This is a genomic window from Dactylosporangium cerinum, from assembly GCF_042653625.1.
In the GTDB taxonomy this organism is placed as follows: Bacteria; Actinomycetota; Actinomycetes; order Mycobacteriales; family Micromonosporaceae; genus Dactylosporangium; species Dactylosporangium cerinum.
The window spans coordinates 168440-222768 of sequence record NZ_JBHSIU010000105.1 but is presented as its reverse complement, the minus strand read 5'-3'; the positions used below and the strand labels follow the sequence as shown (position 1 = coordinate 222768).

Sequence of the window (54329 nt, the reverse complement as noted above, 5' to 3'; positions counted from 1 at the left end):
TCCGACCGGGTCATCGGCGCGGGCGAGCCCGTCGTCGTCGACATCGGCGGCCGGATGCCCGACGGCTACTGCTCCGACTCGACCCGCACCTACTGCGTGGGCGAGCCGCCCGCCGAGTTCGCCGCCTACTACCAGGTGCTGTTCGAGGCGCAGCGGGCCGCGGTCGCCGCCGTCCGGCCCGGTGTCACCGCCGCGTCCGTCGACGCCGTCGCCCGCGACCACATCGCCGCGGCCGGTTACGGCGAGGCGTTCCTGCACCGCACCGGGCACGGCATCGGCCTGGACGGGCACGAGGAGCCGTACATCGTCGCCGGCAACGACACCGTCCTCGAGGCGGGCATGGCGTTCTCGATCGAGCCCGGCATCTACCTCGCCGGCCGGCACGGCGCCCGCATCGAGGACATCGTCGTGTGCACGGCTGATGGTGTCGACCGGCTCAACGTGTTGCCGACCGAGCTGGTGATCCTGTGAACCCCGTCGAGCGGATCCTGCCCACCGAGGAGGCCGCCGACCTGATCGGCCTGGTCCGCGAGATCGCCGACGGCGAGCTGGCGCCCCGCGTCGACGACTTCGAGGCCCGCGCCCAGTTCCCCCGCGAGCTGTTCCGGCTGCTCGGCCGCGCCGGGCTGCTCGGGCTGCCGTTCGACGTCGAGCACGGCGGCGGCGGCCAGCCCTACGAGGTGTACCTGCAGGTCCTGGAGGAGCTCGCGGGCCGCTGGCTGGCCGTCGCCGAGGGCGTCTCCGTGCACAGCCTCGCCTGCTACCCGACGGCCGCGTTCGGCACCGAGACACAGCGCAAGCGGCACCTGCCCGACATGCTCGGCGGGGAACTGCTCGGCGCCTACTGCCTGTCCGAGCCGCAGAGCGGGTCCGACGCGGCGTCACTCACGACCCGGGCGGAGCCCGTCGGCGACGGCTACACGGTCAGCGGCACCAAGGCCTGGATCACCCACGCCGGCAAGGCCGACTTCTACAACGTCTTCTGCCGCACCCCCGAGGGCATCTCCTGCCTCCTGCTCGACGCCGGCACCCCTGGGCTGCAGCCGCAGGCGCCGGAGCGGACCATGGGGCTGCGCTCCTCGACCGTCGCGCAGATCGTCCTGGACGGCGCGCACGTGCCCGCCGACCGGCTCCTCGGCGAGGCCGGCGGCGGGTTCAAGATCGCGCTGAGTGCCCTGGACGGCGGCCGGCTCGGCATCGCCGCCTGCGCCGTCGGCCTCGCCCAGGCCGCCCTCGACTACGCCGTCGGCTATGCCAAGGACCGCCAGCAGTTCGGCCGCTCGATCCTGGAGTTCCAGGGCGTCGGGTTCATGCTCGCCGACATGGCGACCCAGATCGCCGCCGCCCGCGCCCTGTACCTGTCCGCCGCCCGGCTGCGCGACGCCGGCCGCCCGCACAGCGCGGAGGCCGCCAAGGCGAAGCTGTTCTGCACCGACACCGCGATGCGGGTCACCACCGACGCCGTGCAGGTCCTCGGCGGCGCCGGCTACGTGTCCGACCACCCCGTGGAGCGGTACATGCGCGAGGCCAAGGTCCTGCAGATCTTCGAGGGCACCAACCAGATCCAACGCCTGGTGATCGCCCGGTCGCTCTGAGGATCTCGCCGGCAATCGACTTGCGCCGCAGGTTAGGGTTCGTGCCGTGGAAGAGACCGATCGCGCGATCGTGGCGGCCCTGGCCGTCGACGGACGCCTGTCCTACACCGACCTCGCCGAGCGGGTCGGGCTGTCGGTGTCGGCGGTGCACCAGCGGGTGCGCCGCCTCGAGCAGCGCGGCGTCATCAAGGGCTACGCCGCCCAGCTCGACCACGACGCGATCGGGCTGCCGCTGACGGCGTTCGTGGCGATCCGGCCCATCGACCCGTCACAGCCCGACGACGCGCCCGACCGCCTCGCGAAACTGCCGCAGATCGAGTCGTGCTACTCCGTCGCGGGCGACGACTTCTACCTGCTGCTGGTCCGGGTCGAGAGCCCCCTGGCGCTGGAGCGGCTGCTGCAGGAGATCCGGACCGCGGCCAACGTCATCACCCGGACCACGGTCGTGCTGTCGACGCCCTACGAGAACCGGTCGCCGAAGATCTAGCGTCCTGCGGCCCGGCTGATCGCGTCGCCGACGCCGGTGGTGTCGGACAGGTCCGGCAGCACCACGTGCGCGCCCGCAGCTCGGAGTTCTCCGCTGGTGTAGCGGCCCGTCGCGACCGCCACCACGCCCGCGCCGGTCAGCAGCGCCGCCTCGACGTCCAGGGGCGTGTCACCGACGAGGACCGTGCGCCGGCCGTCGAACGAGCGCTCATACCGCTGCCGCGCCGCGCCCCGGGCGATGTCGACGAGGTTCGCGCGCACCGCGTGGCTCCAGCCGTACGCGCCTGCGTCCAGGTCGAGGTGCTCGACCAGGCCGAACGGGCCCAGCTTCACCTCCGCGATCCGCCGCAGGTTGCCGGTCAGCACCGACTGCACTCCCCGGGTGGTCGCCACCGCCGCGAGCGCGCCCGGCAGCGCCCGCCCCCGGACCGGCAGCAGGTGCGCCAGCTCGTCGAACGCGGTCTCCGCGGCGGCCCGCAGCCCTTCCAGGTCGTCCTCGCCGGCCGAGGCGCCGTTGAGCCGCAGCACGTCGTGGGCGATCGCCCGGTCGGTGCGCCCGGCCATCGGCGGCTGGTGCGTGATCGGCCGGCCGTAGCGGCGCAGGAACGCCAGATCGTATGCCTCGCGCCCCAGTCCATCGACGTCGACGAGGGTATGGTCAACATCCCAGAGCACCAGAACCTCGTCCACGAGACGCACTGTAGCGAAGCGAGGCAGAATGAGGCGGATGGGCGACATCGTGGTGGTGCGGCACGGGCAGACCGAGTGGAGCGCCAGCGGGCGGCACACCTCCAGGACCGACATCGACCTCACCCCGGAGGGTGAGGACCGGGCCCGCGGGCTGAGCCGGGCGTTCGTGACGGCGGCGTTCGTCGCGGTCGTCAGCAGCCCCCGCAAGCGGGCCCAGCGCACCGCCGAGCTCGCCGGCCTCACTGTCACCCAGGTCGACGCCGACGTCGCCGAGTGGGACTACGGGTCGTACGAGGGGCTGACCAGCGCCGAGATCCGAGCCGAGCGGCCGGACTGGGACCTGTGGACCGACGGCTGCCCCGACGGTGAGTCCCCGGAACACGTCACGGACCGGCTGGACCGGTTCCTGGCCAGGCTGGCGCCGATGCTCGTCCTCGGCGACGTCGCCGTCGTCAGCCACGGCCACGCGTCCCGGGCGCTGGCATCGCGCTGGATCGGCGAACCCGTCTCCTTCGGCGCGCGGCTCAGCCTCGACACCGCGACCATCTCGATCCTCGGTCACGAGCACGACTGCCAGTCGATCCGCACCTGGAACTCGACCGTCCACTAAAGCGGTCCCGCGCGAATTCGATAAATAGGGTTGTCGTCGTCGCGGACGCGCCCTATCGTATTCATCAACACCGGATGAAACACGAAGCGACAGGAGACAGGCCATGAAGCGGCTCCCCTCGAATGCACCGCAGCGGCTGACGCCGCGCGGCGGCGAGGAAGCCGTGCTCGAGGGCGGTCTCCTCGGCTATCGCGGATGTCGCCTGGAGCGACTTCTGCAGCACCAGGGCAGGTGGAGCGGCTAGCATCCCGCTGGCAGCACACCCACCGCCCTTCCCGACACCGGGAACCGGGCGGTTTTTCTTTGCCCTCCCCGGCGGTTGAATGCTGTTCTTTGAAAACTCCATAGTGGATGACGCACGTCTATATGACGGTGCAAACAAAGCGCCCGTGAGGCTGAGGAAGGTAGACCACCGGACTCTCAATCCGGCAGACCGGGTTCAACCCCCGGACGGGCGACGCAGCTCTGGTGAACTCGGCGGACATGCCGGTCTTCCAAACCGGAGAAACGGGTTCGATGCCCGTGAGCTGTTCTTGGTGCCCGTGGAAGGGAACGCGAGGGGGACGCTCGCCTCCCGGGCACCAGCACGTGCGGTTGTAGCTCAGTCAGGTCAGAGCGTCGCCTTGCCATGGCGAAGGTCCCGGGTTCGAATCCCGGTTGCCGCTCCGTTCTTCCGGTCCGGGCGGGCCATCACCCCGCCCGGCCCCTTGCAGGCTGGTGTAACCCGGCAACACATCCGGCTCTGAACCGGACATTGGGGGTTCGAATCCTCCGCCTGCAGCGTCGCCCCGGGATCGGGGCGCCACCCGCCCTCGTGGTCCAAAGGTAGAGGCACGGCGTTGAGGACGTCGTTGGTGCGCGTTCGAATCGCGCCGAGGGCACGCACAGCACGTCTTCGTAGCTCAGTGGAGAGAGCGCCAGGTTGCGGACCTGAAGGTCGCTGGTTCGAGTCCAGCCGAGGACACGTACGTACCGGGTGCCGCTAGCTCAACCGGTAGAGCTGCTGACTCTTAATCAGCGTGTTCGGGGTTCGAGTCCCCGGCGGCGCACAAACGGGGTAGAGGAGTTCGGCCGTCCTCATCGGTCTCATACGCCGAAAATCGTGGGTTCGAATCCCACCCCCGTAACTATGGCGCGGTGGACGAATTGGGAGAGTCGCCCGGCTTTCACCCGGGACACTGTGCGGGTTCGAGGCCCGTCCGCGCTACGCAGATCGATCCGGCGTCGCCCAACTGGCAGGGCACACGGCTGTTAACCGTCCAGGTCCCGGTTCGAATCCGGGCGCCGGAGCAACACACATCATGCGGGTGCGCCGACGTTGGAGAGTCGGGCTTGGCTGTAACCCAGGTGCCATCGTGCTCAGGGGGTTCGATTCCCTCCACCCGCACGCACGTCAACGCCTTCGTAGCTCAGTGGAGAGAGCACCAGGTTCCGAACCTGAAGGTCGCTGGTTCGAGTCCAGCCGAGGGCACGCAGTACAACCCTGGTCGAATGCCCGAGAGGTAAGGGGCCCGCCTGCAAAGCGGAATACGCCGGTTCGAGTCCGGCTTCGGCCTCAAGTCATCCACTGTGGAGTGTCTTCGCACCGGTCGTCGGCTGCCGCGACCGGTGCGAAGATCGTTGTGCTGGGTATGTCGAGAACGCGGGACCGGCTCCGTTACAGGGTGACCGCGCTCGACGGGCGCAGCATGACGGGAGGAGCCTCAGATGGCGAAGTACCTGCTGATCGTGGACTACCGCGGTGGTGCCGTGGACACGCCGATGGACGAGTGGGCGCCCGAGGACATCAGGGCGCACATGGACTACTACGGGGCGTTGCGGCAGGAGCTGCTCGACAGCGGCGAGCTCGTGGACCAGCACGCGCTGACCGGCCCGGAGCACGCGAAGGAGGTCACCTCCGACGGTGTGTCCGCGCCGGTGGTCACCGACGGGCCGTTCGCCGAGTTCAAGGAGATGCTCGCCGGGTATCAGCTGGTCGAGGTCGACTCCGAGGCCCGGGCGATCGAGATCGCCGCGAAGATCTCGCAGGTGCCGGGTCCCGGCGGGATCCCGCAGCAGCAGCCGATCGGGGTCCGCCGGGTGATGGACGCGGCCGACTTCGAGCTGCTGACCTCCGAGGTCTGAGCCCGTGCCGGAACGGATCGAGGACCTGCTGCGCGAGCTGGCGCCGCAGGTCCTCGGCGTGCTCGCCCGCCAGTTCGGCGACTTCTCCGCCGCCGAGGACGCCACCCAGGAGGCGCTGCTCGCCGCCGCCACGCACTGGGACACGGTGCCGGACAACCCGCGGGGCTGGCTGATCCGGACCGGTTCGCGCAAGCTGCTCGACCAGCTGCGCGCCGACCAGGCCAGGCGGCGCCGCGAGGTGCTCTTCGCCGAGCCGCCGCCGGTGGCGTACGACCGGGACGACACCCTGGTTGTCCTGTTCCTGTGCTGTCACCCGCAGCTGAGTGAGGCGTCCGCGATCGCGTTGACGTTGCGGGCGGTCGGCGGCCTGACCACGGGCGAGATCGCCCGGGCGTTCCTGGTGCCGGAGGCGACGATGGGCCAGCGGATCAGCCGCGCGAAGCAGCGGATCCGCACCCTGGAGGCGCCGTTCCGGATGCCGGACCGGCCGGAGTGGGCCGGGCGGCTGCGCACCGTGTTGCACGTGCTGTACCTCATCTTCAACGAGGGGTACGCCAGCAGCAGCGGGCCGCTCGTCCGCGTCGACCTGTCCGGTGAGGCGATCCGGCTGGCGCGGATGCTGCACGCGCTGCTGCCCGACGACGGCGAGGTCGCGGGGCTGCTGGCGCTGATGCTGCTCACCGACGCCCGCCGCCCGGCCCGCGTCGACGCCTCCGGCGACCTGGTGCCCCTCGCCGAGCAGGACCGCGGCCGGTGGCTGCGACCGCTGATCCAGGAGGGCACCGCCGTGCTGGACGCGGCGTTCAGCGCCGGGGCCGTCGGGCACTATCAGCTGCAGGCCGCGATCGCCGCCCTGCACGACCGCGCCGGGAGCGCGCAGGAGACCGACTGGCCGCAGATCCTCGCCCTGTACGGCCTGCTCGAACGCATGACCGCCAGCCCCGTGGTGGCGCTGAACCGGGCGGTGGCGGCGGCGATGGTGCACGGCCCGCAGGAGGGGCTGCGGCTGCTGTCCGCCCTGGACAACCGGGTGGACGCGGGGCACCGGCTCGACGCGGTGCGCGGCCACCTGCTCGAGCTGGCCGGCGACGCGAAGGCGGCGGCCCTGCACTACCGGGCCGCGGCGGCCGGGACGGCGAGCGAGCCGGAGCGCCGGTACCTGACGATGCGTGCCGCCCGGCTCAACGTTCGCGGAAGTGTCGTACCCCCGTCGTAGCGTGTGCGCATGGCGGATTCGAACATCACCACACCGGGCGACGGTGACGTCGGCGCGTTCGTCGACGGGGTCGCCGACGAGCGGCGCCGCGACGACGCCCGGCACCTCGTCGAGCTCATGGGTGCCGTCACCGGGCAGCCGGCGGTCCTGTGGGGCAGCGCGATCATCGGCTTCGGCACGCGGCACTACCGTTACGAGTCCGGCCGGGAGGGCGACATGCCCGCGGTCAGCTTCTCGCCGCGCAAGGCGCAGACGGTGCTGTATCTCAGCGGCGGCCTCGACGTCTACCAGGATCTGCTCGAGCGGTTAGGCCCGCACACCACCGGCAAGGGCTGCCTCTACCTGAAGCGCGTCGGCGACGCCGACGACGCCGTCCTGCGCGAGCTGGTCGGCCGCTCGTTCCACATGCCCTCGTAGTGCCCCGCCCGGCCGTTATCGTCTGTGTGGCAGAATATCTGCATGACCGACTATGGCCACGAGCTGCGCTTCGGGACGTTCCTGCCAGCGGAGGCTGCCACCGCCGGCGAGACGCTCCGGCTCGCCGTGCTCACCGAGGAGCTCGGCCTGGACCTGGCCAGCGTGCAGGACCATCCGTACCAGGCGCGGTTCCTGGACGCCTGGACGCTGCTGTCCGTCATCGCGGCGCAGACGAGCACCCTGTCGGTGTTCCCGAACGTCGCCAACCTACCGCTGCGCCCGCCCGCCGTCCTGGCCAGGGCCGCGGCCAGCCTCGACGTCCTGACCGGCGGCCGGGTCGAGCTCGGCCTCGGCGCCGGTGCCTTCTGGGACGCGATCGCCGGCATGGGCGGCGACGTCCTCACGCCCGGCGCGTCCGTCGAGGCCCTCGAGGAGGCGGTCCGCGTCATCCGCGCCCTGTGGAGCACCGAGCGCAGCGCCCGTGTCGACGGCACGCACTACCGGCTGCGGGGTGCCCATCCCGGCCCGCCCGCCGCCCACCCGATCGGCATCTGGATCGGCGGCATCAAGCCCCGCATGCTCCGGCTCATCGGCCGCGTCGCGGACGGGTGGCTGCCCAGCGCGCCGTACGTGCCGGTGCCGCAGCTCACCGACGGGAACCGCCGCATCGACGACGCCGCCCGTGCCGCCGGGCGCGACCCGGGCGACATCCGCCGCCTGTACAACGTGGTCCCCGGCCAGGCACCCCTCGCCGGCCCGCCGCGGCTGTGGGCGGAGCAACTGGCCGAGCTCGCGCTCACGGAAGGGATGAGCACGTTCATCCTGATGGTCAGGGCGGGCGGCGACGCCGAACTGCGGCGGTTCGCCCTGGACGTGGTGCCGGCAGCCAAGGAACTCGTCGCCGCCGCCCGCTCGACCGCCCCCACCGCCTCGCTGCCCACCGCGCCCTCGCCCGCCGGCATTCCGTCGCCCGCCGGCATTCCGTCGCCCGCCGGCATTCCGTCGCCCGCCGGCATTCCGGAGCGCGTCGCAAGCTCGTCCGACAGCGATGCGTCCCACGCTGGAACGCCGTCCGACGACGCCGCCCGCTTGACCGCCCCCACCGCCTCGCTGCCCACCGCACCATCGTCCGCGGGCACTCGGGAGCGCGTCGCAACCTCATCCAACGGCGCTGCGCCCAGCGCTGGAACGCCGTCCGACGCCGCCCCCCACGCTGCGGCTTCATCCGCTGCTGCCGAGGCGTCTGCCGCGACCGCGTCTGTTGGCGCTGTGTCGGATGCTGCGGCTTTGTCGGGCGGGGCTGCGTCGCGTGGTGTGACGTCGTCTGGTGGTGCCGGGACGTCTGCTGTGACCGCGTCTGTTGGCGCTGTGTCGGATGCTGTGGCTTCGTCGGGCGGGGCTGCGACGCGCACTGCGACCTCGTCCAACGGCGCTGCGACGCTTTCCAGCCGCTCGGCATCGTCCGCCGGCGACGTAACGTCCTCCGGCGGTGCAACGTCCTCAGGCGGTGCGGTGGTCCACGGTCCGGCGTCCTCCGGTGGTGCCGGTCGGCGGGCTGCGACGGTCTGGGACGAGTCCACGCGGCCCACTGGCCCCGCGCCCGACCCGGCCGCCCCGCTCACCGCCGCCCAGCGAGCCTCCGGTCAGCACCTCGTCGACGTGCACGACCACCTCCGCCAGGAGTTGGAGCAGCTGAGCGACCTCGTCGAGCAGGTCGCGGCCGGTGCCATCGACCTCGGCGACGCACGGTCGATGATCAACACGATGACGATGCGGCAGAACACCTGGACGTTGGGCACCTACTGCGAGAGCTACTGCCGGGTCGTCACCACCCACCACACCATCGAGGACGTGAACCTCTTCCCCCGGCTGCGTGCCGCCGACCCGCGGCTCGTCCCGGTCGTCGACCGCTTGGAGGCCGAGCACCACGTGATCGCCGAGGTGCTCGAACGCGTCGACGCCGCCCTCGTCGCCATGGTGTCCCGCCCCGACGGCATCGCCGCCGTCCGACAGGCCGTCGAACTGCTCACCGACACGTTGCGGTCCCACCTCGCCTACGAGGAGCGTGAACTCGTCGAACCCCTGGGCCGCCTCCGCATCCTCTGATCCCGCCCGCTCCCGCCCGCTCCCGCCCGCTCCCGCCCGCTCCCGCGACCGAGGGCCGGAACGTCCACGCGTGCCGGTTCCGTCCTCCGATCACGAGCCGCCGGCCTCCGCCCACCCAGCCCGCTCGCGCCTCCGGATGGCCCGCGCTTTGCGTGAGCCCGCTCCCGCTTTCCAGATGGCCCGCGCTTCGCGGGAGCCCACCTTCGCCTCCGGGCGGCCCGCATTTCGCGCGAGCCCACCCTCACCTCCGGGCGGCCCGCATTTCGCGCGAGCCGTCCGGAGGCGGGAGGTGTGAAGCCGGGCCGGCCACGTGGCGGCATGTGGTGGTCAGCGGCCCAGGGTGGCCTCGGTGACCGTCCACAGGCGGGCGGCGGAGTCCGGGTCCAGGGCATACGCCGCGACCCCGCGCCGGCTGTTGCCCTCTTGGACGGGGCCGGCCTCGGCGCAGTCCTCGAAGTAGCGTCCGCCGATGCCGTCCAGTAAGGGCGAGGTCGCCAGCAGCACCGACGTGGCGGCGCCCTGCTCGACGGACTTCCACTGGAACGCTCCACCGCCCGCGGCGGCGCGCAGCCGGTCGAGCTCCTCGTCGGTGACGTGCCGCTGCAGGTTGGTCCGGATGCTGCCGGGCATGACCGCGTTGACGAGGATGCCGTCGCCGGACCAGCGGCGGGTCGCCTCGACCGCGAACAGCACGTTGGCCGTCTTGGACTGACCGTAGGCCGACCACGGCTCATAGGCGCGGCGCTCGAAGTGGATGTCGTCGAAGACGATGTCGGAGCGCAGGTGGGCGCTGGAGCTGACGCTGACGACCCGGGCACCCTCGGCGACCAGGGCGGCGTGCAGGCCGGTCGTGAGCGCGAAGTGGCCGAGGTGGTTGGTGGCGAACTGCAGCTCCCAGCCCTCCGGCGTGCGCGTCAGCGGTGCGGCCATCACGCCCGCGTTGTTGACGAGGATGTGCAGCGGGCCGTCCCACGCGCCGGTGAACGCCCGCACCGACGCCTGGTCGGCGAGGTCGAGCCGGGCGACGTGGACCTGCTTGTTGCCGGTCGTCGCGACGATGTCCTCCGCCGTGCGGTCGCCGGCCGTGGTGTCGCGCACGGCCAGGGTGACCTCGGCGCCCGCGCCGGCCAGGGCGCGGGCGGTCTCGACGCCGATGCCGGACGCGCCGCCGGTCACGACGGCCCGCCGCCCGGTCAGGTCGATGCCCTCGATGACCTGCTCGGCGGTCGACTCGCGGGTGAACGGTGTGGTGATGGGTGCCATGGGTCCCCCTGTAGGATCGGAAGTGGAGGAGCCTCCACTACCCGCTCTCCACCGTAATCGGAGGTGCCTCCGTTTGCCAACCTTCCGGGGGTGTGATGTCTGAGCGACCGCTGCGGGCCGACGCGCAACGCAACCGTGCCCGCCTGCTCGACGTCGCGGTCATCGCGTTCGCCGACGCCCCTGAGGTGACCCTCGACGCGATCGCCAAACATGCGGGCGTCGGCATCGGCACGCTGTACCGGCACTTCCCGACCAGGGAGGCGCTGATCGAGGAGGTGTACCGCACCGAACTCGCCCGCCTCTGCGACGCCGTGCCGGACCTCCTGGCCGCGGACCCGCCGGACCGGGCGCTGCGCGTCTGGATGGACCGCTTCATCGACTACATGACCACCAAACGCGGTCTCGCCGACGCGCTGAAGATGGTGATCGCGGCGGGCGGCACCCCGTTCGCGCACAGCCGGGAGCGGCTCGTCCAGGCGGTCGGCGACCTCCTGAACGCGGGCGATCTCGACACCGCCGGCAGCGGTGCGCTGCGCGCCGACGTCGCCCCCCTCGACCTGCTGACCGCGCTCAACGGCATCTGCCTCGCGACCGGAGAGCCGGAGCAGCGGGAGCAGGCCGGGCGCCTGCTGGACCTGCTCATGGATGGGGTACGCGCCCGGTAAAGTTCGCCGCATGCCACCGCCGGACGCCACCTACTCGATCGTCGTGCGGGTCCGCCGCGTGACCACGGAGGACGCGTACATCCGTGTCCCGGTCACGGACGCGGTGGTGGCCGCCGAGCTGGACGCCGACGGCCACCGGCACCTCGACGGCGGCAAGGTGATGGCCGAGGCCCGCCGGCTCGCCGAGACCGGCGCCGGGGCGTGGCAGGTCCAGGAGCAGGCGGTCGACCTCCACCCCGTGCAGAACACCCCGCCGGACGGTCGCTGAAGTGGGCATCGAATACGGCCGGTTCGGCCGGATCGTGGCCGGCGACTCAAACGAGGGCATGTTCCTCCACGTGCGCCACGACGTGGAGGAGACCGGCGGTTTCTACGTGTACATGGTCGACGACATCGACAACCCGTCCGCCGGCGGTGATGACTGGACCCGGGACCCGGTGACCTTCATCCGGCAGCAGGGGTGGCAGGTCGAGTGGCTCGACAGGTACTGCACCGGGTGCTGCCCTTAGTCGACCTGCTGTTCCTCTTTCTTCTTCTTTTCCTCGTCCTTCTCCCGCTGCGTGGCGAGTTCCAGGGCGAGGACCGCGGCGAGGATCAGGACGTGGTTCTCGCCGTCGGCGATGCGCACCGCATAACTGTCGCGGATGCTCAGCCAGCGCTTCGACACCGACGCGACCTCGCGACCGTCGCGCTCCACGGTGTACTCGTGGTCGAACAGGTCACCGGCCATCGTCAGGTCGTCGTCGCCGGGCAGGTCGATGGTGAACTTCTCGCGGAACGGCGTGAACAGCTTCTTGCGCACCTCCGCGGCCTTCTCGCCGCCGATTTCGATTTGGTACGTCGGCCGCAACGCGATCAGCTGCCGGTGCACCGACGCGACCTCTGCGCCGTGCGGGTCCTCGATCACGAGCTTGTCGCGCAGGCTCAGCACCTTGCCGTCGACGTGCAGCACCAGCCGGCCCGAGTCGTCCGTGATGTCGAAGTCGTCGCCGACGTCGAAGAACCGCTCCTTGATGACATACATGCCGCCGATTGTCCTCCGGTCACGCGGGTGCCGCCCGGCGGGCAAGCGTCAGGTTGGTCTTCAGGTCCAGCACGGTGCCGCCGCCGAGCCCGTCCAGCGTCTCGGTGAGGGCGTCCAGCACCGCCTGCTGCTCCCGTGGCGACCTGGCCCGGAAGGGCCCGAAGGTGCGCACCAGCCGCAGATACGCTGCCGTTGTCATCGGTACCTCCCGCGCCACCGACACGAGCGTCACGTCGCTGAACAGTCCTGACGCCGCGATGTCGTCGCGTGCCCAGTCGTCGGGGCGGGCCGGCGGCTGGGGCCGGTCGCCGTCGACCGAGCGGAACGCGGCACCGATCGCGGCGTCGTGGATGGGGTCGGCATAGGCGTACCGGTGACCGAAAACGGCAAGCGTCCCGCCCGGTGCGAGCGCGTCGAACGCCTTCCGGGCCCGGGTCGCGGGGTCCAGCCAGTGCCACGCCATCGCGCACGCGAGCAGCGACACACCGCCGGGCGGCGGGCTCCACCCCTCGAACGGCGCCACCACCACGGTCACCTCCGGGTGCCGGGCGGCGAGGATCGCGGCCATCCGCGGGTCCGGCTCGACGCACGTGATCGGCGCGCCCAGCCCGGCGAGCACCGCGGTGCCGTGCCCGGTGCCGGCCCCGATCTCCGCGACCGTCTCCAGTGGACGGTCCAGATAGGACATGATCGCCGTGGTGAGGTCCGGTGGGTAGCCGGGCCGGGCGTCGTCGTACACGTCGGCGACCTCACCGAACCTGCTGCCTGCCCCCGCGTCGCTCACCGCCGGATTCTGTCAGACCCGGGTGGTAGAACTTGGGCCTGTCAGCAGACCGGGGGGACCTGATGGGTGTGATCTTGCGTGGAGTGCTGCTCGTCGTCGGGCTGGGCTGGCTCGGCGCCGATCAGCGCTGCGAAGGTGGCCCGGGCGGCGGCGGACGGGGCCGCGATCGCGCTCCACACCGCCGTGTTCCCCACGACCGCTACGGCGACCCCGACCTTCGTGGGGGCGCCGAACCGGTGGACCGTGTCGCAGGACTGGTTCATGGCCCATCCGTGCGTCATCGGCAGCGTCGTGAGACGCCGGGCGAGCACGTCGAGCGCGCCCGGCGGAAGCGGGTGGTCGAAGTCGGCGGACGGCCCGCCCTGCCACAGGGTCGCATCCCAGACGGCCGTGAAGGTGTAGTCGGAGAAGCTACCGGCGTAGCGGGTCCGCGTCGCGCAGGTGTCGTCGTCCGGGTCGATCAGGAACACCGGCGGGTCGCCGTAGGCCGCCTCGACCGGCACGACCCACCGGCAGCAGTGCTGGCTGTCGGTCTCCAGCAGCAGGAACCCGTGGTCGAGGAAACGGCCGACCGTCGCGCCGGTGAGATCCGGCGTCCTGGTCACCAGGTTCGAGCTGATCGAGGCCAGCCCCCGGTCGCCGCCGCTGAGGAACCATTCGCGGACGGCCGCGGGCAGTTCGCCCCGGATCCATCGTTCGACGAGGGCGAGCTCGTCGGCCGCCTCCGGCCGCGCGACAGCGCCACCCAGCACTTCGAACGCCGCCTCGTTCCACGTCACGCACCGAGCACATCACATGCCCGCGCGCCCTGCGCCGGTGCCTGCCCTGGACCGGTCGGGTCTCGCGGGCCTGCGGGGAACCCGGCCGGGCTGCCACGGCTCGTCCGGGGAGGAGGTGGTGCATGATGCGAACCCTGCGGACGCTCGCCGTGCTGGCCGCGACCCTGGTTGGGCTGACCGGCGCAGTGGTGCTGGGCCCGACGCCCGCGTATGCCGGCAACTGGGCGGTCACGGTCCTCGATCCGGTGCCGGACCGGTTGGAGCCGGGCAAGGCGTACACGCTGGGGTTGTGGGTGCTCCAGCACGGGTTCCATCCGTACGAGGGTGACGACCTGGGGCCGGTCGCGCTGCGGCTGGTCGGCAGCGACGGCACCGCCGTGATGTTCCCCGCGGTCGCGTTGCCCGAGGCGGCGCACTATGCGGCGGCGATCGCTGTCCCGCACGCGGGGGAGTGGGCGGTCGTCGGCGTTCAGGGCCGCTTCGCCGACTACCACGTCGGCACGCTGACGGTGCCCGGCGGCCTTGCGGTGCTCGGGGTGCCGCCGCCGTTGGAGTCGCCGCAGGCGGACAGGTACTGGCCGGGCCCGATCCGGCCGCCGGACGTGCCGCAGGACGCGAACCGGGACCCGTTCGGCTCGGCGTCGACCGTGCAGGGCGCCGTGCCGAGCCCGCCGTCGGCCGGGCCCACGCCCGTGGCGCGAGCCGCACCGGCGGCGGCCGGCCCGCCCCACGTGACGCTGATGGTCGCCGTGACGGCTGTCATCGTGGCGGTCGCAGCATTCCTGACCTACCGCCGAAAGCCCCGCGGCCAGCCGTGACCCGCGGCCAGCCGTGACCCGTCGCCAGCCGTGACCCGGTGCCGGCTGTCGTTGGTGGGTTGCCGCTTGGTCGTGGGTTGAGGGCGGTGCCGGGTTGTGTTCGCGTTTGCTGGTGTGGTGAACGCCCCGACGGCCTGGCCGCTCCGGTGCCAAGGTGTGCATGCTCCCCGAGAGCCTTGGTTCGCTGCCGTAATGCGTTCTGCCCCAAGAGCCTGTTGGTGGCTGCCGGTTGCTGGTGAGGGTGATCCGCTTGGATTGGATCCTGGTGTCGGTCCTCGGGGCTCGGTGTTCGCACGGGCACTGGCGGGCCGCGCGGGATGAGCAGCACTGATCTCGGTCCGAGACGACGTTGCGGCGCTGTTCCCAACGGCCGACCTCACATGATCAGCCGCCGTCGAGGGCATCATCCGGTGCTACCACGCCGATCGTGGCAACGCCCTCGACGGCGCTGGATCATGAAAGGGTCGGAGGTGGGGAGCAGCACCTCGCCGCGGGATGGGGGGCTGGACAATGTGCCGGTGGAGTTGAGCGTCTGGACGGCATTCTGGCAGTTGCGGTGCTGCGGGGAGCCGTTCGCCGTCGGCTCCGAGGTTGCCTGGCGGTTGTACGACACCGACTCCGCGTGGCTGAACGAGCTGCTCGGCACCGGCGGCGCCGGAAGCGCACCGATCCGGCTGGATGCGGTCGAAGACCATCACCCTCAACGGGAAGAGGGCGAGCCGCCGGTGACCAGGGGCACCGTCGTCGCCGTCGAGGCTGTGCACTGCCAGCATGCCTGCGATGAGGGAGGGACCTGCGTTCCCGTCCCCGGCTCAGGAACCCGCAGCGCTGTGGCGACCGCGAACGGGTGGACGCCGGACCTCGACGGCCGGAAGTTCGTCGGGTACCTGGTGCGGTTGGTGGTGCCCGACCAGGACGGCTGAAGGGGTCACGGGCCCCAGACGCACAGGACGAACAGGACCGCGATGACGACCACGACGATGATGGCCGTCAGGAAGGGGCTGGTTGAGCGGCGTGCCCCGGTCGCGCGCTGCCAGCGGCGTTCCTCGGCGGGTGTCGGCTTGGCTGTCAGGACCTCGACGCCCGGGCCGCCGGCGAGACGGGCGAGCAGGTCGTCGGCGGCCGAGGCGGTCGCGCCCCGCTCGTCGAGCCAGGCCGCGACGTCGGGCGCTCCGCTGCTCACCAGGGCCGCGAGCAGGTGCTCGGTGCCGACGTGCGGGGCGCGTTGGCGCAGCGCCACCCGCAGCGACTCCTCCAGGACCTCCCGGACGCCCGCGTCGAAGTCGGATTCGGACGAGGGCTCGGACGAGGGCCCGGACGCAGGATCCGGCGCATCCGACACCGGAAACGAAGTGACGGTCCACAGGTCGGCGGTGTTTCCCCTCGGCACGGCCAGTGCCGCCGCCAGGTCCGACAGCGTGACCTGGCCGTGGGCCGCGGCGGCGGCGTGCTGCTTCGCGCCGACGATCACGGAGCGGAGGTCGGTCGTGAATCGCTCGAACAACGAAGGCACTCCTGCGGGTCGGCGGGGGACCAGATGATCGTTCCACACGGGTGCGTCAGGACGGGGCCACCGCGGGGAAGCCGGCGGTGAGCGTGGCCATCGCGCTGCGGATGAGGGTGTCCGAGGCCGGGCCGGGCGCGGCGGTGAGCGCGACGTGGTGCAGGACCCCGACCACCACCAGGGCGAGGGCCTCCGGCGAGGCGGCGGCCGGGATTCGCCCGAGGTGCTGCTCGGCGGCCAGATAGTCGGCGACGGTCCGCTCCACGGCCTGCAGGCCCCCGGTGCCCAGCACCGCCTCGACGCCGGGCGCCAGGTCCGGCCGGAGCGCGCTGAGCCGGGTGAACGCCGCCAGCGTCGCGAGGGGCGTGGTCAGGAGGGCGTCGCCCAGGTTGCCGGCGACGCCGCCGGAGCCGGCGCGGGACGGCAGGCCGGCCACTGCGCCGGCGAGCTGGAAGGCGCGGTCGACGGCGTATCCGGTCAGGAACGCGTCGAAGTCGGTGAAGTGCGTGTAGAGCAGCCCGGTGGCGACGCCGGCCTCGCGGGTCACGGCCCGCCCGGTGAGCCGGGCCGGGCCGTCGGAACCCCCGATCACGCGTTCGAGCGCGGCGAAGAGCTGCTGCCTGGGCTCAGGGATGGCGACTCCACGCGGCATTGCCGCAGTCTAACCCCCTTGAATCGAGAATGAACATCTGCTCATACTGGTTTGAGCAAGTGTTCATCAACCGAGGGGACAGCGATGCGGCGTGCGGTGATCGTGGGTGCGGGCGTGGCGGGGCTGGCGACGGCCTTGCGGCTGGGCCGGGACGGGTGGGACACGGTCGTCGTGGAGCGTGCCCCGCAGCGGCGCACCGGCGGATACGTCGTCAATCTGCTCGGGCCCGGGTACGACGCGGCCGAACGGCTCGGGCTGCTGCCCGCGCTGGAAGCACGGAACCTGGGCCTGTTCACCACGGTGCTGGTGCACGCGGACGGGCGGGTCAAGCTGACCGTCCCGGCCGAGGTCGCCGCGGCCGCCCTCGGCGACCGGGCCGTGTCGGTGTTCCGCGGCGACCTGGAGTCCGCGCTGTACGAAGCGGTCCACACCGACATCCGCTTCGGCACGACGGTCGCGGCGGTGAGCGAGGGACCCGACGCGGTCGAGGTGGTGCTCAGTGACGGCACCACGGTGACCGCGGACCTGCTCGTCGGCGCGGACGGCGTGCACTCCGCCACCCGGTCGGCGGTGTTCGGGGACGGATCCCGAGGCGGCGAATCCCGAGGCGGCGGATTCCGGCAGGATCTGCCCTACGTGGTCGCCGCCTTCAAAACTCCGGGCGGGGACAAGGACAGGACCGCCACGACGTTCATCGGGCCGGGGCGGACCGCGGCGCTGATCGACCTGGGACAGGACCGTTCGAGCGCCTTCTTCGCGTACCGCTGCCAAAACGTCGAAGCAGCACTGCGCAACGGCCCGGTCGCGGCCCTCGAGCAGGCCTTCGGCGACCTCGGCGGGGGCGTGCCGGACGTGCTGCGGCACCTGGCCCGCGACCCGGCGAGCGCCTACTTCGACGCGGTCAGCCAGGTGGTCATGCCCCGGTGGAGCAACGGCCGGACGGTGCTGGTCGGCGACGCCGCCTGGTGCGTGACGGTGTTCGCCGGGCACGGCGCGACCCTCGCCCTGGCCGGCGCGGACCAGCTCGGCGACGCACTGAACGAAGGCAGCGACGCGCTGCAACGCTGGGAGGCGGGCCTGCGACCGGCGGTCACGAAACGCCAGGCACAGGCCCGCCGCGGCATGCGGCAGTACGCCCCGCCGACCAGATTCCACGTCTGGCTGGGCGACCTCGCGATCAGGGCGATAGCGAAGCGAGCTAGATCCTGACGGCGGCCACCGTGTACGGCGTCGTCGCGGTCGGGGGCGTGGTGAAGCGGGCGTTCGGCAGGTAGAGGCGGTTGCCGAACCTGGCCACCGTCGTCGGCACGTCGAACCGCGGGTCGGTCACCGTGCTGCGCAGGGTGCCGTCGCGGCCGTCCTTCGACAGTTTCACGGCGTTGAGCGTGTTGTCGCGGTTCTGCACCACGTACAAGGTGCGATCGACGGTCAGCAGGCCGTCGCCGTTGACCAGGACCAGGTCGCCGATGCGGTCGGTGACCCCGGAGGTGGGGTCGACGCGGAACAGGAACCCGGTGCTGGACTGGACCGCGATGAGGGCGCGGCCGTCCGGGGTGAGGGTGATGCCGTTGAAGTTCAGGCCGTTGGGGTTGAGGACGAAGTCGCCGGACAGCGGGATGGTCTCGAAGGTCGCGGGCAGCGAGCCGTGCCGGTCGAGCGCCAGCTTGTAGATGACGGCCTTGTTGGAGTCGGTGAAGTACGCGGCCCGCGAGGTGAGGACCACGTCGTTGACGAAGGTGGGGGCGGTCGCGAACTGGTAGGACCGCAGGACGGCGCCGGTGCGCACGTCGATGACGCGGGCGTTGCCGGCGTTGCCGCCCGCGACGAAGAGCCGGCCGCGCTGGTCGGTCTTCATGCCCAGGGACTGGGTGCCGACGGCCGGGCTGATCACGGCGCCGGCGCCGGTGGTGAGGTTGGCGCGGTAGATGCGGCCGTCGGCGCGGGAGCCGAAGTAGGCGAACGGGCCCGGCCCGGTCGCGATCCCCTCGGGCTGGAAGCCGTCGGGGAGGCTCAGCGTGCTCGGCAGGGCAGCGGTCGAAGCGTGCGCCGGTGCGGACACCAGCACCGTCGCCAACGCGACGATCAGGAGGGCTGTGACGCGCAGGTATTTCGACATGTCGTGGTGTACCCCGAATTCAGGTGGTTGCGTTCATGTACCGCTGGATCCGGTCGACGGCCTCCGGGGACGGTGCCAGGAACTGCAGGCCGAGCTCGGTAACGGCGCCCTGCGCGACGCAGTGCACGACCTGGCAGTGCAACCGCTGCGGGTCCTGGCCGACGAGAGTGAGGTCGACGTCGAGGGTGTCGCCGGAGCGCAGTAGCAATGTGCCCTCGGCCTGGCAGCGCAAACCGCCGCTGCTGAGGTCCTGCAGCTCGGCGGGCACGACGTCGCGGCCGCCGTCGAGGCCGAGCCGGACCGGTCCGGTGGCGGCGATGCGTTCGGCGTGGCGGCGTTCGAGCTTCTCGGCCAGGGCGGACATCTGCTGGATGCGTTCCATCGTCCCGTTGACCTGCTGGTCGAGGAGGTCGACGACGCCGTGCTGGTCGACGGCGACGGCACGCAGCACGCCGGTCGCCTCGCCGATGCCGCCGACGCCGGTGACCATCGCGGCGATGGTGGCGGTCATGTCGGCGGCGCTGCGTTCCAGGGTGGTGAGGGTGTCGGCGATCTGCTCGGTCGACTGGGCGGTGGTGCCGGCGAGGTCCTTGACCTCGTTGGCCACGACGGTGAAGCCGCGGCCCGCCTCCCCGGCCCGGGCCGCCTCGATGGTGGCGTTGAGGGCGAGCAGCCGCGTCTGCGCCGCGATGCCGGCGATCAGCTGGGTGGTGCCGTCGACCTGGCGGAGGCTCTCGCCGAGGGCCGCGACGACCTGCTCGGCCCGCTGGGCCCGGTCGACGACCGACGCGGTGGCGCGGTCCGCCTCGGTGACGCGTTCCTCGATCGTGCGGACGGCGTCGCGGACGGCGTCGACCTGGGCGCGGACGTCGCGCAGCTCGCGGGAGATCTCCCCGACGGACTCGTCAACGACGCTCTGGGCCCGTTCCCGGAGCTGCTTCTGCGCCTCGCGCTGCTGCTCGAAGGAGGCGTGCAGCTGCTCCTCCCGGACCTGTTGCGCCCGGCGCAGCTCCGCGTCCTGCTCGGCCAGCCGGGTGCGGGCCTTGCGCAGCGCCCGGCCGAGGTCGCCGAGCTCGTCGCGGCCGTCGGGCAGGTCCCGCTCGGCGAGGTCGCCGTCGGCGGTGGCGACGACGCCGGCGCAGGCGAGGTTCACGTCGTGGCGGGTGCGCCACCAGACGGCGGCGGCCAGCCACAGCGCGACGAACAGTCCGACGGTCGTGGCGGTGAGGTTGATCGTCCGGTCCTGGCGCAGGTGCTCCAGCCGGACGCCGAGCAGCCGGTTCAGCGCCGCCGTGGCCGGTTCGACGGCGGCGGTCACGGCATCGGCGCCCTCGAACGCCGTGGGGCCGGGCCTGGTGAGTGTGTCGGTGAGGGTGGTGCCGAGCGCCTCGATGGCATCGGCGGCCGGTCCGAGCGTGGTGAGTCGTCCCGCGAGTGAAGTGTCGTCGGTGTTGCGGGTGGCGGTCTGGACGGCGGTCCGGATCGCGGCGGCGGTGGCGGTGAGGGTGCCGGCGAGGACCGCCTGGGCGGCGATGCGGTCGTCGAGCGGCCCGCTGGTGTCCGGGGCGGCCGCGCCGGCCGCGGCCAGCATGGCCTTGGGCAGCTCCACGACGAGGATGTCCATGATGTAGAACGAGTCGAGGTCCGGGTCGAGGATGAGGTTGGACGTGTTGCCGGCCTCGGTGATGAGCGCGGTGAGCGCAGCGGCCGCCGGAGCGGTGCCCTGCGCCGCGGCGACGGCGTCCATCTCGGCCGTCAGCGACAGGTCCGGGTGGTCGGCGACGACGGCGCGCAGCGGGCCGAGGTCCGGGGTCTGAGCAGCGGCCAGCGACGCCATGACGTCCAACGCGGGTGGACCACCTCGGTGCCGTCGACCTCGGCGCCGGTGAAGTTGATCTGGCCGTCGATGGAGCCGGTGTAGGCCCACGTCGCGCCGAGCCCGGGGATCAGCAGCACGACGCAGAGCACCCCGAGGCGGGTGCTGGTGCGGACCCGGTCCGCCAGCCAGAGTGCCGGCGCGAGCAGCGCCGGCCGTCCAGATCCGGTCACCCCGGTTGCATCGGCGTAGCGAAACGGTTCCTGAGGGTTTCGGGCGCGCGCGGGCCCGAAACCCCCAGTGGAGCCGTTACAGGAAGCGGTACGCCGTGCCGCCGCGCACCGGTGCGATCCGCACGCCGGCGCTGGGATTGGCGGCCTCGACCATCTTGCCGCCGCCGATGTAGATGGCGACGTGGCCGGACGTGTGGATGACGTCGCCCGGCATCCACTGCCCGGACGGCACCCGCCGGCCCTTGGCAGCGATCTGCTCGCTCTGGTGCGGCAGCTTGATGCCGACCCGGGCGTAGGCGGCCGCGACCAGGCCGCTGCAGTCGTACGTGTTGGGGCCGGAGGTGGCGTACACGTAGCGCTTGCCGACCTGCGCGAGGGCGAAGGAGACCACGGTGCCGGCCGCGCCGGACGGTGGCTTGACGGTGGTGGTCGACCCGCTGGACCCGGTCGTCTTCTTCGGCGCCGGCTTCTTGGTGGTCGCCGGCTTCGACGCGGGCGTGGTGACCGCGACCGCGGGGCGGGTGTCGGCGTCCCGGGCGCTGAGGGCCGTGTGGGTCGTGAGCCGGATCGTCCGGTACGCCTTGTCGGCGCGCTCGTAGGCGGCCAGTTCCGTTTCCTGCTCGGCGATCGTGACCGCCGGGTCGAGGCTGGGTCCGTTCGGTGCCGGTTGGGCCGCGGCTGCGGATGGTCCGAGCCAGACGGCGGTGAGGGCGAGGGCAGTGGTGCCGGCTGCGATGCGGTGCAGCGGCTGGCGTGCGTTCAGGATGACTCCACGGTCGGCCCGGTGCTCTCGTGCGTGTCTCGGGAGGCCGTCCGCTGTGGTAGCCGGCCGGGCCCGAAGTACCGGGCGAAAACGGACGATGTGGTTGCCGGCCGTCATGAGGGCCGTGGGCGACGCTAACCAACCGGCCCGCCGGACGTTGTCGAGCGTGAAATCATTCACAGCCGTGCTTGCCCGCGTAGATGCGCGTATCACCGCAAATGTCCGAGCCGAACGGCTGGGCCGTGAGGGGCCGGACGAACGACCGCTACCGGAGACCACGCCTACCTGACCGAATCAAGTGCTTATGCTGCATTCATGGGCATTCTGCGAGCGCTGCGCACCGGCCTCCGCCAGCTGCGCACCGGCGTCCTCCTGCCGACGACGTGGGCGCAGATGCTCGCCCTCAGCGACCGCATCGCCGCGGACGGGGTGAAGCCGTGGTGCGCCGGCATCGAGTCGGGCGGCGCGACAGGCTGGCCGGTCACCGACTGGCTCGAGGACACGCTGCTGCGCACCGCCGGCCCCGACGTGTACGACCAGTGGGTCGAGCACCGGATCCCGTTCGACGATCCGGCCGTGGTCGCCGCCCTGGACCGGGTCGGCGGCATCCTGCGCAACCCGGACTACGTCAACGGCGGCTATGGCGGCGTCGACAGCGTCGCCAGCACGTCCTTCCAGGAGGGCGGGCTGCCGATCCTGCAGCACACCTGCGCCATGCACCACCAGGCGTCGTTCTACAGCACGTGGTGGCCCGAGACCCCGCAGGTCAACGAGGACGGCGACATCTACGCGTTCTACCTGCCGCCGATCGACGCCGCCGCCGGCCGGCCCGTCCTCGGCGCCGGGGTCTTCGCCGGGGCGTTCACCGACCGGCCCGAGGTGCAGGCGCTCGCCGCCTACCTGGCCACCCCCGAGTTCGCCGACCACCGTGCCGTCACCGGCAACATCGTCAGCGCCAACAAGGGCCTGGACCGCAGCCTGCTCGCCACGCCGGTGGCGAAACTGTCCGCGGACCTGCTCGCCGACCCGGGCGCCACGTTCCGCTTCGACGGCTCCGACCTGATGCCGGCGAGCGTCGGCGCCGGCACCTTCTGGACCGAGATGACCGCCTGGGTCAAGGGCACCGACACGGCAACCGCGTTGCACCGCGTCCAAGCGAGCTGGCCCGCTTAGCTTCCGTCCTCGCGCGCCGATGTCTGCAGTGTGTACAAGCGGGTGCGGCGCTGGGCCGGTGACCGCCGGATCGCTACGAAGATCATCAGTGTGTCGCTCGTCGTCACCGCGATCTTCACCGCGTCCGGCGTCGTCGGGCTGCTCAACCTGCGCCGCCTCGTCGCCGAGCAGGACCGCGAGTACCGGGTCAACGTGCTGGCACTGGCCAGGATGACCGCGGTGCGCTCCGCGGTCGGCTCGCAGCAGGAGTCCGTGCTGTCCTACATCCTGTCGGAGCCCGGCTTCTACCGCGACAGCTACGCCGAGGTCATCGCCGAGACCGACCGGGCCATCGACACCGACGTCCGGGCGCTGACCCGCATCGGGCTGCCCGCCGCCGAGCACGAGAGCCTCCGCGCGTTCGCCGCGACCATCACCATGTGGCGCACCGCCCGCGACGCGGCCCTCGACGCGGCCCGGGCCGGCGACCAGCGCAAGGCCGCCTCCGTGGTGCTCGTGCGCTCCGAGGCGATCGCCCGCGCGGTCAAGGACCGCGCCGGCAGCTTCCTGGACCAGCTCGTCGACGCGGTCGACGACGGCGCCCGCCAGGTCAAGGCCAACAGCGTCCGCACCGCCAAGCTGATGGGGCTGCTGCTCGTGGTCGGCGCGCTCACCGCGCTGCTGCTGTCGGTCCTCGCCGCCCGGACCATCTCCCGGCCGCTGCGCGAGGTCGTCGACGTCCTCGCCCGGGTCGCCCGCGGCGACCTGAGCCGCCGCGTCGAGCTCGACCGCGACGACGAGGTCGGCCAGATGGGCCGCTCCCTCAACGAGACGCTCGGCGTGCTGCGCAAGGCGTTCGAGGAGGTGCACCACCGGGCCTCCCACGACGGGCTCACCGGCCTGGCCAACCGGGCGCTGCTGCGCGAGCGCCTCGGCGCCGCCCGCGACACCGCCCGGGCGGGCCTGCCGGTCGCGATGCTGCTGGTCGACCTGGACGGCTTCAAACAGGTCAACGACGCGCACGGGCACGTCGCCGGGGACCACCTGCTCACCGTCGTCGCCGAACGCCTCCTCGCCGGCGTGCGCGCCCGCGACACCGTCGCCCGGCTCGGCGGCGACGAGTTCGCGGTCCTGCTCGACGGCATGGACACCCGCGAGGACGTCGACGCCGTCGCCGACCGGCTCCTCGCCGCGCTGCAGGCCCCGACCGGCTACAACGGCGCCACGCTCACCCCGCGGGCCAGCATCGGCGTGTCACTGTGGGACGGCGAGATCCCGATCGACGCCCTCATGCACGACGCCGACGTCGCCATGTACGCGGCGAAGACCGGCGGGAAGAGCCGCGTGGTGCACGCTCACCTGAACGCGTCGGCCGGGTCCGCGTAGGCCATCATCAGCACGACCCTGCCGTCCTCGACGGTGAAGACGTCGGCGACCGTCGCCTCGCCGCGGCTGCCGTCGCGCAGCACGCCCCACACGTGGTGCACGATCACGACCTGGTCGCCGCGGCGGTGCGCGACCGGCTCCGAGTGCAGCTCCGCCCACCCGTCGTAGGAGTCGCGCAGATATGCCGCGACCGCCGCCGGGCCGCGGTGATGGCCGCCGCCCGGGAACTCGTCCGGCTCGATCCAGTCCACGTCGGGCGCCAGGTCCCGCACCGCGCCGTCGATGTCGCCCCGGGCGAACGCGGCGTAGGCCCGCAGCACCAGCGCGACGTCAGGGTCGAAGGAAGGGTCGAGCGCCTCCGTCGTGTACGACCCGCCGCCCGCGCTGTGCTCCGGCGCGGGCAGGTCCGGCGTCTGGGAGTACACCTTGCCGCGCCCGTGCAGACCGGTCCTCGCCGTCACCGGCAGCGCCACCAGGAGCACCCCGTCGGGCGCCGGCAGCCGGCCCGGGCCCCACCGCACCCAGACCGCGACCCGGCCGGCGGCGGCCTCGGCGGCGAGCTTGTCCACGGTGCGCCGCCGGTCGCCGTGGTCGACCTCGACCACCACCGGCGGGCCGTCCGGGCGGGCGAAGGCGACGTCGACGACGGAGTGCTGCCGCTCGTACGGCGGCGGCAACGGCACCACGCTCGCCGCCCTGCGGTAGGTGCGCCACCCGAGCCGCTCACCCCACCCGACGACCGCGTCGACGAGCAGGCCGGTCACCTCGTCGGCGCCGCGGTCGGCGAAGGTGACCGCCTGCAAAGCCCCCGTGAGGGACGCGGCGATGTCCATCATGGAAATCTACAAGGCGGACGCCGGCGGGCGCTCGAAACGTTGACAGCACCGCAGATGGGATTTGTCATCTTGAATCGGTCATGGCGCGTCGATACGGTCCGAAGCATGACGAACAAGCTCACCCGCCGCGCCGCCATCGCGCTCGGTGCCGGTGCCGCGGCCGTCCCACTGGTCGGCACGCCCGCCGCCGCCGCCCCCGCCTCCACCGAGCACTCGTTGCCGCCCGCTGAGCGGATCCGGCGGGTGTACGAGCGGCAGAAGGCCCGTGCCGGTGGTTCCTGGCACTCGCACATCGCCCTGGTCGACGCCGCCGGGGTGCCGCAGCCGGTCGTCCAGGACGACGCCGACCACGTCACCAAGGGCTACAGCGTGCAGAAGCTCGCCGTCGCCACCGCTGTCATGGACAAGATCGACCGTGGTGAACTGTCGCTGGGCACGAAGCTGGACCTGCAGGCCGACATCATCCTCGGCGGCTCCGGCATCTACTTCCTGCACACCGTGTGGGGCGACGACATCACCGTGGCCAACTTCCTCACCGCGATGCTGCTGGTCTCCGACAACACCGCGGTGCGCATGTGCGGCCGGGTCGTGCCCGCGCTGGAGATCAACGAGATCCTCGCCGCGAAGGGGTTCGTGCACACCCGGGTCGAGCCGGTCGCCAACCCGAACCGGTTCTTCCTCGGCGACACCACGCCCCGGGAGATCCACGACCTGCTGTGGCGCCTCGCGACGAAGACGCTGCTCACCCCGGCGTCGTGCGACTTCCTGCTCGGCATCCTGCGCTGGATCAACGGCTATCACGACGGCATCCGCCGCTCCATGTCCTCGGCGGAGCGCAGCCGGGTCGCGACGAAGTACGGCCAGGACTTCAACACCCTCGGCGCGTCCCGGCACGAGGCCGGCGTCATGTTCGGCGCCGACGGCGCGCCCGCCCTGGTCTACGGGCTGTTCGCCGAGGGCCTCGGCGACCTCGACAACTACGGCGCGACGCACCCCGCGGTCGAGGCGCACGCCGTGCTCGGCCGCACCATGTTCGACGTGGTCAGCCGGGTCACGAACCCGGCGGTCCAGGCCAAGCAGCCGCTGCGGCCGTTCACCGCGGTGGACGGGGGCTGATCCGCTCCAGGACCGCATCGAGGAGCCGTTCCGGCGCCTCGTCGGGGATCCAATGGCTGACCCCCTCCAGCGTCACGAACCGGTAGTCCCCGGTCACGTACCCCGCGCACCTGCGGGCGGCGTGGCCGGAGATCGCCACGTCCCGGTCGCTCCACACGAACGTCGTCGGCACGCCGACGGATCCGAGGCCGTCGAGGTCGTCGCCGGAGATCGCGCGGTACCAGTTGAGCGCCCCGGTCAGCCGTCCCGGCTGCAGCATCGCCGCGCCGTGGGGCACCCGCCGCAGCAGCGCGCCGTCGCGGGCGGACAGGACCCGCTCGGGCAGCCACGGCGTGCGGAAGAACAGCATGTACGCCGACTTCACCAGCTGCGCCGGATCCCGCTTGACCGACGTCGCATAGGCGCGGGGGTGCGGCACCGACACCGCGGTCAGCGTGCGGACCCGGTCCGGGTGGCGGCCCGCGAGCTGCCACGCGACCGCGGCACCCCAGTCGTGCCCGACGACGTGCGCCGCCGGGACGGCCAGGGCGTCGAGCACCGCGACGGCGTCGGCGACGCACTCGGCCATCCGGTACTGGTCCTTGCCCGCCGGCCGGGCGCCGGGGGAGTAGCCGCGCTGGTCGAGGGCGAACGTGCGCAGGCCGGCGGCGTGCAGCCCGCCGGTGATCCCGTCCCATTCCCGGCTGTCCTGCGGAAAACCGTGCAGCAGCAGGACTGCGGGTCCGTCGGCGGGGCCTGCGGGGTGCACGTCGAAGGTGAGCCCGCGAGCGTCGATGCGCATCGGGTGACGGTACATTGAGGCGCATGGTCGATCGGTACCGGTCGCAGTCCGCCTACAGTGACCCGGGTCCCTATGCCGGGCTGCTCAACCACCTGCCGACGGACGTTCCGGGCCTGGTCGGCGTGGTGCGCAACGTGATCGTGCACTACTACGCGCAGGGTCTGTCGTTTGTGAACGAACGGCTCGCCGAGGTCGACTCCCGGTGGGTGTCGCGGATCCTGGCCGCGGACCGGTCCCGGCACACCCGCCCGCTCGGCGCGCCCCGCGAGCCGAAGACCCGCGTGGTCGGCTGCGCCCGCGACTTCACCCTGCTCACCGTCGCCGCGCTGCGCCACCGCGGGGTCGCCGCCCGCAGCCGGATCGGGTTCGCCGGCTACTTCGGCGACGCGTTCCACTACGACCACGTCGTCACCGAGTACTGGAACGGCGAGCGCTGGGTCCGCGTCGACGCCCAGCTGGACCCGGCCACGACCGACTTCGACACCTTCGACGTGCGGCACTTCATCACCGCCGCCGAGGCGTGGACCGCGCACCGCCGCGACGAGATCGACCCCGACAACTACGGCGCCGACCCGGTCGGCCCGTTCCGCGGCCACCGCTTCCTGCTCGACCAGGTCCGCCACGAGCTGGCCCACCGGCAGCGCGACGAGCTGCTGCTGTGGGACGAGTGGGGCGCCCTGGACGAGGACCTCGCGGACTGGGTGGCGGAGCGCCTGCTTGCCGCGGACGCCGGCTCGGCGGAGGCGGAGGAGGAGCTCGCCGCCCGATACGCGGCCGACCCTGCCCTGCACCCCGGCGGCCGGGTGCACTGCGTCTCGCCGAGTGGTCTGGACGCCTGGGTCGACGTCTGAGCTCTGGTCGTGGGGTCATCACCCCCACGCGGACCCTGACGCCGGGCGACCGGCAGGGAGGGATGTGACACATCCCGCCGGACGGGGCGTCGGGCGTGGCGGGCGTGCTGCACAATTGCCCGCGAGCGGGATCACAGGTAGATCACGTTCACTGGGTGCCGCCAACCACGCGGCGGGGGGAAAGCGTCGGAGGCTGTGTGAGCCCAACTCTAGGCGGGGTGACGGGGCCCGCCCAGCGGGCGACCCTGCCCACAGTTCCGCGTCAACGTGTTCGAGCCGGCGGTGCCGGTGCACCGGAGGCACCGGGCAGGCGCAAGGTCCGGTTCGCGACGGTCGGGGCCGTCCTGGCCGGAGTGGCGGTGCTGCTGCTGGGCTATCTGCGGATGGCGCGGGCGACCCCCACGAACAGCGACGCGTCCGCCAACGCCCTGCAGGCGTGGGACATGCTGCACGGCGACGTGCTGCTGCACGGCTGGACGCTCAGTGACGTGTCGTTCTACACCACGGAGCTGATCCAGTATGCGCTGATCGAGGTCTTCTACGGCCTCGACCAGGACGTCGTGCACGTGGCGTCGGCGACCACCTACCTGCTGCTGATCGTGTTCGCGGCGCTGGTCGCCAAGGGCGACGCCACCGGGCGGGCGGCCTGGGCGCGGGTGGCCGTGGTCGTGGCGACGCTGCTGGTGCCGCAGCCGCACGGTGGGTGGGCGATCGTGCTGTACGCGCCGGACCACACCGGGACCGCGGTGCCGCTGCTGCTCGCGTGGCTGCTCGTGGACCGGCGGTCGGCCACGCCGCTGCGGCGGTGGTGGCCGGTCGGGGTCCTGGTGGTCCTCGCGCTCGCGCAGGTCGCCGACCCCCTCGCGATGTTCGTCGGCGCGGTGCCGCTGGCGCTGGTCAGCGCGGCGCGGCTGGTGCGGGCCCGCACGTGGCGCGGCGCCGACGCGCACCTGCTGGTGGCCGCGGTCGGCTCGATGGCGCTCGCGCACGGGCTGCTGGCCCTGATCTGGCGGGCCGGCGGGTTCTCGGTGCACTCACCGGTCGCCCGGTTCAGCCCCACCGACCAGCTCGGCGACCACGTGGTGACCGCGGTGACGGCGACCGCGCACAACTACGGCGCGTACCTTCCGACGCTGGACGGGCCGGTGGCGCTCGCCGCCGGGATCGTCAACCTGGCGCTGCTGCTCCTCGCGGTGGCGGCGTTCGCGGCGACCGTCGCCAGGTTCTTCCGCAGCGGGGACGGTGACCGGGTCGCCGAGGTGCTGGCGGCCGCGATCCTGGTCAACCTCGCCGCGTTCATCGTCTCGACGCAGGCCGGGGACATGGGCAGCGCCCGGCAGATCGTCACCGTGCTGCCGTTCGGCGCGGTCCTCGCCGGGCGGCTGTGGGGCGAGCGGCTCCTCGCCGCCGGCCCGGTCGCCAAGCGGCTCATGGCGGCCGCCTGCGTGGTGCTCGTGGTGGCGTTCGGGACGCAGGCAGCGGCCGCGGAGCCGGAGCCGCCGGAGGCGCACGCGGTCGCGGAGTACCTCGTCGCGCACGACCTGAGGTACGGGCTCGGCAGCTACTGGGGCTCCAACAACATCACCGTCGCCAGCGGCGGGAAGGTCCGCGTCGCACCGGTCATCGGTCCGGACATCCGCTCGTTCCGGTGGGAGTCCGACGCCGACTGGTACGACGCCGCCGCGCACGACGCCCGGTTCCTCGTCGTCGACCTGAAGCATGCCAGGTACGGCACCGTGGAAGCGGCCCTCGCGCAGTTCGGCCCGCCGGTCGAGCGGCACGACTTCGGTCGTTGGGCATTGCTGGTGTACGACCACAACCTGCTCGTCGGGCTGCCGGCGCAGTGTGGCGGCCTGGCCGCCGCCACCCACACCCACTGCCCGCCGCTGGCGCCGAAGGTCCCCGGCGCCGGCCTCCTGGAGAAGTAGCGCCCGCGCGGCCGCCGGTGGCCTCGCGGGTCCCCTCCTTTTCACTGGACAGTGTGTCGCGTGCGATTACGGCGCGGGCCCGGCGCGGGTTCGAGCGCGAACTGTCCTGTCCGGGACAGGCATAGGGTGTCGGGCATGGCGATCGAGTTCTCCGAGCGCGTGCCCGTCGGCGCTCCGGCCGACGTGGTCGGCCGCATCATGTGCGACGTGGCCCGCTGGCCGCGGTGGACCGCCTCGGTGTCCACAGTCGAGCGGTCCGGGACCGGCCCGCTCGCGGTCGGCGAGACCGTCGTGGTGAAGCAGCCGAAGCTGCCGCCGTCGACGTGGACCGTGACGAAGGTCGGCCCGACCGGGTTCGAGTGGACCTCGCGGTCGGCCGGCATCAGCAACGTCGCCGGGCACTGGGCGACCGACGCCGGCGACGGCACCTGCGTCGCCGAGCTGACGCTGTCGTTCGCGGGGCCCCTCGCGCGGCCGACCCTGCTGTTCTACTCGGGGCTGGTCCGGCGGTACATGGCCATGGAGGGCGAGGGGCTGCGCGCCGAGGCGACCGGGGACTGACCTTCGAAAGTTTCCGGGGTATTTCGAGCGTGCGTTTTCGGGTGTACCGTGCCGCTGCAGGAAGTATGGCGGCCGAAACTTTCGAAATGGGGCGCGGCATGGTGACGAAGCGGCCGACCATGGCGGAGATCGCCCGCGAGGCGAACGTGGCCATCTCGACCGTCTCGAAGGTGCTCAACGGGCACACCGACGTCTCCGTCGCCACCCGCAAGCACATCGAGCAGCTCCTCGCCGACCGCGGCTACCAGCGGCCGCCCGCCTCCCGCCGGCCCGGCCGCCGCAGCGACCTCGTCGACCTGGTCATCAACGAGCTCGACAGCGTCTGGGGCCTGTCGATCCTGACCGGCGTCGAGGAGGTCGTCGAGGCGGCCGGCCTGGGCCTGGTCGTCTCCGCCGTGCACAACCGGGAGAGCCTGACCCGCCGGTGGCTGGAGTCGCTGCTGGCCCGCGGGTCGCAGGGCGCCATCCTGGTCCTGTCCGAGCTCAGCGAGCACCAGCGGGCCGAGCTGTCCCGCCGGAACATGCCGTTCGTCGTCGTCGACGGGGTCAGCCAGCCGCCGCCGGACGTGCCGTCGATCGGCGCGACCAACTTCGCCGGCGGCTACGCCGCGACCGAGCACCTCGTCGGGCTCGGGCACCGGCGGATCGCCGCGATCGGCGGGCCGGAGCAGCTGCAGTGCACCCGCGCCCGCATCGCCGGCTACCGGGCGGCCCTCGAATCCGCCGGGATCGTCGCCGACCGGCACCTGGTGCGATACGGAAACTTTCATCACGACGGGGGCCTGCGGGCGATGGCCGGGTTCCTGGCGCTGCCGGACCCGCCGACCGCCGTCTTCGCCGGCAGCGACCAGCAGGCGACCGGCGTCTACGAGGCGCTACGGCAGGCCGGTCGCGGCGTCCCGCACGACGTGAGCGTGGTCGGCTTCGACGACCTCAACTTCGCCGAGTGGACCGCGCCGCCGCTGACCACGGTCCGCCAGCCGCTGCACGAGATGGGCGTCGCCGCCGCCCGCACCCTGCTGCGCATCATCGCCGGGGAGCGGATCGAGTCGACCCGCATCGAGCTCGCCACCCGGCTCGTGGTCCGGGAGAGCACCGCCGCGCCGGCGTTGCTGCCGTTGTAACGCCGGTCATACGCGGGAGCGGCCGCTCAGCGGGACGATGGCGGGCATGGGTAAGGAGTACGAACGCATCGACGGCCGGCTGCGCACCTTCATCGAGGCGCAGCACATCTTCTTCACCGCGACCGCGCCGCTGTCCGGCGACGGCACCATCAACCTGTCCCCGAAGGGCCTCACCGGGTCGTTCGCCGTCCTCGACGAGCTGACCGTGGCCTACCTCGATTTCGCCGGCAGCAATGCCGAGACGGTCGCGCACCTGCGGGAGAACGGGCGGATCACCCTCATGTGGTGCGCGTTCGACGGGCCGCCCAACATCGTGCGGGTGCACGGGCGCGGCGAGCCGGTGTTCCGCGACGACCCCCGCTGGGCGGACCTCGTCGCGCACTTCCCGGACATCGACACGACCCAGCACGGCCTGCGGGCGATCATCGTCGTGCACGCCGACCTGATCCGCGACACGTGCGGCTACGCGGTGCCGTTCATGACGTACGACGCCGACCGCGACCTGCACGCGAAACGCTTCGCACGGGAGGACGACGAGTCGCTCAGCAGGTATTTTGAGGGCAAAGAACACGTCGGGGTCAGCCTCGACGGGCTGCCCGGCCTGCCCCTGCCGCTCCCGCCGACGCCGATTCCGGTAGCGGACAGATCCTGACCGCAACCGGGGGCAGGATGAGTCTCGACAGTTCCTGTTGAGAGGGGTCCAGCCATGCCGGGTAACGTGCCTCCGGTCGCCGACGAACGCGACGGTCTGCTCGCCTTCCTCGACCAGCAACGCCAGGGCGTGCGTAACGCCGCCTTCGGACTCACCGACGAGCAGGCCCGGCTGGCCCCGACCGCCAGCACGCTGAGCGTCGGCGGGCTGGTCAAGCACCTCGCCCAGATGGAGCGCAACTGGGTCGCCATCATGGTGCAGGAGCCCGGCCGGGAGGCCGACTACGACGACGGCTTCCGGCTCCGCGAGGACGAGACCCTCGCCGACGTCCTCGCCGACTACGCCAAGGCGGCCGGGGAGACCACCGCGGCCGTCGCCGGGATCGCCGACATGGGCCGGCCCGTGCCGGTGCCGAAGGGCGTCCCCTGGTTCCCCGACGACGTCGACGCCTGGTCGGTCCGCTGGGTGCTGCTGCACCTCATCGAGGAGACCGCCCGCCACGCCGGGCACGCCGACCTGGTCCGCGAGGCCGTCGACGGCGCCACCTGCTGGCCGCTCATGGTCGCCGCCGAGGGCTGGCCGGCGACCCCCTGGGTGCAGCCCTGGCAACCCGCCACCGGCGCCGCGCAGCCCGCCTAGCCTGGAGGGCATGGCCGTCTCCGCCGCCGTCGTGGCGGTCGCCGCGGTGGTGCTCGCGAGCGGCACCGCGATGCTGGCCGGCGCCCAGGGTGGCGCGCCGGTCGGCCAGCCCGTGGCCGCACCGCTCGCCGGGCCGATGCCGGTCGACCCGTCGGTCTCGGTCTCCGGCTCCGGCTCCGGCTCCGCGATGCCGTCTCCGTCGATGGCGACGCCGTCCGCGGCGGCGTCACCGTTCGCGTCGGGGGCCGTCTGGGCCACGGTGAACTGTGCCGAGGTGCGGATCCGGGTCGGCGGTGGTGCGCCGCCGACCGACGCCGGCGGCCCGCTGGTCCCGTCCGGCGCGACCACGGTGACCCGGTGCGAAACGCCGCTGGCCTCGGGTGGCCCGGGCCGCTCGGCCGCCGCGGTGGCGGCGCCGAAGGTCCTCACGACCGGTGTCGACCAGCTCGCCGCCGTGCTCAACGCGCTGCCGGCGGTCCCGGCGGATCAGGCCTGCCTGCCGATCACCCTGCCGGTGCAGCTGAGCCTGGTGTTCACGCTGCCGGAGCAGCAGCCGCTCGCGGTGATCGTCGACCCGACCTGCTCGGCGCTGATCGCGGGGGACCGGGCCCGGTCGTACACCACCCTGAACCCGCTGCCCGTCTTCGACAGCCTCTACGCCGCCCAGCCGACCTCGCCCTGACAAAGCAGAAGGCAAGGAGAAATCAACTCCTTGCCACTTCTAACGTATAGCGCACCAGGGGGCTTGCGGCAAGACCCGGGTCGTGGCGCAGAATCGGCGGCCGGGCACAGCGCCGATGGGGAAGTGGGGGCGCGACATGGGTGTGGTGGATCTTCAAGAGGTTGACGCGACGCAGGTCGCGGCCGTCGGAGGCAAGGCCGCGCACCTGGGTGGGCTGTCGCGGATCGACGGCGTCCGGGTGCCGGCCGGGTTCTGCGTGACGACGGCCGCCTACCGGCAGATCATGGCGGAAGCGCCGGCGATGGACGAACAGCTCGACCGGCTGGCGCGGCTGGACCCGGACGACCGGGACGCGATCCATACGCTCAGCGCGGAGATCCGCCGGGCCGTCGAAGGGGCTGCCGTCCCTGACGACCTGGCGTCGGCGATCACCGGCGCGCTCGCGCGGCACGGTGCGGACGCCGCCTATGCCGTGCGGTCCAGCGCCACGGCGGAGGACCTGCCGACAGCCTCCTTCGCCGGCCAGCAGGACACGTATCTCAACGTCGTGGGGGCGGCGGAGATCCTCCGGCACGTCGCCCGGTGCTGGGCGTCGCTGTTCACCGAGCGGGCCGTGACCTACCGGCTGCGCAACGGCTTCGATCACCGCAAGGTGCACATGGCCGTGGTCGTGCAGCGGATGGTGTTCCCGGACGCGTCGGGCATCCTGTTCACCGCCGACCCCGTCACGGGCAACCGGAAGGTCGCCACCGTGGACGCCGGGTTCGGCCTCGGCGAGGCCCTGGTCTCCGGCCTGGTGAACCCGGACGTCTTCCAGGTGCGCGACGGCGAGATCGTGGCCAGGTCGGTCGCGGCCAAGCTGCGTGCCGTCCAGCCCCTGCCGGCCGGCGGGACGCACGAGGTGGCGGTCGACCCGCAGCGGCGCGACCAGCCGGCACTGACGGACGCGCAGGTCGTGCGGCTGGTGCGGCTCGGCCGGCGGATCGAGGCGGAGTTCGGCCGCCCGCAGGACATCGAGTGGTGCCTGGCCGACGACGACTTCCAGATCGTGCAGAGCCGGCCGATCACCACGCTGTTCCCCATCCCCGAGGCCGGCGACGAGGAGCCCCACGTCTACGTCTCGGTCGGTCACGGGCAGATGATGACCGACCCCATGAAGCCCCTGGGGCTGTCCTGCTGGCAGCTGACGGCCATGGTGCCGATGCACGAGGCTGGCGGGCGGCTGTTCGTCGACGTCACCGGGCGCCTGGCCACACCCGCCGGCCGCGCCGCGCTCCTGGAGGTCATGGGCAAGGGCGACCCGCTGGTCCGGGACGCGCTGCAGACCGTCCTCGACCGCGACGACTTCGTCCCGACTCAACCCGACCCGCAGCCGGACCCGGCGCCCGGCCGGCCACCGGGTGGCGCACCGGCGCCGATCGGGACCGATCCGGCCATCGTCACCGGACTGATCGAGCGCAGCCAGGCCTCCGTCGCCGCCCTGCGCCGCGACATCGCGGCGGTGACCGGACCGGCGCTGTTCGACTTCCTGCTGAAGGCGTTCCAGGAGCACAAGCGGGTCCTCGGCGACCCGCTGAACTTCCAGGCGATCATGGCGGGGATGGAGGCCACCTGGTGGCTCAACGACCAGCTGCAGGAATGGCTGGGCGAGAAGAACGCGGCCGACACCCTCACGCTGTCCGCCCCCGGCAACATCACGTCGGAGATGGGACTGGCGCTGCTCGACGTCGCCGACGTGATCCGCCCGCATCCGGAGGTCGTGGCGCATCTGCGGGGCGTCGAGGACGACGGTTTCCTGGACGAGCTGCCGAAGCTCGCGGGCGGGGCCGAGGCGCGCGACGCCATCGAGGCCTACCTGGAGCGGTACGGCATGCGCTGCGTCGGCGAGATCGACATCACCCGGCCGCGGTGGCGGGAACGCCCCAGCACGCTGGTGCCGCTGATCCTCGACAACGTCAGGCTCTTCGCGCCGGGCGCCGCCGGGCGCCGCTTCGAGCAGGGACGGCGGGACGCACAGCAGAAGGAACAGGAGGTGCTGGCCCGGCTGCTGGCCCTGCCGGACGGGGAGCAGAAGGCCGCCGAGACCAAGCGGATGATCGACCGGGTCCGGACGTTCATCGGCTACCGGGAGTACCCGAAGTACGGCATCATCAGCCGCTACTTCGTCTACAAGCAGGCCCTGCTGGCGGAGGCCGACCGGCTCGTGCGGGCCGGCGTCCTGCCCGACCGGGAGGACGTCTTCTACCTCACGTTCGCCGAGTTCCACGACGTCGTGCGTGCGAACCGGGCGGATCACCAGCTGATCCAGCGCCGCAAGGACGCGTTCCGGTCCTACCACGCGCTCACGCCACCCCGGGTCCTGACGTCGGACGGCGAGGCCCTCACCGGGGCGTACCGGCGCGACGACGCGCCGGCCGGCGCCCTGATCGGCGTGCCGGTCTCCGCCGGGACCGTCGAAGGCCGCGCCCGCGTCATCGTCGACCTGGCCGAGGCCGACCTCGAGCCGGGCGACATCCTCGTCACGACCCACACGGACCCGAGCTGGACGCCCCTCTTCGTCGCCGTCGCGGGCCTGGTGACGGAGGTCGGCGGGGCGATGACCCACGGCGCGGTGATCGCCCGGGAGTACGGCCTGCCGGCGGTCGTCGGGGTCGTGGACGCCACCCGGCTGATCACCGACGGGCAGCGGATCCGGGTGCACGGCGGCGACGGGTACGTCGAGCTGCTGCCGTGACGCACCCGCCGGCGCCTGGTCAGCGCATCCAGAAACCGGCCGGCTGCGCCTCGATGTCCGCCGCGGACGCCTCGATGTAGCCCGCGACCGGCAGCAGCGCGATCGCGGCCCGGTCCCCGGCGGCGGCCATCTCCCGCATGATGGTGGCCTGCCGCCGCGCCCGCTGGACGAACACGTCGCCGAAGGCGGTCCGGTCACCGTCGTAGCCGTACGCGTCGAGCAGCAGATGCACCCGGCGGGACCGGTCCGCGCTGTCGTGGAAGCCCAGCCCCTCGGCCACGCCCGGCGGGCACAGCGGCACCCACCACAGCGCCGAGAGCGCCAGGTCGTACTCCCGTGTCGACGGACCCGCGGTGTCCCAGTCGAAGAAGCCGACCAGCCGGTCACCGTCGAGGACCGCCGCGTTGTACGGGGCCGCGTCCTGATGGCCGATGACGTCGCCGGGCTGCATCGTCCGCCCGGCGAACCACTGCGCGTCCGCCGGTGGCACGAAGCCGGCCGTCAGGTCATGGACGCGGCGCAGCCACCGGCCGACCTGGGTGAGCGTCGCGTCGGTGAACGTCCACGCCGGCCACGGGAACCGCCCGGCGGCCGTCTCCCCGGGCAGGTAGGTGAGCATCTCGCGGCCCTGGTCGTCGAAGCCGAGCGCCCTGGGCGCGCCGTCGAACCCGGCGTCCTCCAGGTGCCGCAGCACCGCGTGCACCGTCGGCGTCCACGGCGACGCCTCCTTGTGGACCACCTCGCCGATCCGCACCGCACCGACGGTGTTGCCGCCGTCCAGGGTTTCTTCGGTCATCGATGCTGTATACCCGCCGCCGGGTGCCGCAGGCACCCGATTTATGTCAGTCCAGCAGCCTGGTGCGGTTGTCGGCGAACAGGGGCACGAACAGCTCGGCGGTGGTGTCGCGGGTCAGCTGCTCCTTGGCGGCGCGGGCCCCGGCCCACAGGGCGTGCCGGGCCTGGTGATCCGCGGCGGACTGCGGCCAGTCCAGCGCGTGCCAGGCGTCGGTGGCCCCGCCGGTCAGGCCGCGGGCATGCGCCACGACCAGGGCGTCGAGGGCGAGGCCGCCGACGTCGGTGAGGCCGTGGGCGGCGACGACGGCGAACCCGGCCTCGGTGCGCCGCACGACGCTGACGTCGAACGTGCCGGCGCCGAGGTCGTACACCACGACGGACCGGCCGACGGCGACGGTGCGGCGCAGGGCGGAGACGAAGTAGGCGGCGGCCGCGACCGGCTCGGGGACCAGGCCGGTGACCGCGAGTCCGGCCTTGGTGGCGGCCTGGACCAGCACGTCCAGCCTGGCGCGACCCCACGCCGCCGGGTGGGTGAGCACGACGGTGCGGGGGTCCTGCCCGGCGACCCGGCGGGCCTCGGCCGCGACCCGGGCCAGGACGGCGGCGAGCAGGTCGACGACCGGGTGCTCGTGCTCGCCGAGCCACACCGTGGCGTCGTCGATGCGGCGTTTCGGGTTGCGCTCCAGCCCCTCGGGGTGCGCGGCCGCCGCGCGCTCGGCGTCCTGCCCGGTGCGCAGCTCGAAGTCCCGGCCGGCGAACACGCCTGAGGGCAGCAGCGGCGACCCGTCGAACAGCAGCGGGCGCGGCGGGCCGTCCGGCCCGGCCAGCACGGCCACGGTGGTCGACGTGCCCAGGTCGATGCCGAGCCGAAACGTCACCCCGCCCACTGTAGGGACGGCGTCGTGTCGGCAGCCTCCACCGACCAGCCACGCCGATCAAGACGGTGGGTCATCGATGCCCACCGTCCCGATCGGCGCGGGTCAGCCGAGTTTGAGCCAGAGGGCGCCGAGCGGCGGGACGCGGAGCTCGGCGGAGGCCGGCAGGCCGTTCCACGGCACGGCAGTGGCCTCGACGGCGCCCATGTTGCCCACGCCCGAGCCGCCGTAGACGTCGGCGTCGGTGTTGAGGATCTCGGCCCAGCGGCCGGTGAAGGGCAGGCCGACGCGGTAGCCCTCGTGCGGGTGGGCGGCGAAGTTGACGACGACCGCGACCGCGGAACCGTCGGTGCCCCAGCGCAGGTAGGAGAAGACGTTGCCGCCGGAGTCCTCGTTGTTGATCCAGCGGAAGCCGTCCGGGGTGATGTCCTGGCTCCACAGGGCCGGGGTGCGGTGGTAGACGCCGTTGAGGTCGCGGACCAGGCGTTGCAGGCCGGCGCGCTGCGGGTCGTGCAGCAGGCCCCAGTCCAGGCCGCGCTCCTCGCTCCACTCCTGCTCGTCGCCGAGCTCGCAGCCCATGAAGAGCAGCTGCTTGCCGGGGAAGGACCACATGTACGCCAGCAGCGCGCGGGCGTTGGCCAGCTTCTTCCACAGGTCGCCGGGCATCTTGCCGACGAGGGAGCCCTTGCCGTGCACGACCTCGTCGTGGCTGATCGGCAGCAGGTAGTTCTCGCTCCAGGCGTACACCGTGGCGAACGTCATCTGGTTGTGGTGGTACTGGCGGTACACCGGGTCCTTGGCGACGTAGGTCAGGGTGTCGTGCATCCAGCCCATGTTCCACTTGAAGCCGAAGCCGAGACCGCCGGAGTCGGTGGGGCGGGTGACGCCGAGCCACGCCGTGGACTCCTCGGCGATCATCATGATCCCGGGGTGGTGCTTGTAGACGGTCGCGTTCGCCTCCTGCAGGAAGGAGATCGCGTCGAGGTTCTCCCGGCCGCCGTACTGGTTCGGGGCCCACTGCCCGTGTTCGCGGGAGTAGTCGAGGTAGAGCATGGAGGCGACGGCGTCGACCCGCAGCGCGTCGGCGTGGAACTCGTCGCACCAGTAGAGGGCGTTGGCGACGAGGAAGTTGCGGACCTCGGAGCGGCCGAAGTCGAAGATCAGGGTGCCCCAGTCGGGGTGTTCGCCGCGCCGCCAGTCGCCGTGCTCGTACAGCGGGGTGCCGTCGAAGCGGGCCAGGGCCCAGGCGTCCTTCGGGAAGTGGGCCGGGACCCAGTCGAGGATGACCCCGATGTTGGCCTGGTGCAGCCGGTCCACCAGGTAGCGGAACTCGTCGGGGTTGCCGAAGCGGGCCGTCGGCGCGTAGTAGCCGGTGACCTGGTAGCCCCAGGAGCCGCCGAACGGGTGCTCCATGACCGGCAGGAACTCGACGTGGGTGAAGCCGAGGTCGCTGACGTACTCGGTCAGCTGGTCCGCGAGCTCCACATAGGACAGACCGGGGCGCCACGAGCCGAGGTGGACCTCGTAGACGCTGACCGGTGCCTCGTGGGTGCGGCGCTCGGCGCGCTGGGCGAGCCAGTCGCCGTCCTTCCAGTCGTAGCCGGAGCGGTAGACCACCGACGCCGTCGCCGGCGGGACCTCGGTGTGCTGGGCGAGCGGGTCGGCCTTCTCGACCCAGCCGTCATCGGGGGTGAGCAGGCGGAACTTGTACCGGTGGCCGGCCTGCGCGCCGGGCACGAACAGCTCCCACACGCCGCTGCCGCCCAGCGAGCGCATCGGCCAGCCGGCGTGCACGTCCCAGCCGGTGAAGTCGCCGACGACCCGGACCCCGCGGGCGTTCGGCGCCCACACCGCGAACGCGACCCCGCCGGGGCGTGTCTGCGCGCCGAGGACCGTCCACAGCCGCTCGTGCCGGCCCTCCTGGATCAGGTGCAGGTCGAGCTCGCCGACGGTCGGCAGGTGCCGGTACGGGTCGTCGGTCACCACCCCGTCGGCGTCGATGCGGTAGTCGGTGACGATGCCGGGCAGCTCAGCCTCGAAGACGCCCTCGCCGTGCACCTGCCGCATCGGGTGCCGCTCGTCGTCGGCGACGACCGTCACGGTGCCGGCGCCGCGGCGCAACGCCCGGATCACGGTCGTGTCGGCCTCAATCCCGGATACAGGATGGGCGCCGAGGATGCCGTGCGGGTCATGGGACCGGCCGGCGATGAGGTCGTCGAGGTTCATAAGCTCCGTCACCTGGGTTCCGTCAAAGAGCCCTTGACCAGCCGCTCGATGGACTGCAGCGGGATCCGCAGCCAGGTCGGCCGGTGCCGGGACTCGTAGGCGGTCTCGTAGACCGCTTTGTCCAGCTCGTAGGCGCACAGCAACGCCTGGTCCTCGCGGGGGTCGTAGCCAGCGGCGGCAGCATAGCCGTCGCAGAAGGCGGTCCGGTTACGGTCCACCCACTGCCGGGCCCGCTCGGCGAGGGCCTCGTCGCCCTCTTCACCGACGAGCAGCTGGTAGGCCGCGTACTCGTAGGAGCGCAACATCCCGGCGACGTCGCGCAGCACCGAGTCGGGGCGGCGCCGCTGCTCCACCGGTACCCCGGGCTCACCCTCGAAGTCGATCAACAGCCACGACTCGGGGGTGCGCAGCACCTGGCCCAGGTGCAGGTCGCCGTGGACGCGCTGGACCTTGATCGGCTCGTCGCCGGCGTTGCGGAACATCGCCTGTGCGCCCGGCACGAAGTCGGCCAGCTGCGGCACCGCCTGCACCGCGGCGTCGAGCCTGGCCAGCATCGCCTCGGCCGGCGCCGGGGCCACCTCGGTGCCGAGCTCGACGGCGAGGGTGCGGTGCACGTGTGCGACCGCCTCACCGAGCCGCCACGACTCGCCGGCGAAGTCGCCGCCGACCTCCTCCGGGTTCAGGTCGTGCTCGGCGAACAGGTCCCGGGCACTGGTCGCGGCCATCGCCCAGCCCTCGGCGGAGTTCTGCGCGTATTCGGTGACCATGGCGAGCGTGACGGGTGCGCCGCTGGGGTCGTTGCTCTCGACCGCGCCGAGGAGCCGGGCCACGTTGGGGCAGCCGGCCCGGGCGAGGATCCGGTTGAGCTCCAGGTCCGGGTTGATGCCGGGGGACACCCGCCGGAAGACCTTGAGGATCGCGGCGCTGTCGAACACGACGCTGGTGTTGCTCTGCTCCGCGTCCACGACCCGGGCCGGCGCCTGCACCGGCAGCGCCACCCCCGGCTCCGGCACGAACCGGACCCCGTCGACGGTCGCTCCGGTGTCGATCAGGCCGAGGAGCCGCTGCGCGGACTGCTCGTCGTAGAGCGCGTCGGAGCCGGTGCGGTCGCCGTCGGCCCCGATCAGCGCCGCGGCCTGCAGCTCGCTGATGACGTTGAGGTCCCAGCCGACGAACACCTGGTAGCGCTCGGTGCCGCCGTCCTCGTAGTGCGCGTCGAGCAGCACGTGGTCGACCTGGTCGAGCAGCGGCGTGACGACCGCCGGGCGGACGTCGGTCAGGGTGCGGTTACGGCCCGCGTACCACCGCTGATGCGGCAGCCAGTCGGTGAACGGCAGGGCAGTCATGATGAAGGTCTCTCCTCAGCTCTGCTCAGCCGGCGGGCCGTACAGCTGAAACCAGTAGAAGCCGTGGCCTGGCAGGGTGAGCAGGTAGGGCAGATGGCCGACGTTCGGGAACTGGACGTGACCGGTGAGCTCGATCGGGGTGTAGCCGGCCCACTGTTGCAGGTTGAGCTCGATCGGCTGCGGGAAGCGCGACAGGTTGTTGACGCACAGCACGACGTCGTCGTCGTGGATGCGCACGTAGGCGAGGACCGACGGATTGGAGCCGCCGAGCTCCCGGAACGTGCCGACGGCGAACGCCTCGTGCCGGCGCCGGACCGCGAGCATGGTCCGGGTCCAGTTCAGCACCGACGTCGAGCTCTCCTTCTGTGCCTCGACGTTGATCGACTGGTACCCGTACACGTGGTCCTGGATCGCCGGCAGGTACAGCCGTCCCGGGTTCGCCTGCGAGAACCCGGCGTTGCGGTCGGGGGTCCACTGCATCGGGGTGCGCACGCCGTCGCGGTCGCCGAGCCAGATGTTGTCGCCCATGCCGATCTCGTCGCCGTAGTACAGCACCGGCGAGCCCGGCAGCGACAGCAGCAGCGCGGTGAACAGCTCGATCTGGTTGCGGTCGTTCTCCAGCAGCGGCGCCAGCCGCCGCCGGATGCCGACGTTCGCGCGCATCCGCGGGTCCTTGGCGTACTCCGCGTACATGTAGTCGCGTTCCTCGTCGGTGACCATCTCGAGGGTCAGCTCGTCGTGGTTGCGCAGGAAGATGCCCCACTGGCAGTTCGCCGGGATCTCCGGCGTGTGCGCCAGGATCTCCGAGATCGGGAAGCGCGACTCGCGGCGCACCGCCATGAAGATGCGCGGCATCAGCGGGAAGTGGAACGCCATGTGGCATTCGTCGCCGTCGCCGAAGTACTGGACCACGTCGGCCGGCCACTGGTTGGCCTCGGCGAGCAGGACCCGGCCGGGGAACTCGTCGTCGATCACCTTGCGGCAGCGGCGCAGGAACTCGTGCGTCGCCGGCAGGTTCTCGCAGTTGGTGCCCTCGTCCTCGAACAGGTACGGCACCGCGTCGAGCCGGAACCCGTCGATGCCGAGCCCGAGCCAGAACCGCAGCACGTCCAGCATCTCCCGCTGGACCTCGGGGTTCTCGTAGTTGAGGTCCGGCTGGTGGTGGAAGAACCGGTGCCAGTAGAACTGCCGGCGCACCGGGTCGAACGTCCAGTTCGACTCTTCGGTGTCCACGAAGATGATCCGCGCGTCGGCGTAGGCGGTGTTGTCGTCGCTCCACACGTAGTAGTCGCCGTAGGGCCCGGACGGGTCCCGTCGCGACTCCTGAAACCACAGGTGCGAGTCCGACGTGTGGTTCATGACCAGGTCGGTGATGACCCGGATGCCGCGCTTGTGGGCCGCGTCGAGCAGCTCCACGAAGTCCTCGACGGTGCCGAAGTCCGGCAGCACCTTGTAGAAGTCACGGATGTCGTAGCCGCCGTCACGCAGCGGCGAGTCGTAGAACGGCGGCAGCCAGAGGCAGTCGACGCCCAGCCACTGCAGGTAGTCCAGCTGGCCGATGAGGCCCTGCAGGTCCCCGGACCCGTCGGCGTTCGAGTCGGCGAACGCCCGCACGAGCACCTCGTAGAACACCGCGCGTTGATACCAGGTCTCGTCCTTCGGCAGGATTCGCGCGTTGCCGAAGTCACTGGCGGAGGGATGCTCGACCGTGCCGTCCGTGACGTGGGTGCCTTCGACCGGATCCGTCATGTGCCACCTACCTTGCTTGTTACCGGTGACGGTGCACCGTGAACACATGCGCCGGCTCATAAAGAGGGTCGAGCCGGATCGCGTTGTGTTGTCCCCAGTCGAAGGTCGCACCGGTGAGCTCGTCGCGCACCGTGAACCGCTCGTGCCAGTCGAAACCGAGCGCGGGCATGTCCAGGGTGGTGTTACCCCACTGGACGCTGTGCGAATCCATCGACACCACGACCAGGACGGTGTTGTCGCTGTCAGGGTCCCGCTTCGAGAAGCACAGGACCTGCTCGTTGTCGATGCCGTGGAAGACCGTGTTGCGCAGCCAGTGCAGCGCCGGGTTGTCCCGGCGGACGTGGTTGAGTTTCTTGAGGTACGGCGCCAGGGACTCCCCGGCGGCCTCGGCGGCGGCCCAGTCGCGCGGGCGCAGCTGATACTTCTCGTTGTCGAGGTACTCCTCGGAACCCGGCCGGTGCAGGTGCTCGAACAGCTCGAAGCCCGCATACATGCCCCAGGACGGGCTGAGCAGGCTCGCCAGGACCGCCCGGATCTTGAACATCGGCGGGCCGCCGTGCTGCAGGTGCTCCGGCAGGATGTCCGGCGTGTTCGGCCAGAAGTTGGGCCGCATGTAGTCCGCGGCCGCGATCAGCTCCTGCACGTAGTCCCGCAGCTCCCACGCCTGCACCCGCCAGGTGAAATACGTGTAGGACTGCGTGAAGCCGTGCTTGCCCAGGCCGTGCATCATCGCGGGCCGGGTGAACGCCTCTGCCAGGAACAGCACGTCGGGCTCGACCGACTTGACCTCGTTGATGATCCAGTGCCAGAACCCGACCGGCTTGGTGTGCGGGTTGTCGACCCGGAAGATCTTCACGCCGTTCTCGACCCAGTGCAGCACGACCCGGAGCACCTCGTCGCGGATGCCGAGCGGGTCGTTGTCGAAGTTCAGCGGGTAGATGTCCTGGTACTTCTTCGGCGGGTTCTCCGCGTAGGCGATCGAACCGTCGGCCCTGGTGGTGAACCACTCCGGGTGCTCGGTGACCCACGGGTGGTCCGGCGCGCACTGCAGCGCCAGGTCCATCGCGATCTCCACGCCGGCCTCGTGCGCGGCGGCGACGAACGCCCGGAAATCCTCCAGGGTGCCGAGGTCCGGGTGGATCGTGTCGTGGCCGCCCTCGGCCGCGCCGATCGCCCACGGCGAGCCGATGTCCTGCGGGCCGGCGACCAGGGTGTTGTTCGGGCCCTTGCGGTTCACCCGGCCGATCGGGTGGATCGGCGGCAGATACACCACGTCGAAACCGAGGTCGGCGACCTGCTGCAGCCGCGGCGTCGCGGACGCGAACGTGCCGTGCGTGACCGGCTTGCCCTGCTCGTCGACGACGGCGCCCTCGGACCGGGGGAAGAACTCGTACCACGCGGAGAACAGCGCCCGCTGGCGGTCACACCAGATCGGCAGCTCCCTGGACCGGGTCACGTGCTGGCGCACCGGATACCGCCACAGCACGTCGGTCAGGCCGAGGGCGGGGGAGATCCGGGCGAACAACGGGATCGACGAGTCCGCGAGGGCCTGCGCGGCGCCGGTGACCCGGCCCCGCTCGGCCGCAGGGACACCGGTCGCCGCCTGGTTGAGCAGCACCGCGCCCTCGGCCAGGTCGTTGCCCAGGTCCTGCAGGCCCTGCCCGGCGCCGATCTTCTTGGTCACCGCGTCGTGCCAGGTCAGATACGGGTCGGAGAACGCCTCGACCGCGAACGTCCACGCGCCGACCGCGTCGGGCCGCACCGTGCCGTGCCAGCGGTCGGTGCCCGGCGCGCCCGGGCCCATCCGGGTGAACGGGCCCTCCTTGCCATCCGGGCCGATGAGGACCACGTTGCAGCCCATCATCGAGTGGCCCTCGCGGTAGGCGACCGCGGTCACCGGGACCAGCTCACCGACGACGGCCTTCGCCGGGAACCGGCCGCCCTCGACCTGCGGGGTGACCTGCTCGATCGGGAACCGGTCGCCGGTCACCACACTGGGACCGGTGGCGGCCTGCCAGGTACCCGCGGGCGCGTCGGCGACCACCACTGGATCCTCGGTGGCGAGCGCGGTCTCGGTGTCGGTCCGGGCGATGTCGAGCTTCTCGGGTGTCGGGGTACCCATGATCCTCACCGTATCGAATCCGCGCGGGGTTGGCAGCGTCAGCGTCGTTTTGCTACGGCTCGATACGTTGACCCTTGCCGATGACCACGATCCCACCCTCGGACACCGTGTAGCGGGTCCGGTCCTTCTCCAGGTCGACGCCGATTTCGGCGCCCTCGGGCACGATCACGTTCTTGTCCAGGATGGCGTTGCGCACCACGGCGTGCCGCCCGATGTCGACGCCCTCCATCAGCACCGAACCCTCGACGTGCGCCCACGAGTGGACCTTGACGTTGGGGGACACGACCGAGTTCTCCACCAGCGCACCGGAGATGACCGCGCCGGGGGAGATCATCGAGCCGACCGCCCGGCCGACCCGCTCGCCCCAGCCGTGCACGAACTTCGCCGGCGGCCACGGGCTGTTGCCCGTGTAGATCGGCCACTCGAAGTTGTACAGGTTGAACATCGGCTGCACGGCGATGAGATCCATGTTGGCCTCGTAGAACGAGTCCAGGGTCCCGACGTCGCGCCAGTAGCCCTTGTCCCGGTCCGAACTGCCCGGCACGACGTTGTTGCTGAAGTCGTAGACGGCCGCCTCGTGCTTGTCGACGAAGTACGGGATGATGTTGCCGCCCATGTCGTGCTTGCTGGACGGGTCCTGCGCGTCGCGGGTGACCGCCTCGATCAGCGCCGCGGTGGTGAAGATGTAGTTGCCCATCGACGCGAAGATCTCATCCGGCGCGTCCGGCAGCCCCCTGGCGTCGCGGGGCTTCTCCCGGAACGCGGAGATCCGCCGCCCGTCGTCGGCGACCTCGATCACCCCGAACTGGTCGGCGCTGGACAGCGGCTGGCGGATCCCGGCGACCGTCACCGACGCCCCCGACTCGATGTGCTGGCGCATCATCTGCTCCGGGTCCATCCGGTAGATGTGGTCCGCGCCGAACACGATCACGTAGTCGGGCCGCTCGTCGTTGATGAGGTTCAGGCTCTGGTAGATCGCGTCCGCGGACCCGGCGAACCAGCGCGGCCCGAGCCGCTGCTGCGCCGGCACGGGCGTCACGTAGTTGCCCAGCAGCGTCGACATCCGCCACGTCTTGGTCACGTGCCGGTCCAGGGAGTGCGACTTGTACTGGGTCAGCACGACCATCTTCAGATAGCCGCCGTTGGCCAGGTTCGACAGCACGAAGTCGATCAGGCGGTAGATCCCGCCGAACGGCACGGCCGGCTTCGCCCGGTCAGCGGTCAAGGGCATCAATCGCTTGCCCTCGCCGCCGGCGAGGACGATCGCGAGGACTTTTTTGGCGGCCATGGTCGAGACGCTAAACGTGTCCGGCGTGTTGCGCCAGACGAACCCAATTAGTCTTTGCAACGTGCGCGTAGACCTGCTTACTCGAGAGTATCCCCCCGACGTCTATGGCGGTGCCGGCGTTCACCTGGAGTATCTGGCGCGTGAACTGCGCCGCCTCCCCCTCGACGTGCGCGTGCATTGTTTCGGTGCCCCTCGCAGCGAGGCCGGGGTGGTCGGCTACCAGGATCCGCCGGGACTGCACGGCGCGAACGCCGCCCTGCGGACCATGGGCGTCGACCTGGAGATGGCCGCCGGTGCGTCCGGGACCGACCTGGTGCACAGCCACACCTGGTACGCCAACTTCGCCGGGCACACCGCCAAACTCCTGCACGGCGTCCCGCACGTCATCACCAGCCACAGCCTCGAGCCGCTGCGCCCCTGGAAGGCCGACCAGCTCGGCGGCGGCTACGCGCTCTCGTCCTGGTGCGAGCGGACCGCGATCGAGGCCGCCGACGCCGTCGTCGCCGTCTCCGCCGGGATGAAGGCCGACGTGCTCAAGGCGTACCCCCGCGTCGACCCCGACCGCGTCCACGTCATCTACAACGGCATCGACACCGAGCAGTACGCGCCGGACCCCGGCACCGACGTCATGACCCGCCTCGGCGTCGACCCCACCCGGCCCAGCGTCGTCTACGTCGGGCGGATCACCCGCCAGAAGGGCCTGCCGTACCTGCTGCGGGCGGCCCGGCGGCTGCCCGCCGACGTGCAGCTGGTCCTGCTCGCCGGGGCGCCCGACACCCCGGAGATCGCGGCCGAGGTGACCGCGCTCGCCGACGACCTGCGCGCCACCCGCTCCGGCGTCATCTGGGTCCAGGAGATGCTGCCGAAACGCGAGGTCATCCAGGTTCTCACCCACGCCACGCTGTTCGTCTGCCCGTCGATCTACGAACCGATGGGTATCGTCAACCTGGAGGCCATGGCCTGCCAGACCGCGGTCGTGGCGACCGCCACCGGCGGCATCCCGGAGGTCGTCGCCGACCGCGAGACCGGGCTGCTGGTGCCGATCGAACAGGTCAGCGACGGCTCCGGCACGCCACTGGACGACGCCAAGTTCGTCGCCGACCTCGCCGACGCGATGAACGAGCTCCTGGAGGAGCCGGCCAGGGCCGCCGAGTTCGGCCGGGCCGGGCGGCAGCGGGCCCTCGACCACTTCTCCTGGTCGGCGATCGCCCAGCAGACCCTGGACGTCTACCGCTCGGTGTCCTGATCCGCGCAATGGTGCTGGACCGCCCACGCGAGGCGGTCCAGCCAGCTCTCCGGGTCGTGGACGGGATGGCTGGACCAGTCGACGGCCATCGTGCGGACCGCGGCCGGGTCGAGGGACGGCAGCAGGCGGCGCAGCCGGGGTGAGAGGGTGACCCCTTCCAGCTCGCCGAGCAGGACCGCGTCGTAGACGTCCTTGCCGCCGGCGGCGCCCTCGCGGCCCAGGTCGTCCGACAGCCACCGCAGCTTCCACAGCAGGGACAGCGCCCGGCTCGCCGTCCACGCCGTCGTCGGGGTGCCGCCCGAGCCGCGCGGGACCGCGGTCAGCACCGGCGGCTCCGGCAGCGTCTCGTCGTAGGAGAAGTCGAGCTGGACGTCGCCGGTCAGGTCGCCGGCCTGCCACGGGATGTGCACCCGGGCGCCGGCGAACTCGCGGTAGTCGAGGTTGTGGGCGGCGTAGTCCCACTCGCCGTCGGGCACGGCGTTGGCGACGTCGAGGACCGCCCCGCCCGGCGTCCGGGGCCGCCGCCCGAGGGCCTCAAGGACGGTCAGGTGCGGCTGGTCGACGTCGTCGATGTCCGCCGCGTGAATCCAGGTCAGGCCGTCCGGCGGCAGCAGGGCCCGGACGCCCCCGGTCGCCTCGTCCTGGAACTCCCACGGCTGGGCGCGGCCGGCGCCCTGCGTCGCCTCCGGCCAGTACTGGACCGGGTCGATCCGCTCCACGTACGGGTACGGGTCGCGGCCGTCCAGCCCCCGCACCGCCACCGGCAGGACCACCCAGTCGAGGTCGCCGGGCGGGCGGGCCCGGCCGCCGACCCACGCGGGCATCGTCATGCTGCCCCGCAGGACGAGCGAGTCGCCGACCGGGTCGGCGGCGACGACGGCCAGGACGTGGTCCAGGACCTCCCGGTGCGCGGCGGTCAGCGGATCCATCCGGCGTCCAGCTCCGGGTTGTCGTCGACCAGCACGTACTCCTCCTCGACCTCGACGAGCTCCAGACCGGTGTCGGTGAGCGCCGCGATCAGCGCGTCGAGGCGCCCCCGGGCCTGCGGGCGACCCACGTCGTGGCAGCGTTGCGTGACGAACCGCTCGTGCCGGCCGTCGTCGCGGGCCCGACGGGCGTTGCGGGACAGGTGGGCGCCGTGCCGCACCGCCACCGACCGGGCCACGTCGATGTCGGCGGCGGCCAGGACCAGCTTCACGTGATGCTCGAAGTAGCCCGACGGCACCGCCGCGTGCCACGGCGCGGCCTCGATCTTCACCCGCCGCACCGTGAACCCGTCGTCCCGCAGCTGCCTGACGAGGGTCGCGGCCGCCGCGCGCCGGCCGGCCAGGTCGCCGCGGCCCCGGCTGGTCAGCATCGGCTGGTCGGCGGTCGCGCCCCGGTCCAGCTCGATCCTCGTGTATTTGAGGCCGTGCGCCGCGGCCCAGTCCGCGAGGCGGTCGTCGGGCGCGACCGTGAAGTGCGTCTCGAAGTCATCCACGGACGTGGTCCTTGATGAGCTGGCCGATCACCACCGCCTGCTCGACGTTGGCGAGGTGGGCCGCACCCGGCAGCACCACGAGCCGGCTGCCGGCGATGCCCGCATGGATGCGCTCACCGTGCTCCGGCGGGGTCGCCGGGTCGTCGGCGCCGGCGATGACCAGGGTCGGCGCCGTGATCCTCGGCAGGTCGTCGCGCAGGTCCATGCCGCCGATCGCCTCGCAGCAGCCGGCGTACCCCTCCGCCGGGCAGGCCGCGATCATCGCCCGGTACGGCGCGACCTTCGCCGGCAGCGCCGCCCGGAACCGGGGCGTGAACCAGCGGCCGAGGACGGCGTCGGCGATGCTGCCCATGCCGGCGGAGCGGACCTGCTCGGCGCGGGCGGCCCAGCCGTCGGCGGGCGGCAGGTGCGCCGCGGTGCAGATCAGCACGAGCCGATCGATGCGGTCCGGCGCGTTGGCGGCCAGCCACATGCCGACCATCCCGCCCAGCGACAGCCCGCAGTAGGACGCCTTCGCGATGCCGAGCCGGTCGAGCAGCGCCAGGACGTCGCGGCCCAGGTCGTCGAGCCGGTACGGCCCGGGCGGTGCCGGCGACGCACCGTGGCCGCGGTGATCGAAGCGCACCACCCGCAGGTCGGCGAGCGCGGGCAGCTGGGGGCGCCACATGTCGAGATTGCTGCCCAGCGAACCGCCGAGCAGCAGGACCGGCGCGCCGGGGGGTCCACTGGTGCGCTGGAACAGCGTCGTTGCCGTCACCGCGTCGTTGTACCACGCCCGCCCCCATACCGGTCTGTGGCGGCGGTTCGGGGTGAACAATGCCCCTGCGGTCGGGTGCGGCTCAGTGTTCGAGCGGCGCCCGGTTGGGTGCTGCTCAGCGGGCCAGCGGCGCCCGGTTGGGTGCCGCTCTGTTCGAGCGGCGCCCGGGTTCGGTGCGGCTCAGTGCGCGAGCAGCGCCGTTGCGAAGACGGCGACGACCCAGGTCCACAGCAGCGCGAACCCCGCGTAGCCGGCCCGGTGGAGCCGCGACCCGCGCCAGGTCGCCGGCGGGAACGCCACGAACTGGGCCGCCCACCGCAACCCCCAGAACACGCACTCGGCGCCGAGCACGGCCTCCTGCACCCGCCCGGGCGCCAGCAGATCCGGGGCCAGCAGCAGCGGCGCCAGCCCGAGCAGCACGCACATGACCCCGATGAAGAACGTGTGGGTGTACAGCACGTGCCTGGTCAGCGGCGCCAGCGCGGCGAACTGCGGCCGCCAGGCAAGGACCCGGGGCAGCGCCACATGCCCGACCCCGAGCCCGACGAGGACCGCCCCGACGAGCCGCAGCTGCACGTCGATGCTCATCGCCGCCCCGCTCATCGCTGGAACACCAGGGCCCGCACCAGCGGCGTCATCGTCGCCTCGCCCGCCGGGGTGAGCCGGGCCTGCCGAGCCAGCCGCAGCCACTCCCGGCGCGGATAGAAGTGCCAGGCGCCCGGCCCGTACGCGGCGACGGTGACCGCGTCACGGCAATGCTCGACGAGCACCAGGTGCCCGCCGGGCCGCAGCACCCGGGCCACCTCGGCGAACAGGGCCCGCCGCTGGGCCGGTTCGCGCAGCTCGTGCGCGGCGAACGCGAGGAAGACCACGTCCTGATCCGCGCCGGCGACCGGTAGCGCGGCCACCGACGCGGGCACCGACCCGGCCGGGGGAGGGTTGAGACGTCGCGCCCGGCGCACCGAGTGCTCGGTCATCACCACAGGGTCGTAGCAGTCCAGCAGGGTCGGCTCGGCGCCCGGCAGCAGGCCGCGCAGCGTCGGGCTGATCTCGTCGAGCCCGGTGCTGACCACCGCGTACCGCGTCGGGGCGGGGATCAGGTCGAGCGCCCAGCGCCAGTGGTACAGGCTGCTGCGGTCGTAGACCCACCAGGTGGCGGCGAGGCTGACCGCGACCCCGGCCGCCCCCGGGACGGCGAGCAGGCGCCACGGCCAGGGGAGCGCGGCGATGATGAGCAGCGCGGCGAGGGCGGCGACGTACTTGGGCCAGTTGTAGCGGACCATCCGGGTCATTGCACACTCCCGTCCAGGCCCCGGCGGACCCCGCGGTGCCAGCCGTAGTCGAGGTCGGCGACGTGGAACGCCTGCGCCAGGATCGGCTCCGTCCCGGTGAACGGCCCGCGTTCCAGGAAGGTCTGCCGGGTAACTCGGACCGCGACCGGCTCCGGCGTCCACGCACTACGGTGAGCCTTGACCACGATGATGGAGTTCGTCGCCGCTTCATGATCGAAGGTGTAGGGCAACGGCCCAGCAAACCTGCGCGCCGCACCAGCTCCGACGGAGGGTGACGGGCTGGTGACGCTTTCGGAGATCGATTTCCGGGGGTGGTGTACGGTGCCTAGGAGGCTGTCGCGCCGCGCCGAACCCCCACTGCGGATCCTTACGGACGCCGATGCCGCGTCGAACGGTGACCTTGAGCTCGCTGCGGACATCGATCCCGCGTCGACCGGTGACCCCGGGGTCCTTGGGGTCGGCGGTGAGGTCCTTGGGATCGGCGGCTCCGCGTCGAACGGTGACCCTGGCGGCAATGGCGCAGGCCGGGACGCGAGGTCGGCGATGACGGTGAGGTCCGCGCCGCCGTCGCGGCTGTCGACGGTTGCGGTCAGCGTCGTGCCGTCGAGGGTGAGCCGGACCCGGGCCAGGTGGTACCGGTATCTGGTGAGGAGGTTACCGACGGCGGCGAGCGCGGGCCGGTGGGTGTCGCTGCGCAGGATGTACAGCCCGCGCATGGTCTTGCCGGCCGGGGTCGGGAACCTGGTGAAGATCCGGTAGCCGGTGAGGACGGCGTCCAGGCCGAGCCCGGCCGGCAGCGGCGCGGGTCGCAGGCCGAGGGTCGACACGATGCCGACGGCGACGAAGCCGTGCGTGGTTCCGTTCGGGGCGGTGTACGTGTCGAGGGTCAGCCCGGCCGGCAACAGCGGCTCGAGGACTGCCGGGGGCAGCGCGTACGTGAGGACGAGCGAGTGCCCGAACCGGGTGCGCATCGGCAGGGGGTGCCGGCGGATGGCGTGCAGCATGCTCACGCTCCTTGGGTGAGCGGGTGGAGGCGGACGGCGGCGCCCAGCATGGTCACGCTCCTTGGGTGAGCGGGTGGAGGCGGACGACGGCGCCCCAGAGCAGGGAGCGGTCGGGCAGGGGGTCGCCGGGGAGCGGGGATTCGGTGCCGAACGTGCGCAGCACGACCGGGCCGCCGGGGCGGACACCGTGCCGGAGCGCGTTGCGGAGCTCGGCGGCGAACGCGGGTGGCGGGCCGTCGAGGACGTTGGAGAGGGTGGCGGCGTCGTACCAACCGCGCGGGACCGACCGCAGGTGCTCGACGACGTCGCCGTGCACCCAGGTGACGCTCTCGGTTCCGGTCAGGGAAGGGGCGATGGCGCCGTGCACCGACGTGGCGCTCTCGGTCCCGGTCGGGGAAGAGGCGGCGGGGCACTCGCGGCCCAGGAGCAGGCGCCACGCCCAGGGGTTGGTGGCGTTGGGGTGGGTGGTCAGGCCGGTGGCCAGGCGGTGGCGCAGGACCAGGTCCATCCTCGGTGGCAGCGACCGCCACAGGTCCCGGCGGACCAGGCCGGCGGAGGCGAACGCGAGACGCATCAGCGCGGCGAGCCGCGGGCGGTCCAGGTGCCGGCGCCAGTGGTCGCGCTGTGCGTCGAGGTCGTCGAGCCGTAGGAACGCGGTCATCGCGGCCGGGCGCCAGCCGGGCAGGATCGCGCCGGCGGCTCGGCGGGCGACCGCTTGCAGCCGCTCGGCGGTGCCCGTGGCGGTGGGGGCGCCGGCGAGCCTGGCCCGGGCGTACGCGAGCTGGGTGGCGCTGATGTCCACGGCGGTGACCTGGTGTCCGGCCCGGGCGAGCGCGGCGGCGGTGTCGCCGGCGGAGGCGATCGCGAGGACCCGGCCGCCGGCGGGGAAGACGCTGAGCTCGGCGCCGGGATCCTCGTACATGCGGCCGAACATCACCTGCGGTTTCCTGCCGACCGTGAGCCGGCCGCGCTGCCAGGGGTTAGCCATGAGCGGGCGCCAGGGGTTCGGCATGAGCGGGCCCGGTCAGGAGCCACGCCAGGGCGAGCAGCGCCGCGTTGGCCGTCAGCATCCGGCCCGCGTCGGCGATCTGGTCGGCCGCGAACAGCAGCCCGCCGGCGTTGAACGCGACCAGCAGAACGGTCTGCACGATCGCGGCGGCGCGGGCCCGTCGCCCCGTGAGCACCCAGACCGCGAGCGCGGTTTCCGCCACGCCGAGACCGATCAGCGCCGCCGGAGCCAGGGCCGGCGGCAGGAAGGGCACGGCGGCGACAACTGAGAGCTGGTCGCCGGTCAGGACCTTGCACCACAGTCCCTCGTGCAGCCACACCGCGGCCACCGCCGCCCGGGCGAGCCGGATCCTCATCGGGAGGACCGCCGCAGCGTGGAGCGCAGGGCGCGGCGCGCGACCGGACCGAGGCCGTCCACGACCTCCACCAGCACGGCGAGCCGCTCCAGCGCCGCGACCGCAGCGGTTGCCCCCAGAGGGTCGACACCGCCGTACAGCTCCATCCCGATGAACGTGGAGGCGACCACCCTGGCCAGCCCCGGCACGTCGACCAGGTCGGCGATCGGTGAGGTGGCGGTGAGCCGCCCGAGCACCGACTCGATCTCCGTGATCCACAGCTCGAGTCCGGCCGCGACGGCCGGGGCGAGCCGCTCGTCGGTCTGCGCGCCGGCCAGGAGCTGGGCCAGGACCGCGAGGTTGCCCGCGGCCCGCTCGGTCTGCTGCAGCTGCCGGCCGACGTCGAGGAGCTCGCCGATGCTCCGCACGGCCTCGAAGCGAGAACGGTACAGCGCGACCCGGCTCTCGGTCGCCTGCCGGCAGGCGACCGAGAGCAACTGGTCCATGGTCCCGAAGTGGTAGAAGACGAGCGCCTGGTTGACCCCCGCCGCCGTGGCGATCGTGCGTGCGGATGCCCCGGCGAGCCCCTCGTTGCCGAGGACCTTGATCGCCGCGGCGACCAGGCGTTCCTTGGTGTCGGCCACCACGTGCCCTCCAATTTGAGCAATCGCTCAACGAGGGCTATTTAAGCACATGCTCAAAA

55 protein-coding genes, 13 tRNA genes and 1 pseudogene (2 of these 69 running past the window's edge) are annotated in these 54329 nt (G+C 72.2%); 39 read left to right on the top strand and 30 right to left on the bottom strand.

Going from position 1 to position 54329, the window contains the following annotated elements:
- The 3 genes in view from ACFPIJ_RS53615 to ACFPIJ_RS53605 are tightly spaced (at most 46 nt apart) and all read left to right on the top strand, a layout consistent with a single transcriptional unit that may run on beyond the window.
- Positions 1-471: the 3' portion of a M24 family metallopeptidase gene (locus ACFPIJ_RS53615; RefSeq protein ID WP_380127268.1), read on the top strand. The gene continues 624 nt to the left of window position 1, outside the view; only the last 471 of its 1095 coding nucleotides appear in the window; its start codon lies beyond the left edge, outside the window; the stop codon is at positions 469-471.
- Positions 468-1595, top strand: a complete 1128-nt coding sequence (locus ACFPIJ_RS53610) for an acyl-CoA dehydrogenase family protein (protein ID WP_380127267.1) — start codon at positions 468-470, stop codon at positions 1593-1595. The genes ACFPIJ_RS53615 and ACFPIJ_RS53610 overlap by 4 nt, the downstream gene beginning before the upstream one ends.
- A 46-nt stretch (positions 1596-1641) precedes the next feature.
- Positions 1642-2082: an Lrp/AsnC family transcriptional regulator gene (locus tag ACFPIJ_RS53605; RefSeq protein WP_380127266.1), complete on the top strand. Its 441-nt coding sequence runs from the start codon at positions 1642-1644 to the stop codon at positions 2080-2082.
- Here ACFPIJ_RS53605 and ACFPIJ_RS53600 read toward each other — a convergent pair.
- Positions 2079-2771, bottom strand: a complete 693-nt coding sequence (locus ACFPIJ_RS53600; RefSeq protein WP_380127265.1) for an HAD family hydrolase — start codon at positions 2769-2771, stop codon at positions 2079-2081. The genes ACFPIJ_RS53605 and ACFPIJ_RS53600 overlap by 4 nt on opposite strands.
- Before the next feature lie 37 nt (positions 2772-2808).
- Here ACFPIJ_RS53600 and ACFPIJ_RS53595 point away from each other — a divergent pair, with 37 nt between their 5' ends.
- From ACFPIJ_RS53595 to ACFPIJ_RS53510, 18 genes are all read left to right on the top strand, one after another.
- Positions 2809-3381, top strand: a complete 573-nt coding sequence (locus ACFPIJ_RS53595) for a histidine phosphatase family protein (RefSeq protein WP_380127264.1) — start codon at positions 2809-2811, stop codon at positions 3379-3381.
- Positions 3382-3765: 384 nt separating this feature from the next.
- A tRNA-Glu gene (locus ACFPIJ_RS53590) sits at positions 3766-3839 on the top strand.
- 1 nt (position 3840) lies between these two features.
- Positions 3841-3913, top strand: a tRNA-Gly gene (locus ACFPIJ_RS53585).
- Between the two features lie 58 nt (positions 3914-3971).
- Positions 3972-4046: transfer RNA gene (locus ACFPIJ_RS53580), tRNA-Gly, on the top strand.
- Between the two features lie 43 nt (positions 4047-4089).
- Positions 4090-4162, top strand: a tRNA-Gln gene (locus ACFPIJ_RS53575).
- Between the two features lie 27 nt (positions 4163-4189).
- Positions 4190-4262, top strand: a tRNA-Leu gene (locus tag ACFPIJ_RS53570).
- Between the two features lie 10 nt (positions 4263-4272).
- Positions 4273-4345: transfer RNA gene (locus tag ACFPIJ_RS53565), tRNA-Arg, on the top strand.
- Positions 4346-4357: 12 nt separating this feature from the next.
- Positions 4358-4430, top strand: a tRNA-Lys gene (locus ACFPIJ_RS53560).
- 2 nt (positions 4431-4432) lie between these two features.
- Positions 4433-4505 (top strand) — tRNA-Met (locus tag ACFPIJ_RS53555).
- Between the two features lie 7 nt (positions 4506-4512).
- Positions 4513-4588 (top strand) — tRNA-Glu (locus tag ACFPIJ_RS53550).
- Between the two features lie 10 nt (positions 4589-4598).
- A tRNA-Asn gene (locus ACFPIJ_RS53545) sits at positions 4599-4671 on the top strand.
- 13 nt (positions 4672-4684) lie between these two features.
- Positions 4685-4768: transfer RNA gene (locus ACFPIJ_RS53540), tRNA-Tyr, on the top strand.
- Between the two features lie 11 nt (positions 4769-4779).
- Positions 4780-4852 (top strand) — tRNA-Arg (locus ACFPIJ_RS53535).
- A gap of 14 nt (positions 4853-4866) precedes the next feature.
- Positions 4867-4937 (top strand) — tRNA-Cys (locus tag ACFPIJ_RS53530).
- 151 nt (positions 4938-5088) lie between these two features.
- Positions 5089-5505, top strand: coding sequence for a YciI family protein (locus tag ACFPIJ_RS53525; RefSeq protein ID WP_380127263.1), 417 nt, complete (start codon positions 5089-5091; stop codon positions 5503-5505).
- A gap of 4 nt (positions 5506-5509) precedes the next feature.
- Positions 5510-6721 carry an RNA polymerase sigma factor gene (locus tag ACFPIJ_RS53520; protein ID WP_380127262.1) on the top strand — a complete coding sequence of 404 codons (1212 nt, stop codon included), beginning with the start codon at positions 5510-5512 and terminating at the stop codon, positions 6719-6721.
- Positions 6722-6730: 9 nt separating this feature from the next.
- Entirely contained in the window at positions 6731-7138 is a 408-nt protein-coding gene (locus tag ACFPIJ_RS53515; RefSeq protein WP_380127261.1) for a DUF1801 domain-containing protein, read from the top strand.
- A 42-nt stretch (positions 7139-7180) separates the two neighbouring features.
- On the top strand, positions 7181-9244 hold the full coding sequence (locus ACFPIJ_RS53510) for an LLM class flavin-dependent oxidoreductase (protein ID WP_380127260.1): 2064 nt from the start codon (positions 7181-7183) through the stop codon (positions 9242-9244).
- Between the two features lie 327 nt (positions 9245-9571).
- Here ACFPIJ_RS53510 and ACFPIJ_RS53505 read toward each other — a convergent pair whose 3' ends face one another.
- On the bottom strand, positions 9572-10507 hold the full coding sequence (locus ACFPIJ_RS53505; protein WP_380127259.1) for an SDR family NAD(P)-dependent oxidoreductase: 936 nt from the start codon (positions 10505-10507) through the stop codon (positions 9572-9574).
- A gap of 95 nt (positions 10508-10602) precedes the next feature.
- On the opposite strand from ACFPIJ_RS53505, the gene ACFPIJ_RS53500 reads away from it, so the two are divergent.
- From ACFPIJ_RS53500 to ACFPIJ_RS53490, 3 genes are read left to right on the top strand one after another with little or no spacing between them, the layout of a single operon-like run.
- Positions 10603-11172, top strand: coding sequence for a TetR/AcrR family transcriptional regulator (locus ACFPIJ_RS53500; RefSeq protein ID WP_380127258.1), 570 nt, complete (start codon positions 10603-10605; stop codon positions 11170-11172).
- Positions 11173-11182: 10 nt separating this feature from the next.
- Positions 11183-11440, top strand: a complete 258-nt coding sequence (locus ACFPIJ_RS53495) for a hypothetical protein (protein ID WP_380127257.1) — start codon at positions 11183-11185, stop codon at positions 11438-11440.
- Between the two features lies 1 nt (position 11441).
- Entirely contained in the window at positions 11442-11681 is a 240-nt protein-coding gene (locus ACFPIJ_RS53490) for a hypothetical protein (RefSeq protein WP_380127256.1), read from the top strand.
- Here ACFPIJ_RS53490 and ACFPIJ_RS53485 read toward each other — a convergent pair.
- The 3 genes from ACFPIJ_RS53485 to ACFPIJ_RS53475 are packed head-to-tail and all read right to left on the bottom strand — an operon-like array spanning position 11678 to position 13759.
- Positions 11678-12196, bottom strand: a complete 519-nt coding sequence (locus ACFPIJ_RS53485; protein ID WP_380127255.1) for an LURP-one-related/scramblase family protein — start codon at positions 12194-12196, stop codon at positions 11678-11680. The two genes, ACFPIJ_RS53490 and ACFPIJ_RS53485, sit on opposite strands and share 4 nt — an antisense overlap.
- Positions 12197-12215: 19 nt before the next feature.
- Positions 12216-12980, bottom strand: a complete 765-nt coding sequence (locus ACFPIJ_RS53480; protein WP_380127254.1) for a class I SAM-dependent methyltransferase — start codon at positions 12978-12980, stop codon at positions 12216-12218.
- Positions 12981-13021: 41 nt separating this feature from the next.
- Complete coding sequence (locus tag ACFPIJ_RS53475) at positions 13022-13759, bottom strand: hypothetical protein (protein WP_380127253.1); 738 nt, start codon at positions 13757-13759, stop codon at positions 13022-13024.
- 122 nt (positions 13760-13881) lie between these two features.
- On the opposite strand from ACFPIJ_RS53475, the gene ACFPIJ_RS53470 reads away from it, so the two are divergent.
- A complete protein-coding gene (locus ACFPIJ_RS53470) occupies positions 13882-14577 on the top strand; it encodes a hypothetical protein (protein WP_380127252.1) in 696 nt (231 codons plus the stop codon).
- Positions 14578-15095: 518 nt separating this feature from the next.
- On the top strand, positions 15096-15500 hold the full coding sequence (locus tag ACFPIJ_RS53465; RefSeq protein WP_380127251.1) for a DUF6578 domain-containing protein: 405 nt from the start codon (positions 15096-15098) through the stop codon (positions 15498-15500).
- A 5-nt stretch (positions 15501-15505) separates the two neighbouring features.
- Here ACFPIJ_RS53465 and ACFPIJ_RS53460 read toward each other — a convergent pair whose 3' ends face one another.
- Both ACFPIJ_RS53460 and ACFPIJ_RS53455 read right to left on the bottom strand, forming a co-directional pair.
- Complete coding sequence (locus ACFPIJ_RS53460) at positions 15506-16081, bottom strand: hypothetical protein (protein ID WP_380127250.1); 576 nt, start codon at positions 16079-16081, stop codon at positions 15506-15508.
- 55 nt (positions 16082-16136) lie between these two features.
- Positions 16137-16733 (bottom strand): TetR/AcrR family transcriptional regulator, encoded by a 597-nt coding sequence (locus ACFPIJ_RS53455; RefSeq protein WP_380127249.1) that lies wholly within the window; start codon positions 16731-16733, stop codon positions 16137-16139.
- 84 nt (positions 16734-16817) lie between these two features.
- Between ACFPIJ_RS53455 and ACFPIJ_RS53450 the strand changes: the two genes are divergently transcribed.
- Complete coding sequence (locus ACFPIJ_RS53450) at positions 16818-17942, top strand: FAD-dependent oxidoreductase (protein WP_380127248.1); 1125 nt, start codon at positions 16818-16820, stop codon at positions 17940-17942.
- Here the strand turns inward: ACFPIJ_RS53450 and ACFPIJ_RS53445 are convergent.
- The 4 genes from ACFPIJ_RS53445 to ACFPIJ_RS53430 form a co-directional block, all read right to left on the bottom strand.
- The gene (locus tag ACFPIJ_RS53445) at positions 17932-18849 is read right to left on the bottom strand and encodes an SMP-30/gluconolactonase/LRE family protein (RefSeq protein WP_380127247.1); all 918 of its coding nucleotides are present in this window, start codon (positions 18847-18849) and stop codon (positions 17932-17934) included. The two genes, ACFPIJ_RS53450 and ACFPIJ_RS53445, sit on opposite strands and share 11 nt — an antisense overlap.
- A gap of 19 nt (positions 18850-18868) precedes the next feature.
- Positions 18869-20686 carry a methyl-accepting chemotaxis protein gene (locus ACFPIJ_RS53440; protein ID WP_380127246.1) on the bottom strand — a complete coding sequence of 606 codons (1818 nt, stop codon included), beginning with the start codon at positions 20684-20686 and terminating at the stop codon, positions 18869-18871.
- Complete coding sequence (locus ACFPIJ_RS53435) at positions 20605-20898, bottom strand: hypothetical protein (RefSeq protein ID WP_380127245.1); 294 nt, start codon at positions 20896-20898, stop codon at positions 20605-20607. Before ACFPIJ_RS53435 ends, ACFPIJ_RS53440 begins: the two co-directional genes overlap by 82 nt.
- A gap of 76 nt (positions 20899-20974) precedes the next feature.
- The gene (locus tag ACFPIJ_RS53430; RefSeq protein WP_380127244.1) at positions 20975-21778 is read right to left on the bottom strand and encodes a C40 family peptidase; all 804 of its coding nucleotides are present in this window, start codon (positions 21776-21778) and stop codon (positions 20975-20977) included.
- Between the two features lie 246 nt (positions 21779-22024).
- Between ACFPIJ_RS53430 and ACFPIJ_RS53425 the strand changes: the two are divergent.
- Positions 22025-22834, top strand: a pseudogene (locus ACFPIJ_RS53425) (extracellular solute-binding protein); the annotation flags it as partial.
- A gap of 30 nt (positions 22835-22864) precedes the next feature.
- Positions 22865-24199 carry a diguanylate cyclase domain-containing protein gene (locus tag ACFPIJ_RS53420; protein WP_380127243.1) on the top strand — a complete coding sequence of 445 codons (1335 nt, stop codon included), beginning with the start codon at positions 22865-22867 and terminating at the stop codon, positions 24197-24199.
- Here ACFPIJ_RS53420 and ACFPIJ_RS53415 read toward each other — a convergent pair.
- Positions 24169-25032 (bottom strand): nuclear transport factor 2 family protein, encoded by an 864-nt coding sequence (locus ACFPIJ_RS53415; RefSeq protein ID WP_380127241.1) that lies wholly within the window; start codon positions 25030-25032, stop codon positions 24169-24171. The two genes, ACFPIJ_RS53420 and ACFPIJ_RS53415, sit on opposite strands and share 31 nt — an antisense overlap.
- Positions 25033-25140: 108 nt before the next feature.
- Between ACFPIJ_RS53415 and ACFPIJ_RS53410 the strand changes: the two genes are divergently transcribed.
- Positions 25141-26151: a serine hydrolase gene (locus ACFPIJ_RS53410; RefSeq protein ID WP_380127240.1), complete on the top strand. Its 1011-nt coding sequence runs from the start codon at positions 25141-25143 to the stop codon at positions 26149-26151.
- Here the strand turns inward: ACFPIJ_RS53410 and ACFPIJ_RS53405 are convergent.
- Complete coding sequence (locus ACFPIJ_RS53405) at positions 26129-26932, bottom strand: alpha/beta fold hydrolase (protein WP_380127238.1); 804 nt, start codon at positions 26930-26932, stop codon at positions 26129-26131. The two genes, ACFPIJ_RS53410 and ACFPIJ_RS53405, sit on opposite strands and share 23 nt — an antisense overlap.
- A gap of 23 nt (positions 26933-26955) precedes the next feature.
- Between ACFPIJ_RS53405 and ACFPIJ_RS53400 the strand changes: the two genes are divergently transcribed.
- The 8 genes from ACFPIJ_RS53400 (at position 26956) to rph (ending at position 36103) form a co-directional block, all read left to right on the top strand.
- Entirely contained in the window at positions 26956-27783 is an 828-nt protein-coding gene (locus tag ACFPIJ_RS53400) for a transglutaminase domain-containing protein (RefSeq protein ID WP_380127237.1), read from the top strand.
- Between the two features lie 218 nt (positions 27784-28001).
- Positions 28002-29711, top strand: coding sequence for a hypothetical protein (locus tag ACFPIJ_RS53395; RefSeq protein ID WP_380127235.1), 1710 nt, complete (start codon positions 28002-28004; stop codon positions 29709-29711).
- A 135-nt stretch (positions 29712-29846) separates the two neighbouring features.
- Positions 29847-30272: an SRPBCC family protein gene (locus ACFPIJ_RS53390; RefSeq protein WP_380127234.1), complete on the top strand. Its 426-nt coding sequence runs from the start codon at positions 29847-29849 to the stop codon at positions 30270-30272.
- A 98-nt stretch (positions 30273-30370) separates the two neighbouring features.
- Positions 30371-31396, top strand: a complete 1026-nt coding sequence (locus ACFPIJ_RS53385) for a LacI family DNA-binding transcriptional regulator (RefSeq protein ID WP_380127233.1) — start codon at positions 30371-30373, stop codon at positions 31394-31396.
- 46 nt (positions 31397-31442) lie between these two features.
- The gene (locus tag ACFPIJ_RS53380) at positions 31443-32048 is read left to right on the top strand and encodes a pyridoxamine 5'-phosphate oxidase family protein (protein ID WP_380127232.1); all 606 of its coding nucleotides are present in this window, start codon (positions 31443-31445) and stop codon (positions 32046-32048) included.
- A 54-nt stretch (positions 32049-32102) separates the two neighbouring features.
- Positions 32103-32687: a DinB family protein gene (locus ACFPIJ_RS53375; protein ID WP_380127231.1), complete on the top strand. Its 585-nt coding sequence runs from the start codon at positions 32103-32105 to the stop codon at positions 32685-32687.
- Positions 32688-32697: 10 nt separating this feature from the next.
- Positions 32698-33369, top strand: coding sequence for a hypothetical protein (locus ACFPIJ_RS53370; RefSeq protein ID WP_380127230.1), 672 nt, complete (start codon positions 32698-32700; stop codon positions 33367-33369).
- Positions 33370-33484: 115 nt separating this feature from the next.
- A complete protein-coding gene (gene rph / locus ACFPIJ_RS53365) occupies positions 33485-36103 on the top strand; it encodes a rifamycin-inactivating phosphotransferase (protein ID WP_380127229.1) in 2619 nt (872 codons plus the stop codon).
- A gap of 19 nt (positions 36104-36122) precedes the next feature.
- Here the strand turns inward: rph and ACFPIJ_RS53360 are convergent, their stop codons facing one another.
- The 7 genes from ACFPIJ_RS53360 to glgC all read right to left on the bottom strand — a co-directional run bounded on the left by ACFPIJ_RS53360 (position 36123) and on the right by glgC (position 46504).
- Positions 36123-36899 carry a phosphotransferase gene (locus ACFPIJ_RS53360; RefSeq protein WP_380127228.1) on the bottom strand — a complete coding sequence of 259 codons (777 nt, stop codon included), beginning with the start codon at positions 36897-36899 and terminating at the stop codon, positions 36123-36125.
- Positions 36900-36945: 46 nt separating this feature from the next.
- Positions 36946-37776 (bottom strand): Hsp70 family protein, encoded by an 831-nt coding sequence (locus tag ACFPIJ_RS53355; protein WP_380127227.1) that lies wholly within the window; start codon positions 37774-37776, stop codon positions 36946-36948.
- 102 nt (positions 37777-37878) lie between these two features.
- Positions 37879-39999, bottom strand: coding sequence for a 1,4-alpha-glucan branching protein GlgB (gene glgB, locus ACFPIJ_RS53350; protein ID WP_380127390.1), 2121 nt, complete (start codon positions 39997-39999; stop codon positions 37879-37881).
- Positions 40000-40007: 8 nt separating this feature from the next.
- On the bottom strand, positions 40008-41345 hold the full coding sequence (locus tag ACFPIJ_RS53345) for a maltokinase N-terminal cap-like domain-containing protein (protein WP_380127226.1): 1338 nt from the start codon (positions 41343-41345) through the stop codon (positions 40008-40010).
- Between the two features lie 15 nt (positions 41346-41360).
- Positions 41361-43094, bottom strand: coding sequence for a maltose alpha-D-glucosyltransferase (treS, locus tag ACFPIJ_RS53340; protein ID WP_380127225.1), 1734 nt, complete (start codon positions 43092-43094; stop codon positions 41361-41363).
- Positions 43095-43113: 19 nt separating this feature from the next.
- Positions 43114-45084, bottom strand: coding sequence for an alpha-1,4-glucan--maltose-1-phosphate maltosyltransferase (locus ACFPIJ_RS53335; RefSeq protein WP_380127389.1), 1971 nt, complete (start codon positions 45082-45084; stop codon positions 43114-43116).
- A gap of 184 nt (positions 45085-45268) precedes the next feature.
- Positions 45269-46504 carry a glucose-1-phosphate adenylyltransferase gene (glgC, locus tag ACFPIJ_RS53330; protein ID WP_380127224.1) on the bottom strand — a complete coding sequence of 412 codons (1236 nt, stop codon included), beginning with the start codon at positions 46502-46504 and terminating at the stop codon, positions 45269-45271.
- A gap of 61 nt (positions 46505-46565) precedes the next feature.
- Here glgC and glgA point away from each other — a divergent pair, with 61 nt between their 5' ends.
- Positions 46566-47750: a glycogen synthase gene (gene glgA, locus ACFPIJ_RS53325; RefSeq protein WP_380127223.1), complete on the top strand. Its 1185-nt coding sequence runs from the start codon at positions 46566-46568 to the stop codon at positions 47748-47750.
- Here the strand turns inward: glgA and ACFPIJ_RS53320 are convergent.
- The 10 genes from ACFPIJ_RS53320 to ACFPIJ_RS53275 all read right to left on the bottom strand — a co-directional run.
- A complete protein-coding gene (locus ACFPIJ_RS53320; protein WP_380127222.1) occupies positions 47732-48679 on the bottom strand; it encodes a hypothetical protein in 948 nt (315 codons plus the stop codon). The genes glgA and ACFPIJ_RS53320 overlap by 19 nt on opposite strands.
- On the bottom strand, positions 48667-49230 hold the full coding sequence (locus ACFPIJ_RS53315; RefSeq protein ID WP_380127221.1) for a hypothetical protein: 564 nt from the start codon (positions 49228-49230) through the stop codon (positions 48667-48669). Before ACFPIJ_RS53315 ends, ACFPIJ_RS53320 begins: the two co-directional genes overlap by 13 nt.
- Positions 49223-49987, bottom strand: a complete 765-nt coding sequence (gene pcaD, locus ACFPIJ_RS53310; RefSeq protein WP_380127220.1) for a 3-oxoadipate enol-lactonase — start codon at positions 49985-49987, stop codon at positions 49223-49225. Before pcaD ends, ACFPIJ_RS53315 begins: the two co-directional genes overlap by 8 nt.
- Before the next feature lie 180 nt (positions 49988-50167).
- Positions 50168-50575, bottom strand: coding sequence for a hypothetical protein (locus tag ACFPIJ_RS53305; RefSeq protein WP_380127219.1), 408 nt, complete (start codon positions 50573-50575; stop codon positions 50168-50170).
- An 11-nt stretch (positions 50576-50586) separates the two neighbouring features.
- Complete coding sequence (locus tag ACFPIJ_RS53300) at positions 50587-51279, bottom strand: class I SAM-dependent methyltransferase (RefSeq protein WP_380127218.1); 693 nt, start codon at positions 51277-51279, stop codon at positions 50587-50589.
- Positions 51276-52283, bottom strand: a complete 1008-nt coding sequence (locus tag ACFPIJ_RS53295) for a DUF2071 domain-containing protein (RefSeq protein WP_380127217.1) — start codon at positions 52281-52283, stop codon at positions 51276-51278. Before ACFPIJ_RS53295 ends, ACFPIJ_RS53300 begins: the two co-directional genes overlap by 4 nt.
- 52 nt (positions 52284-52335) lie before the next feature.
- On the bottom strand, positions 52336-53205 hold the full coding sequence (locus tag ACFPIJ_RS53290) for a BtaA family protein (RefSeq protein WP_380127216.1): 870 nt from the start codon (positions 53203-53205) through the stop codon (positions 52336-52338).
- Positions 53206-53263: 58 nt separating this feature from the next.
- Positions 53264-53647, bottom strand: a complete 384-nt coding sequence (locus tag ACFPIJ_RS53285) for a DoxX-like family protein (RefSeq protein WP_380127215.1) — start codon at positions 53645-53647, stop codon at positions 53264-53266.
- Complete coding sequence (locus ACFPIJ_RS53280) at positions 53644-54270, bottom strand: TetR/AcrR family transcriptional regulator (RefSeq protein ID WP_380127387.1); 627 nt, start codon at positions 54268-54270, stop codon at positions 53644-53646. Before ACFPIJ_RS53280 ends, ACFPIJ_RS53285 begins: the two co-directional genes overlap by 4 nt.
- Before the next feature lie 27 nt (positions 54271-54297).
- Positions 54298-54329 carry the final stretch of an ATP-dependent Clp protease ATP-binding subunit gene (locus tag ACFPIJ_RS53275; RefSeq protein WP_380127386.1) on the bottom strand. It continues 2200 nt past the right edge of the window, so the window shows 32 of its 2232 coding nt (coding positions 2201-2232); its start codon lies beyond the right edge, outside the window — the gene reads right to left on this strand; its stop codon occupies positions 54298-54300.

What these genes read in the sequence shown, in the direction of transcription:
- ACFPIJ_RS53440 (WP_380127246.1), bottom strand. Translation starts at nt 20,686, where the DNA reads ATGGCGTCGCTGGCCGCTGCTCAGACCCCGGACCTCGGCCCGCTGCGC.
- ACFPIJ_RS53295 (WP_380127217.1), bottom strand. Translation starts at nt 52,283, where the DNA reads ATGCTGCACGCCATCCGCCGGCACCCCCTGCCGATGCGCACCCGGTTC.
- ACFPIJ_RS53505 (WP_380127259.1), bottom strand. Translation starts at nt 10,507, where the DNA reads ATGGCACCCATCACCACACCGTTCACCCGCGAGTCGACCGCCGAGCAG.
- glgC (WP_380127224.1), bottom strand. Translation starts at nt 46,504, where the DNA reads ATGGCCGCCAAAAAAGTCCTCGCGATCGTCCTCGCCGGCGGCGAGGGC.
- ACFPIJ_RS53595 (WP_380127264.1), top strand. Translation starts at nt 2,809, where the DNA reads ATGGGCGACATCGTGGTGGTGCGGCACGGGCAGACCGAGTGGAGCGCC.
- ACFPIJ_RS53430 (WP_380127244.1), bottom strand. Translation starts at nt 21,778, where the DNA reads ATGACGGCCGGCAACCACATCGTCCGTTTTCGCCCGGTACTTCGGGCC.
- ACFPIJ_RS53415 (WP_380127241.1), bottom strand. Translation starts at nt 25,032, where the DNA reads ATGGACATCGCCGCGTCCCTCACGGGGGCTTTGCAGGCGGTCACCTTC.
- ACFPIJ_RS53390 (WP_380127234.1), top strand. Translation starts at nt 29,847, where the DNA reads ATGGCGATCGAGTTCTCCGAGCGCGTGCCCGTCGGCGCTCCGGCCGAC.
- ACFPIJ_RS53495 (WP_380127257.1), top strand. Translation starts at nt 11,183, where the DNA reads ATGCCACCGCCGGACGCCACCTACTCGATCGTCGTGCGGGTCCGCCGC.
- ACFPIJ_RS53305 (WP_380127219.1), bottom strand. Translation starts at nt 50,575, where the DNA reads ATGAGCATCGACGTGCAGCTGCGGCTCGTCGGGGCGGTCCTCGTCGGG.
- ACFPIJ_RS53500 (WP_380127258.1), top strand. Translation starts at nt 10,603, where the DNA reads ATGTCTGAGCGACCGCTGCGGGCCGACGCGCAACGCAACCGTGCCCGC.
- ACFPIJ_RS53455 (WP_380127249.1), bottom strand. Translation starts at nt 16,733, where the DNA reads ATGCCGCGTGGAGTCGCCATCCCTGAGCCCAGGCAGCAGCTCTTCGCC.
- ACFPIJ_RS53470 (WP_380127252.1), top strand. Translation starts at nt 13,882, where the DNA reads ATGATGCGAACCCTGCGGACGCTCGCCGTGCTGGCCGCGACCCTGGTT.
- ACFPIJ_RS53370 (WP_380127230.1), top strand. Translation starts at nt 32,698, where the DNA reads ATGGCCGTCTCCGCCGCCGTCGTGGCGGTCGCCGCGGTGGTGCTCGCG.
- ACFPIJ_RS53320 (WP_380127222.1), bottom strand. Translation starts at nt 48,679, where the DNA reads ATGGATCCGCTGACCGCCGCGCACCGGGAGGTCCTGGACCACGTCCTG.
- ACFPIJ_RS53380 (WP_380127232.1), top strand. Translation starts at nt 31,443, where the DNA reads ATGGGTAAGGAGTACGAACGCATCGACGGCCGGCTGCGCACCTTCATC.
- ACFPIJ_RS53410 (WP_380127240.1), top strand. Translation starts at nt 25,141, where the DNA reads ATGACGAACAAGCTCACCCGCCGCGCCGCCATCGCGCTCGGTGCCGGT.
- ACFPIJ_RS53385 (WP_380127233.1), top strand. Translation starts at nt 30,371, where the DNA reads ATGGTGACGAAGCGGCCGACCATGGCGGAGATCGCCCGCGAGGCGAAC.
- ACFPIJ_RS53300 (WP_380127218.1), bottom strand. Translation starts at nt 51,279, where the DNA reads ATGACCCGGATGGTCCGCTACAACTGGCCCAAGTACGTCGCCGCCCTC.
- ACFPIJ_RS53405 (WP_380127238.1), bottom strand. Translation starts at nt 26,932, where the DNA reads ATGCGCATCGACGCTCGCGGGCTCACCTTCGACGTGCACCCCGCAGGC.
- ACFPIJ_RS53450 (WP_380127248.1), top strand. Translation starts at nt 16,818, where the DNA reads ATGCGGCGTGCGGTGATCGTGGGTGCGGGCGTGGCGGGGCTGGCGACG.
- rph (WP_380127229.1), top strand. Translation starts at nt 33,485, where the DNA reads ATGGGGAAGTGGGGGCGCGACATGGGTGTGGTGGATCTTCAAGAGGTT.
- treS (WP_380127225.1), bottom strand. Translation starts at nt 43,094, where the DNA reads ATGACGGATCCGGTCGAAGGCACCCACGTCACGGACGGCACGGTCGAG.
- ACFPIJ_RS53285 (WP_380127215.1), bottom strand. Translation starts at nt 53,647, where the DNA reads ATGAGGATCCGGCTCGCCCGGGCGGCGGTGGCCGCGGTGTGGCTGCAC.
- ACFPIJ_RS53525 (WP_380127263.1), top strand. Translation starts at nt 5,089, where the DNA reads ATGGCGAAGTACCTGCTGATCGTGGACTACCGCGGTGGTGCCGTGGAC.
- glgB (WP_380127390.1), bottom strand. Translation starts at nt 39,999, where the DNA reads ATGAACCTCGACGACCTCATCGCCGGCCGGTCCCATGACCCGCACGGC.
- ACFPIJ_RS53290 (WP_380127216.1), bottom strand. Translation starts at nt 53,205, where the DNA reads ATGTACGAGGATCCCGGCGCCGAGCTCAGCGTCTTCCCCGCCGGCGGC.
- ACFPIJ_RS53485 (WP_380127255.1), bottom strand. Translation starts at nt 12,196, where the DNA reads ATGTATGTCATCAAGGAGCGGTTCTTCGACGTCGGCGACGACTTCGAC.
- ACFPIJ_RS53510 (WP_380127260.1), top strand. Translation starts at nt 7,181, where the DNA reads ATGACCGACTATGGCCACGAGCTGCGCTTCGGGACGTTCCTGCCAGCG.
- ACFPIJ_RS53375 (WP_380127231.1), top strand. Translation starts at nt 32,103, where the DNA reads ATGCCGGGTAACGTGCCTCCGGTCGCCGACGAACGCGACGGTCTGCTC.
- ACFPIJ_RS53360 (WP_380127228.1), bottom strand. Translation starts at nt 36,899, where the DNA reads ATGACCGAAGAAACCCTGGACGGCGGCAACACCGTCGGTGCGGTGCGG.
- ACFPIJ_RS53445 (WP_380127247.1), bottom strand. Translation starts at nt 18,849, where the DNA reads ATGTCGAAATACCTGCGCGTCACAGCCCTCCTGATCGTCGCGTTGGCG.
- ACFPIJ_RS53400 (WP_380127237.1), top strand. Translation starts at nt 26,956, where the DNA reads ATGGTCGATCGGTACCGGTCGCAGTCCGCCTACAGTGACCCGGGTCCC.
- ACFPIJ_RS53515 (WP_380127261.1), top strand. Translation starts at nt 6,731, where the DNA reads ATGGCGGATTCGAACATCACCACACCGGGCGACGGTGACGTCGGCGCG.
- ACFPIJ_RS53345 (WP_380127226.1), bottom strand. Translation starts at nt 41,345, where the DNA reads ATGACTGCCCTGCCGTTCACCGACTGGCTGCCGCATCAGCGGTGGTAC.